Here is a 57,671-nt window from a genome sequence, read left to right on the forward strand (position 1 = left end):
GCCGACCAGCACCCGATCCAGACCGTAAACCCGGTCGAGGAGGATCATGGTCGCGGCAGTCAACGCGATGACCAGCGCCGAGACGGCGGCCATCATCGGATCGATGGATTCAGTGGCGTACACATACATGCGCACCGGCAAGGTCTGGGTGGAAGGTGAGGTGACGAAGATCGACAGCGTGACTTCGTCGAAGCTGTTGATGAACGCCAGCAGCCAACCGCCAGCGACACCCGGCAGAATCATCGGCAAGGTAATCTGCCGAAACAGCGTGAAACGGCTCGCACCCAAAGATTCGGCGGCCTGCTCGGCGCTGCGATCAATGCCGATTGCAGCGGCGATTACCAGTCGCAACACATAAGGCGTGATGATCACCACGTGGGCCAGCATCAACCAGGCAAAGCTGCCGTTGACGCCCATCAGCGCAAACAGGCGCAGCATCGCCACACCCAGCACCAGGTGCGGAATGATGATCGGCGACAGGAACAAACCGTTGAGAAAGTTACGCCCCGGAAACTGATAGCGGGTGATCGCCAGCGCAGCGGGCACTGCAATCAGCGTCGCCAGGGAAGCGGCGACGAAGGCCAGAATCAGGCTGTTATAGAACGAGTCGATAAAGTCGGCGCGCTCGAACACCGCGCGAAACCAGCGCAGGGAGAAGCCCGAAGTCGGCAGACTTAAAGTGTTTTCCGGGGTGAACGCCACCAGACAGACCACCACCAGCGGGGCGAGCATGAACAGCACCACCAGGGCGTGAAACGACAGGGCCAAAGGACCGTTTTTGGACATGGGTCATTCCCCCAGGGTTTTTTTATAGCGGCCTTCGACCATGCGGTTCCAGGACAGCATGACCAGCAGGTTCACCAACAACAGCGCCACGGCGATGGTCGCGCCCATGGGCCAGTTCAACTCCGAGAGGTATTGGTCGTAGACCACGGTCGCCACCATCTTCAGGCGTCTGCCACCCAGCAGACCGGGAATCGCGAAGGAACTGGCGGACAGTCCGAACACAATCAACGTGCCGGACAACACGCCGGGCATTACCTGCGGCAACACCACCAGACGCATTACCTTGGCCTGCGATGCGCCAAGGGACAGCGCCGCCTGTTCCGCCGCCGGATCGAGCTTCTGCAACGAGGTCCAGATCGGGATGATCATGAACGGCAGCATCACGTGGACCAGCGCGATAATCACTGCGAACGGCGTGTAGAGCATCTTGATCGGCCGGCCGCCCAAGGCTTGAATCCCCTGGTTTATCAGGCCGTCGGCACCCAGCAGCAGACTCCAGCCGAAAGCGCGCACCACCACCGAAATCAACAGCGGCGTGAGGATCAGAATCAGGAAAATCGAACGCCAGGGCGTGCCCATGCGGCTGAGGATGTAGGCCTCTGGAACGCCGATGATCACGCAGAGTAATGTAACCAGCGCGCTGATCCAGAAGGTGCGCAGGAAGATCTCGTAGAAGTACGAATCAGTCAGGACGCTGAGGTAGTTGGCCAGCGTGTAGGAGCCGCTCTTGACGCCCACCTCGTAGTCAAAAACGTTGAACGAGAGGATCAGGGTCAAGGCCAGCGGCAACAGCAGCAGGCCAACGAACAGCGCCAGCGCGGGCGCCGATAAAAGATAACCGCGCCCGTCCTGGCGCATGGCGGTGAGCAGGCTCATGGGTGCACCTCGTCGGCGTCCAGCACACGCAACAAACCCGCCCGCCAATCCATGCCGACCGCGGTGCCTTCTTCCATGGGCGCTTCGCCGTCGTTACGGCGTACTACGGTGAGTTCGCCGATGGCGGTGTCGATGCGATACAGCCATTGGCTGCCCAGAAAGTAGCGGGTGATGACCCGGCCTTGCAGGCGTCCGCTGCCAGCCGCCACCAGATCGATTTTTTCCGGGCGCAGGCTCAAGGTTAGTGCGCCATCACCGGCAACGTGACGCACCTGGGCGCAGCCATCGGCATCCAGATCACCGGGCAACATGTTGGCCTTGCCGACAAATCCGGAAATGAAGCGCGTGCGCGGGTGTTCGTAGAGTTTGTAAGGTTCATCGATCTGCGTGATGCGTCCGGCCTGCATCACCACCACGCGATCACTGATCGACAGGGCTTCGGCCTGATCGTGGGTGACCATCAGTGTCGTGATGCCCACTTCACGCTGAATGCGGCGAATCTCGAACTGCATTTCTTCGCGCAGATTGGCGTCCAGGTTCGACAGCGGCTCGTCCAGCAGCAACACCGGCGGCTCGATGACCAGCGCTCTTGCCAGCGCGACCCGTTGGCGCTGCCCGCCGGACAACTCCCGAGGGTAACGCGTGGCATGTGGGGTCAGGCGCACCAGCTCCAGCACTGTCGCAACGCGGCGCTGAATGTCTGCGGCGGATACTTTGCGCATGCGCAGGCCGAAAGCGACGTTATCGGCAACGCTCATGTGCGGAAACAGCGCATAACTCTGGAACACCACACCCAGGCCACGGCTGCTGGGTTTGGCATGAGTAATGTCGCGACCGTCGAGCACGATGCGCCCGTCACTGACGTCAACGAAGCCGGCAATCATTTGCAATGTGGTGGTCTTGCCGCAGCCGGAAGGGCCGAGCAGGGAAACGAATTCGCCTTTTTCCACCGCAAGGTTGGTGGCGACGACGGCGTCGATAGCGCCATAGCGCTTGGAAAGACCTTCGAGTTGCAGAAAAGCCATGGCTGCATTCCACCTTGTTTATCAGGCGCACCGGGGCACGCGGTTGGTAAAAGGGCAGAAGCGAAATGAAGTCATTCGGTTGCAGTGGACGTTGGTGCTCGATCTGAGTCGGCTACCAGGTTTTGTTCATATCGCCCTGTGGACTGAGAGTAGGACGAAGACTAGGATGGGTGAAAGGGACAATTTCACTGAATGACATTTTTTTTCAGGTTCATTCGTTTGGCGAATTAAATATTGGAAATTACGTCAATGGATTTCACTGAGCGGAATGAAAATCCGAAAGATGTTGGTGTCGGCGCTGTCTCACGGCTGTTCGCCGTGCTGCGTTGCCTGGGCGACTGCGCTGAAGGTGGCGAAAGGGTCACGCAACTGGCCCAGCAGGTCGGCTTGTCGCAGCCCACCACGCATCGCCTGCTACGCAACCTGATGGACGAAGGCATGGTCGAGCAGGATCAGCGCAGCAAGCGCTATCGGCTGAGCATCGAGTTTTTTGCGTTGGCGGCCAAAGCGGGCAACACCGGCAACTTGCGCGATCTGGTACGACCCAGCCTGTTGCGGCTATCGGCTTCTCTGGGGGATTCACTGTTCCTGCTGGCGCGCAGTGGCTTCGATGCAATCTGCCTGGACCGCAGCGAAGGCCCGTATCCGATTCGCACCTTCACCGGCGATATCGGCGGCCGTGTGGCACTGGGCGTGGGGCAGGGCAGCCTGGCGATTCTGGCTTACCTGCCGGAAGAAGAACGCGAAACGGTCATTCGCTACAACCTGCCGAGGCTCAAGGATTTCCAGCTGTACGACGAGGTTTTCCTGCGCTCGGAAGTCGACAACGTCCGCCGCCTCGGTTACGCCGCGCGCAACACCGGCGCAATACCCGGCATGGCCGGCCTGGCAGTGCCGATCTTCGACCGCGAAGGCCGCTCGGTAGCCGCCCTCAGCGTCGCCACCATCAGCGATCGCCTCGGCCCGGATCGTTTGCTGACCGTCGTGGAATTGCTCAAGCGCGAAGCCGCCGTAATCAGCGCGCGGATCAACCCGTTCGATCCGTCGCTGCGCAGGCCGAGTCAGGTGTTTGGGCAGGGGGAGTAGGGGGCTGCTATTCCAAAAATACGAATTTGGTGGTCATGAACACCGCGAGGCGCCATTGCGACGCCCCGCGAAAAGATTCGCTACGTACATATCCCGTATACGAACTGGATTGAAGTTTCGCCGTAGCGACCATCCATCTTCAGAGACTTTTCTGCAGCACGTTCAATTTCGCCTAACGAGAAATATCTCCTTTGGCATCTTGAACCCCCGCAACTTGAGCAGCGCCATCGGCCCCGCGCCGAGTTCGGTGCGCAGATGCCAGGTCAAACCGAGGCCGTCGGGGGCGGTGAGGACCATGCGGTAGCGGCTGTCGCCGTCGTCCAGCAGGGTCATTTTGGCGTTCTCCAGCAGGCGGATCAGGCCCCAGGTGCCTTGATAATTGCCGAACAGCCGTTCGCCGGTGTGCACGCTGGTCCAGGTCAGGCTGGCGCCCGGATGGTCGCTGCGGCCCGGCCAGTTAAAGCGCTGCCATTTTTCCCGCTGGTTGAAGTACTCGTGTTTTTCGCCGTTGAGGGTGAAGGTGGTTTGCACCACGTTGCGCACGGCCTTGCCGCTCAATTCGAAACTCAACCCCATGCCGCCGTCGGTGTAGAGCACGTCGGCCAGATGGCTGAGCTGGTTGATAGCGATCAGAAACTGCGGGTTCAGGCGCAAGCCCTGGCTGTGCCGCGTGTCCGCGACCCATTGGCTGCCTTCCTTACGCAGTACGCCGCTGAGTTGGCGCTGCAAGAACTGCTCGATGCGCCCGGAATCGGCGCGGATCATTTGCCCGAGCATGGGCAGCGAGATGTCGCTATTGGTGGCTGCAAAAGGGTAACGACCGGTAAAGGCGCTGTCCCAGTCGCTGACAACCGCACGCTGCCACTGTTTATTAAGGCTCGCCGCCGAGGGTTGCAGGACTTTTTGCCAGGCTTGATCCAGCGGCTGCACAAACAGGGTCTGGCCCACTCCGGCCCACTCGGCCCCGAGACTCGCAGCGATCAGGCGGCCATAGGATTGGGTGTCGGTCAGGTCGATGCTGTTGCCCTGAAACACGGTCTGCGCCAAGGCCTGAGTCATTTCCAGCGGGTCGGGGGCGTTGCTGATTTGCTGCAACTTCAAGCGCACGCGCGTCACGCGGGTCAGAAACGCCTGCACGCTCAGGCTGTCGTCGCTGGGTCCACTTTCCGAGCCTTTGCCGAGCAGCGCCAGCAAGGGGCCAAAGGTGGCATCCAGCGGGCCGCGCTGCCCGAGCCCCAACTGGTCGATCACCGGGGTCGCGTCCTGTTTGATCAGTTGCTGCGCCGACTGGATCAGCGAGTCAGCCAAGGCTTGGCCACGCGTACCGGCCTGGCCCTGCCACGCCAGGGTGTTCATCAACGCGATGACCGGCGATTGGCGCACATCGCTCATCAGCGTCAACCGGTCGATCACTTCGGCCAGGCTACCGGCACGCTGCCAGCGCAGGCTGTTGAGAAACGCCAGCCACGCACTGCTGTAATCCTCAAAGTAGCGTTGGGTGAGGCGTTCGCGCAGCACATCCGGGGTCAGTTCGGCGGCGATGTCCGTCTGGCTGTCGCTGAGTACCCAATCGATTTGCTCGCGGCGTGCGTCGGCAATGTCATCAATCGCCTTGCGCACCTGACCTTCCCAGGCCTGACGGGTGAACACGCCGGGCACCTCGGCACCCGAGGACAGCAGCGCCAACGTATCGGTGTCGCCGACCATGTCGTGCAGGCTCAATGCCGGAGAATGATTGGCCGCCGCGTCGAGCACCTTCTGGTACAGGTTGGCCTCGGCATTGCGTTGGCCCAACTGACCCAGCAGCACTTGTCGCGCCTGGGCCACCAGTGTCGGATTGGCTTCAATGCGCCAGTCCGGATGCGTCGCCAGTTGCTCGCTGTAAAACTTCCAAAGTCCGGGCGACAAGCCTTGCCATAATCCCGGCGAAATCCCTTCACGCTCGGGTTCGGCATTGCCCAATGTCTTGCTCAGAAAAGCCGCATGGACTTTTTCCGGACGCGCCATCATCAGGTAGGCCTTGAGTTGCAAGTAAGCCTCGTGCGCACGCTTGGCACGTTCGGGGCTGTCGGGCGGCAACTTGACCAACGCCTTGAGCTGACGTTGCAGATTCGCCGCCGCCGGGTCGCGCATCAGGCGGTTATTGGCTTCGATATAACGCGGCCACACGGCATCGAGCAGCGCCTGATTCTGGTTCAGGCCAAAGCGCTGATACCAGGCCGCGCCATGTTCGACGCGATAATCCAGACGCGCCATTTCCCGCACCCATTCGTTCAGCGCTTGCAGTTGCGCATCACCATTACCGGGCTTTTGCAGGGTCGCCAGTGACGTTTGCAACTGGGCGATTTGTTGCCGATTGCTGGCGAACGACAACAGCATGCCCGCGCCCCACAGCAGCGCCAGGCTGAGCATCAAGACGTAGCCGATGCGGGTGGCGGGCCAGCCGAGGCGACGACCACGTGCATCTGTGTTACTCAACACTCCGGACCAAGCCTCATCAACCTGAAGCGTATGAGGCAATCCGGAAGCTGCATTGGCGGGTTGCGCCAGGCTGAACCACAAACCACGCAGCGGCAGACTGCGGGCGAAATCACCAAGCAACGGCGCCAGCGCCTGCCACCAGCGGGCAATGCCCTCGGTTTGCAAATCGCGAGACAAACGAAACAGGAAATCATGACTCTGCTCTGCCTGCAGCTGCGCCATGCCTCTTTCGCGCAGTGGTTGTAGAAGCTGTTGCAGAGATACTTCGATGTCCGCGCCCGACGCTTTCTGCGGCAGAAGACAACCAACCTGTTCAACGGCGCGTCTGGCTTGCGGCCATTCACTGGCGCAAACCTGCCAGAGGTGCAATGGCGTCTGCCAGCGCAAGGCGCGGGCCAGTCGTCGAAGGTAACTGGCGCCAGTGCGCATCGCCTGTACGTCATCAAGCTGGTCTTCAGTCAGTACCCAGACTATTCCGTCCAAAGGGCACTGTTGGCGCAAACGCCGCAACGGTTCTATCCCGCCGTCGGGCAACTCATTCTGCGTACTGCCGCCCCAAAACAAAACGGTGCCTTGGCCTTCGACCCAGCGCTGCTCCATCAGGCCCGGCGCTACCATTGCAATTTGCTCGGCTTCGCCGACCACCCACAACAGGCGCACCTTGCGGTGCCAGAAAAAGCCGTATTGCTCGCGTAGATGAGTTTTGATGGTAGCAATGCGCTGGGTAATTTCCGCATTTGATTCTGACGAAGAGGATGCGCGCGTGGGTTGAACCCCATCATCAGCCTCGGGCTGGGGATAAACCGAACTCCCCATTCTTCTCCACAGAAACGAGCCACCACCCAGTAAAGCCGCTACGACAACCGTCGTCACGGAGCTCACCCAAAGCCACGTTGCTTGCCGATCGCTGCCATCCCGGATACCTAACCATTCAGGACTACGCCAGAGCACTGCACACAAAAAAGCGCCGAGCACTAACACCATGCCAGCCATCACCGCCAATCCAACAGAACGTCGAAACTGCATCTCGTATCCCTACTTCGAAAGCGGTGGCACAGGCATCAATACCGTGCCCCAAAGCCCCGTCTCGACGGAGCTGTTGCCACTGAAAATGAGCTGCGGGCCAGCGCCGCGCTCGATTGTCTGCGTCGCAGCGGCAATCGCCAGCCACGGTGATGCCTGGCCCGGCTGGCCCAACAAAGCATCTAAATTACAAAGCCCGTGGTCGTTATTCGCGGGCATGCCTACCTCACTCAGCACCGTATTGATGGCCACGTCTCGCTGCACATCGGTACCCACTCGCCAAGTCTGTTCAACGTCACGCGCGGCGAGTGGTACCCAGTCCAGGGCTTGGCGTACGGCATAGAGCAACGCTTCGGTAGTCGGCTCGCGCTCCAACTCCGGACGGTGCAGGTAAGCAATTGGTGCCAAGGTGGTTTGCGTCAGCCGGTTGCCAAGCAATATCCCCACCGCTGCTTCTGCCGTGCCTTCAGGTTGCGAAGGTGCAATCTGCGCCGCCACTACCAATAACAACCCCGGATCATTGATGCGTTGATCGAGCCACACATCGAGCGCGGCCAGGCCTTTGTCCTCGGCGGGCACTGCCAGCTGACGAATACCAGAAGCGGCCCATGCCTGTTGCCAGACGCGTTGCACCAGGTCCTCGGGCAAACCGCTGTCGATTTCCATCAACAGAGCCAGTGGGGGTTTTTCCGATAGCTGCATCAAGTTGGGCGCTAAATCGACAAGCACGCATGTCAATGCCTCCAGCAACAACGCTTCGGATGTCTCGGCGTCGCTGGATAGACGGCTGTGGCGAATCGCTGCCACGCCCTGCCATGAGGGTTGTGCTTTGATCGCCTTGGTACCACTGAGGAAAGCATCCAGTTGTACCGAGCCGCTCGGGTCCCCGGAATCACGCAGGGCGGTGCGTGCGCTAACACTCAGCACTTGCAGAGAACGCCGGCCACGACGAACACGGCGTAATCCATCCGCCTCACGGGCATCGTCCCAACCATCGGCAGCACTCGCCTGACCAAAGAACAACAAAGCACGAACGAAACCCAGCGCGCCCCATCCCAACAGCGGTACGCCAAGCGCTACAGTCCAGAAGTACTGCGACTGCTGTCGCAATACCTGACCTCCGAACGTCAGCGTAAGACCTACCCCAGCCAGCAAAAAAATCGGAAGCAAGGTCAACCAGAGCCAGAGACGCGGCCGTGCAGGCCGCATCGCCAAAGGTGAAGTTGATCCAGTCGCACTGGCATGATCAGCTCGCGCCCGCTTCTGGCAGTGACGAAATCAATGCACAGCCACACGCGCAAAGATGGCCGTTAAATGCGACCGACACGCTATTGTCCTTAAAGACCGGATGGCCCTCGGCAATCACCGTCGGGCCATGGATAGGAATCGGACATATCACCGGATCACCTACCCGTGCTACGCCAATACCGCCAAACTTCATGACTGTTGATCCGGCGAGAACTATGCCGCCGCTGATGGTTTGGTCGCCAATGCGAATGATGCCTTTCATGTTTTCGTACCTAGTAGGTTGAGTGTGTTACGAGCCATATCCAGTAAAAACGGGTTCGTGGAAGCTCGGCGAACCGGGCATGGGTGTGCCGGTGGCCGGTCGATGACTTTGGCCTTGGCCAGTTCGCGAATCAGTACTTCGCTGGGTTTATGACTTTCGAAGAGCGCATCTCGGCGGCACCACAACCAAGCAGGATCGCGCTAGGTAGTACCAATGCGAGGGAGCAGCACTTCATCCGAGCAACCCCCACTCAACCACTTCGTTGCGGAATGTCGTTTTGTCCGAGAACGGCCATGGGCGCAGGTGGTAGCGTTCGACGGTCTGGATCGGAAAAGCTTCACCCTCTTCGAAGTGGCGGATAACCTCCGGCCTTCTGACCGTGCGTTCCGAGGACCAGATGACTTTCCAGTAGCCGCCACGCGGGCAGGCTTCGCCGCTAAAGCAGATGAGTACAGGAAATCGGGCCTGACTGAAGCCTGGAGAACCGGGCATGGGTTTGCCGGTGGCGGGGTCGAGGACCTTGGCTTTGGCCAGTTCGCGAATCAGCGCTTCGCTGGGTTTTTCGGGCGGGACATTGGCCTTTCGTGCTTCCACCCATTGCAGCTTGCCGTCCCAGGTGGGCAGCGGCGCTGGCGGCAGGGGAACGATTTCGTTGATTTCGGGGACTTTGGGGTTGGCGTAGGAGTAGTTCGCCAGTATTCGCCAGATTTTTTTATAGCGTTCGGTGCGTTCAAGGTCTTCTTGTTGGTCGAGGTAATACAACCGGTCGTCCGGCTTAGGGCCACGAAAACCTTTACCCAAACGGGAAGCTGAGCTTTCTTCACCCGCAGACACTCCTAGCTGAAATGCTTCGAGCGCCTGTTCATAATTTCCATCCGTGGACAAGTCAATGCCTAGTGCATTAGCAGCTTCACCATGACCCTGTTCGGCGGCACATCGGCGCAGTTGTCGGGCGATATTCGGAGCAATATCAATTGGCGCTAGTTTCGCACCCACATCGTATTGGGCTTGGGCACTGCCAGTATCGGCTGCCTTGCGGAAGTAACGCAGGGCCATTTCCGGGTCCTGCTTCAATCCGGCTGCGCCTTGCTTCAAAAAAATGCCGACAAAGTAATAGCCCGTGGCTACACCCGCATCAATCAGGTTCTGGCTCAAGCGCAGATGTTCGTCGCCACTAACCTTAAAGTGACCACGCATACTGCCGTTTTGCAGGTTGATATTGGCCTTGTAATGGCCGTTTTCGGTAGCAATACGGTACAACCGCTCGACCTCGGCATCGACGGTTTTGTCTTGTTTTAGCTGATTGTTTTTCTGTAACCAACGAGCGTATTGGAACAGCGCATCGGCCTCAGCGGGCGGCGCGGGAATCTTTTCGTGCCCGCAAGTGAATGCCAGCCTGGCCTTGGCTTCGGTGAACGGGTTCATGGGAATGTCCTTGTTCAAGTGGGTTAGGCCGCCGTTGTTATCGCAAGCGGCCAGCAGCAGGCATGACAGCAACAAGAGCCAACGCATTAGTCGAGGTCCTTGAGTGTGTCTTTGCCGTAATAGAACTCGACGAGGGAGGCATGGGGAGCCATTTTTTTGATTTGGAAGTCTTTGTTCGTCTCAATGATCTCCTTCCATGCGATAAATGCCTCCGCTGGATCATCCTGCGCCCCCCTCCCTTTCGTATGGAGCTTCCACAACCGCCGCCGCAACGCCTCGGTCACACTCGCCCACTCATGGGCAATGTTCATTTCGCTGTCGACCTGCATGCTGCGGGTGTTGATATTGGCCGAGCCGTGGGTGGTGAACACGTCGTCGATGATCATCAACTTGGAGTGGATATACACCGGCATCCAGTCCTTGCCTGCCGGGGAATCGTCGGCCACCAGTGAGCAGATATGCACTTTCAGGTTGGGCATATCCATGTCCGGCAGCTTTTCCACCGGGTCGGCCTTGATTTTCGCGACCTGCTGTTTGAGCTTGATCTGCGCGCTATGGGTGGCGCCGTCGCGTGGATCCGACAGGGTCGTGCGCGACATCTGCTCATTCGCTTGGGCTGTTGCCTTTTCGATGCGTCTTAGCTTTGTGATTTCGGGAATGGTGTCGGCGCGCCCCAGGCTTTCGAGCATGCGCTGGGTGTTCACGGTGCCCGCCCCCATGCCGTCATCGGTGGCGTTGGTAATGACGAACAAATGCAACGCACCATGCACGCCAGGATCGCGCCCCCATTTGGTATGGCCTTGGGCAACCTGTTTGATCAGCTCGGCCAAAGGCGGCCAACGGAAGTACTGGTTTTCGATGTAGATGAACTGGGTGGCGTTGTTGACGGCCTGTAAGTACAGCCGCTCGATATCGCGTTTGCCCTCTTGCACCTGAGTGCGTACCAGTTGCGCCAGTTGCCGCGTGGCACCGGGAGTACATTGCAGTTGCGGGCCGATCTGTTTGGCTTGGCGCAGTTCCAGCAAGTCCTCACCGGTTTCCTTGCGCCAGGCCGTGGCAAAGTTGTGGTGCAGATGTTCCAGAATCGGCCCACTGACCTGGCTGGAAATATCCTGACGCGGGGTATCACCGCGGGGGCCGCGGTTGTACTCAGGCTTGGTGTCCTTGGTGCGGTTTAACGCCGAATGCTTATCGGTGTCCCAATACTCATCCAGCATGTTGTGACCCATGACGAAGCCGACGGCGCGATCCGCTAATTCGTAGTCGACCAGCACGGTTTTTTGATGGTGGGTGACTGTTGCCTGCAGTGCGAGGCGCATCAGCTCGCTGACTTCCGTGTCGAGACTATTGTTTTTCACATCCTCACCAATCCTGGCCCGATCCTCCAGACTGAAGTCGCGACCAACGAACAACGGAATGCCATCCCCACTTCGCTGGGCAGCTTTGTTACCTGCGACGGCGTACTCTTCAAACCATTTCCGGTCGAAGGCATATTGCGAAAACGTGGCGCTTTGCAGCTCTTTATCCCAACTTCCTCCCATCCCAGGCAGGTTGGCCTCGCCCGCGATGCCCGCAGAATTGCCGAACATCTTCCAGCCGAGCACCCGCACACGCACGCCTTCACGGGCCTTGACCCGAAGTAGCTGACCGATGCACAGGGCTTTTCCGTTCCGAATGAAATACATCGAGGGCTGAAACCCCCAACAGACGATATCGATGGATTTGGTGGCCTGGGCGATCGCCAGATGCACAGCCTTGAAGGCCTCTTCACCATTGACCAATGGCTGATAGGTCGCCATTACGGGATGGTATTCGGTGTCCTCGACGTACCAGGGTGGGGTGCAAGTGACCTGATCGGTTTGCTGGAGCGCAACAGGACATGTGGTGACACGCTGTTTCATTCTGATTTCCCTTTCTGATTGCCAAGTCCTTCCATCGCCTTCAGATACAAGGCGCGATGATCTGAATTTGAGGCAGGGCGACTCACTCCGGCATCGGTTTGAGAGATGTGTTTGCGCAGACCAAGATTGGCCAGTTGCCCGTGCTCGGGGTTGCTGTACTCGCCAGGAATCGGGACTTCAAACTTCACGCCATTGGATAGTTCCACCACGTATTGCCGAGTCACGACCTGATGGTCGATTTTCAGTTGGCCGGTGTTGTCCAGTACGCCTTGTTGCAGCGTCGCACCGTCGGCATACAGCGTGTACGGCATACCCGCCCAGCCTTTGCCGGAGGCGTTGGGAGTTTGCGGGACCTTGAACCGCAACACCTGGCTGGACAGACTTTCGCTGGACAGAAGTTGCGGATAATCCGGATGCGTAGCCTTCATGCTCGCGGCGCCGCTGTACTCAAAGCTCGCCGACTTGACGTTGTAGTCGCCCGCCGAGCCGGATTCGATGCTGTTCGCGTCGAGGGTTATGTAGCTGCCGCCGCCGTTGAGGATGATTTTCTTTTTTGCGGTGATGTGGATTTCATCTTCGGTGCTGGTGATTTTCAGGCCATGTCGAGCCATCAGTTCCAGGCGGTCGTTTTGCGCCTGGATGTTCACCGCCCCCTGATTGGCGATCAGCTTGATACCCAGCTTGCGCACGAACAGGCTCACGCCTTCGCCCACGTCGATAAACAGGCGTTTCACCACGCTGATGTCGGCTTCGGCGCCCGCGTTGAGTATCAGGTTTTTCTGCGCGGCCAGTTGCAGATGCTGGCCGCTGGTCAGGGCGATGCCTTTGGGGGCGCTGAGCAACAGCACTGAGGTCTTGAGCTGTTCGAGGTCCTGCTTGAGCAGGTTCAGTTGCGCCTGTACATCGGCTGGATCGGCATTCGCCGCCTCGCCATCGACAGACAGGTTTTGCAGTTGCTCGCCAGCCTGTTGCAGTCGATTGATGGCCTCGCTCATGTCGAGCACCTGACCCTGCGCCTTAGGCTGCGCATCCGCACTGATAAAAATGCCTTTGCCACCCCGAATCGCCCCCCAGCCATCGGTCCTCAATTCAAACCCTTCGCCGCGCTTTTTCTTCTCGGCATCGACCAGGTGCCCGAGATTCAGCTGGCTTTTGCCGCTGTGTTCGGTGCTGAGTTTGATGTGCTCGGAGCCGCGCAGGTCTTCCATGCGCAGTTTGTTGTTGGCCGGGGTGCGCAGGACGTTGCGGGTGTAGTCGCGTTTGCGCAGGGTGACGTGGTCCGGGCGGCGGTCATCGTGCAGGGCGTGGGCGATGTAGGGGCGGTCGGGGTCGCCTTGTTCGAAGGCGATGGCCACTTCGGTGCCGGCAATCAGCGGCAGATGCAGGCCGTGAGTGTCGCCGGCATAAGGGCGCGCGAGGCGCAGCAGCATGCTTTCCTGGCCGGGTTTCCAGCTGTCGCGGTCGAACAGGAAGTTGACCCGATAGTAGCCATCCCGGTCGATTTCGGAATAAGGGGCGTTTTTCTGCGGGCTGGTCACGCGCGCCGGTACGGTGCCGGCGATTTGCGGCTTGGGCAGCAGCGGTGGCCGGAAGCAGACGGTTTCGGAATAGGGAATGGCCTCGAAGGTCACTTCAAAACTGCGATCACGGGCGGCGCGGGTGATCAGCCGGGTAATCACTGCGCCCGGCGCGAAGGCCTGGGGTGCGCCGTCGGTGATTTTCAGGACCTGACCGAGGGCCAATGTCGCGCTGCTGCTGACGCCGCTGAGTGTGGTCTGGCCGTTGAGGTAACGCTCGTGGCGCAAACGCGCGTAGAAAAAACCGCTTTCGCTTAACAGGTCTTCGTCCTGATTAAGGCGGTCACCGAGCACGGTGTACGGTTCGGCGTAATGATAGGCCTCGCCGTAGGTGGTTTTCGCGCCTCGGGTCTGATCGACTTCGCCGTTGAGCCAGGCATTGGCATCGCGATGGTGATAGGCGCGAAAGTTGATGTTCTTTTCCACCACCTGGTGGCTGGTTTGCAGTTGCCATACGCCATCCTGCCCGCTGCTGGTAAAACCAGACGGCGAACGCAAGGGCAGTTCGACACCGAACTGGTAATGACGCTGGTCGTCATGAAACTCAACAACATCAATCTTCAAGCGTTGGTCGACGGTGAAGCGAAACCAGATACCCACTTCGGCCAGCAGCCGGGTAATAAACACCAAGTCGCTTTCGCCGTACTGCATGACCTGTTCGCGTCTGGGGTAGTCGCGCGCCAGTTTGAACAGAAAGTCCTGACCTTCGAAGTTGTGCCGACTGCGCAGAATGCTCTCGACAATAGTCGGCACCGACTGATGCTGATAAATGCGGAACTGTTTGCCCTTATCGAGCAGTGCCATACGCGGTTGCAGGGTCAGTGCGTAACGGGCTTCATCGTTGGAATCGGACAGGCGCTTGAAGCCAGTAACCACCCCATGCAAGGTGCGCAGCAAAATTTCCGGCTTGTCCTCGGAGGAAAAGGTCGTCTTGAGCACGGGTGCCCGTGGCGCGGCGTGCAGGGTGAACGTGGCTGAGCGACCAAGCATTTTCTCGACCGCAATGTCCTGCTGAGTCGAGGTGAATTCCACGTCGTACTTGAACGGCTGGCTCAGATGTTCTACGCCCTCGAAGGTCAGAACATCGAGCGTTGCATCGACACCACTGACTTGCAGTTTGTGGCGACTGTGGTCGAAGAAAGCGCGCGGTGTTGGGGACATGTTCAGGCCTCCTGTAAGACTTGCAACAGAACGCTACCTAACGGGAGTAATAAGATATTTCCAACAACACGCGCGGAATTAACGCGCAGAAAGGGGCTGCGCGATAACGCACAGTCAATTCTTATAAACATTAATAAACATCCTTTTAAACAAGCCGAAGATTGATTAACGAACCGCCCCCCAAATGCGCCTATCAATAAGGCAGTCGCGTTTATATCGCTAACTACGCGCTGAACAGGCATTGCCGGTTACCGATAAATACCTTATGCAAAACATATAGTGGGGGCGGAGCGTGCAACAATGGATTATCTATGGCCTTGATTCCATAGCCGAACCCGGATTCAGGAAATTTCCTATGTATTATCGGAAGTGCCCTACAGCGAAGCACTAAAGCATCTCTGAGGTTGACATCTGATTACGATCACTTTTTTGAAAATGAAGCACAAACAAGGTCATATCTTGCACTCAATTTTCAGCCGGTTACTTGGCTTGGGCCGCCACCGTGAATTTCACCGCACTGCAGGCAACCGAAACCCGCGCAGCTGACCGACCAACGACCCTCAAGAACCCCACAGGACAGCCGATGCTCCGGGAGTAGGTTGCGTGACGAGGCGTGTGCCCGGAACGGTAGAACAGGGAAGTCGAAATTATTGGGTTCATGCCAGGCATGGGTCCGTCTCCCTCCCGAGGTGCTTGTTATGTCCAAATCCCTGAGGCTGCAGATTCTTGGCCTGCTTGGTGGCAGTCTGATTCTGGTGCTGTTGATCGCGCTGGCCTGTTTTCACTTCCTTTCCAGCAACGTGCAGTCCTATCGCGGCTTGCTTGAAGGACCGCTGCGCGCTTCACAGTTGGTCGATGAAGCCAATCTGCAATTCAAGATTCAGGTCCAGGAATGGAAGAACGTGCTGCTGCGCGGCAAGACATCGGCTGACCGCGATAAATACTGGGCGCAGTTCGAGGAGCAGGAGCGTCTGGTTCAGGAGGCCTTGAACAACCTCTCGGCGTTGCAGGGCACTGAGCAATCGGTAAAAAGCCAGGTGCAGAAGCTACGCGAAGAACATCAGGTGCTCGGCGCGGCCTATCGCAAGGGGCGCGATGCGTTCGTTGCCGCTGGCGGCGATCCTGTCGCGGGCGACATAGCCGTCAAGGGCGTGGACCGCGCTGCGAGCGAACAAATGAGCGAGTTGGTCGACCAGTTGCGCAAGCAAAGCGGCGAGCAGTCGCTGCTGATCAGCAACACCGCGGACCGCACCATTGTGCTCGGCGCGCTGGTCATGCTGGCTTCGGCGATTCTGGTGGGGTTATTGACCCTGTGGATGGTCAATCGCAACCTGATTACGCCGATTCGCATGCTGATCGACTATGTCTCGCAGTTGAGCGAAGGCAAATTTGCTGCGCGGGTCGATATCACTCGTCAGGATGAGTTGGGTCGTCTGGCGATTGCCGCCAACATCCTGCGTGATTTTCTCGCGGACACCTTTACTCGGCTCAAGCGCAGTACGTCGGATCTGGACACGGCCGGCAGCGAATTGAATTCCATTGCCGCGCTGATGGCGCAAGGCACCCATGAGCAATTTGAGCGCACCGATCAGGTGGCAACCGCGATGACTGAAATGTCGGCCACGGCACAGGAGGTGGCCCGTCATGCGGCGCAAGCGGCACAGGCCGCCGACGAAGCCGATCATCATGCTCAGGAAGGCGGCAAGGTGATGAAGGCAACCATGGCGACCATCACTTCCATGCGCAACGAAATTGGCAACACCGCCAGCGTGATTCATCGTCTGGAAACCGACAGCGGGCGGATTGGCAAAGTCCTCGAAGTGATTCGCGGCATTGCTGAGCAGACCAACTTGCTGGCTTTGAATGCGGCCATTGAAGCGGCGCGTGCCGGTGAGGCCGGGCGCGGCTTTGCGGTAGTCGCCGATGAGGTCAGAACCCTGGCGCAACGCACTGCCGCGTCAACTGCCGAGATCAACCAGATCATCAATTCCGTGCAGACCGGTGCCATCGACGCTGTGCAGGCGATTCAGGGAGGTCAGGCGCGCAGCGAAGAAAGCGTCGAGCAGGTGACCAGTGCGGGAGCGACTCTGGAGCGCATCACCACGGCGGTGGAAGCCATTCGGGACATGAACCGGCAGATCGCCACCGCTGCCGAAGAGCAGACATCTGTGGCCGAGGACATTTCCCGTAATCTCACGGAAATTACCGCCATCGCCAGCACCAATCAGGACAACGTCAAGCGCACTCAAGCCGCCAGCCATGATTTGCATGGCCTTTCGGTGGGGCTCAACGATGTGATTTCACGCTTGAGTGCTTGAGGTCGATGTCTGGAACTGACCGTTTCAAACACTCGCCGCGCTGCGCCACTGCCTCGGGCTTAACCCGAACCAGCGTTTGAACGCGCGGGAGAAGGCGCTGGTTTCCGAGTAGCCCAGCAGCGTAGCAAGCTGGGTGACGCTCATGTTCTGCTGCTGCAAATGGGTCATCGCGGATTGCTGGCGGATCTGATCCACCAGTTGCGTGAAATTGACGCCGTGTTCGCGCAACCGACGTTGCAGCGTCCATTCGGACAGGCCCAGGGTTTGCGCGATGTCTTCCAGCGCAGGTTCGCCCAGATGCAGGACGGCAGTAATGGCCTGTCGCGCTTGATCGAGCACGCCGGGCTCATTGCCACTTTCGCCCAGTTGACGAATGGCGTCCTTGATCAGCATCAGCAGGATCGGGTCGGCACCGGGCATCGCCCTGGCAATAAGGTCGTGTTTGGGAATCAACACTGAGTTGCAGGACTGACCGAAGCGGACCTGAGTCTGAAACGCTTCACGGTGCTCGTGCCAGTTCTCGGGCTGCGCATGTTCGAACGCGACTTCCCTGGGTGCCCAGTCAGGGCCGAGCACATGGCGCACCAGATTGGTGGCCATGCCCATGGTCAGTTCGGCATCCTGGCGGCGTTCATGGATGGCGCCGTGGCGTACCTGATAATCGAAGCGATAACACTCGCCCTGATCCACCAGCTGGATCAGCGTGCTGTGTTGATGGAACGGAAAAGCCTTGGCGAAGTTGATCAAGGCCGCTTCGAGGGTGGACGAGCACAGGCCGATATAACCCAGCAGGCCGAGCGCCTGGGGTTGGAATTGCTGGCCATAGCGCAGGCCGAAATTGTCACAGGCGGTTTGCCGGGCGGCTTCCTCCAGCACCTTGCAGTAGTTGGGCAGCGGCAGGCTCAAGGTCGGGTGCAGAAGTTGCTCGGGATTGATCCCCGCATGGCCGAAGACGCGATCAAGATCACCGCCATGCTGAACGATAAAACCGTCCAGGCCATTGGCGGCCGCCGACAGGACACCACAATTGCTGGCACTTTGCGCATTTAACGGTGCGGGTGAAAGCAGGGTCTGGAACATGGTGATGAGGGGCCGTCATGGTGTGTATGAAAATAATTCAAGCAATTGTCATACCTTGTTACGGGTAGAGAGCGATGACCTTCGTCCCGTTGGAGCGAGACTTGCCCGCGAAGGGCCGGTACATCCTGCCCGGACGTTGGCTTTCGCGGGCAAGCCTCGCTTCAACGGAGACGTGAAACAGCGTCGACCTGCTACCCAACCACTCACCCACGGCGCAGGCCAAACGCCAGCTTGGGAAGCGAGGTTGCACTGAAATCCCCTGAATTCGTGACCCGATTTAAGGCGCAATAGCCTTTTCGTGCGCTGGCTTGAGGCACTGCCTGCAAAGCGCCGGAAAACTTGACCGCAGAGGACAAATCTCGTTCTCCCCGGTCAAGCCTTGGGTTTGCCAGAGTGACTATTCTCGTCGACAGACAATACCGTCGCTGGCTTCCGGGGTTTACGACCATGACTGCTTCGCAACTCAAACCAACATTGGGCACCCTGCATTTGTGGGGGCTGGCCGTCGGCCTGGTGATTTCCGGCGAATACTTCGGCTGGAGTTACGGCTGGGGCAGCGCCGGTACCCTGGGTTTTCTGGTCACCACGCTGATGGTGGCAGTGATGTACACCTGCTTCATTTTCAGTTTTACCGAATTGACTACCGCGATCCCCAACGCAGGCGGCCCGTTCGCCTATAGCCTGCGCGCCTTTGGCGTTACCGGCGGGACGATTGCCGGATTGGCCACGCTGATTGAATTCGTCTTCGCGCCGCCTGCCATCGCCATGGCCATTGGTGCGTACCTGAATGTGCAGTACCCGTCGCTGGACCCGAAGTGGGCGGCCATCGGCGCATATTTCGTGTTCATGACCCTGAATATCCTCGGCGTGAGCATTGCCGCGACCTTCGAGTTGGTGGTCACTGTGCTGGCCGTCGCCGAATTGCTGGTGTTCATGGGCGTAGTGGCACCGGCATTCAGCTTCAGTAACTTTGCCCTCGGCGGCTGGGCCGGTTCCGATACTTTCGGCATGCCAGCCATCAGCGGCATGTTTGCCGCGATCCCGTTTGCCATCTGGTTCTTCCTCGCCATCGAAGGTGCGGCCATGGCTGCCGAAGAAGCGAAAGATCCGAAAAAGACCATTCCTCGCGCATATATCGCAGGGATTCTGACCCTGGTCACGTTGGCCATAGGCGTGATGATCTTTGCCGGTGGTGTCGGCGACTGGCGCACGCTGGCGAACATCAACGATCCACTGCCGCAGGCGATGAAAGCCGTAGTCGGCAATAATTCGAACTGGATGCACATGCTGGTATGGATCGGCCTGTTCGGTCTGGTCGCGAGTTTCCACGGCATCATCCTGGGCTACTCACGTCAGTTCTTCGCCCTGGCGCGTGCGGGTTTCCTGCCATCCGGGCTGGCCAAACTGTCGCGTTTCCAGACGCCGCATCGGGCCATTCTCGCCGGTGGCGTAGTGGGTATCGCGGCGATTCTCAGCGACGGTCTGGTCAATCTGCAAGGCATGAGCCTGACCGCAGCAATGATCACCATGTCGGTGTTCGGCGCCATCGTGATGTACATTGTCAGCATGCTGAGCCTGTTCAAACTGCGTCGCAGCGAGCCGAATCTTGAGCGCAGCTTCCGTGCCCCCGGTTATCCCGTGGTGCCGGCCATTGCTCTGATTCTGGCGGTGGTGTGCCTGGTGGCGATGATCTGGTTCAACCTGATAATTGGCTGCATCTTCCTCGGGTTGATGCTGGTCGGTGCGGTGTTCTGCAAAGTGGTGCGTGGCCGTGGCGCTGTCCCGGCTCTGGCCAGTCAATAAAGGAAGGATGTGCATGAGCTTCTCCCACAGCATTGGCGCGATGACCTGGCGCTTTGACAGCCTGCGGGAGTTGCTGGCCAAGGCCAGTCCCGCGCGCTCCGGGGACTTTCTTGCTGAAATTGCCGCCGCCAGCGATGCTGAGCGAGCGGCAGCGCAGATGGCGCTGGCGGACGTACCCCTCAAGCGATTCCTCAGTGAGGCGTTGATCCCCTACGAACAGGATGAAGTCACCCGGCTGATCATGGACAGTCATGATGCGGCAGCCTTCTTGCCGGTCAGCCACTTGACGGTGGGCAGCTTTCGCGACTGGTTGCTGGGCGACGAGGCCACCGAAACCAGCCTCAGGGCCTTGGCACCGGGACTGACACCGGAAATGGTCGCCGCCGTGTCGAAGATCATGCGCGTCCAGGATCTGGTGCTGGTGGCGCAGAAAATCCGCGTGGTCACACGCTTTCGCAACACTGTGGGGCTGCGCGGACGGATGTCGACCCGTCTGCAACCCAATCATCCGACCGACGATCCCGCCGGCATTGCTGCCAGCGTTCTCGACGGCCTGTTGTATGGCAACGGCGATGCCATGATCGGCATCAATCCAGCAACCGACAGCGTCAGCGCCATCAGCGAGCTGTTGAAAATGCTTGATGGCGTGATTCGGCACTATGAAATTCCGACTCAATCCTGCGTGCTGACGCACGTCACGTCGTCCATTGCGGCGATTGAAAAGGGCGTGCCACTGGACCTGGTGTTTCAGTCGATTGCCGGCACCGAGGCGGCGAACAGCAGCTTCGGTATCAGCCTGGAGATTCTGCGTGAAGGCCATGAAGCTGGTTTGAGTCTGAACCGAGGCACTCGGGGCAATAACCTGATGTATTTCGAGACCGGGCAAGGCAGCGCGCTGTCAGCCAATGCCCATCACGGCGTCGACCAGCAGACCTGCGAGACTCGCGCCTACGCCGTGGCCCGGCATTTCAATCCGTTTCTGGTCAACACCGTGGTGGGCTTTATCGGTCCTGAATACCTGTACAACGGCAAGCAGATCATCCGCGCCGGGCTGGAAGATCATTTTTGCGGCAAGCTGCTGGGCGTGCCGATGGGGTGCGACATCTGCTATACCAACCACGCCGAAGCGGATCAGGACGACATGGACGTGTTGCTGACGCTACTTGGCGTCGCCGGGATCAACTTCATCATGGGTATTCCCGGCTCCGACGACATCATGCTCAACTACCAGACCACGTCGTTTCACGACGCGCTCTATGCGCGCAAAACCATCGGCTTGCGGCCCGCGCCGGAGTTCGAGGAGTGGTTGATCCGCATGAACATCCTGCGTCAGGATGACAACGGTGTACGGCTCGGGCAGGGAATACCGCCGCTCTTCAGCCAGGCGCTGGCAAAACTCAATTGAGGGATGACCATGAGCGATGACCCGAAAACTCCTGCCCAGGCCGATGCCTGGAGTCAGTTGCGTTCTTTGACCTCGGCGCGCATCGCCTTGGGTCACGCGGGCACCAGCCTGCCCACTGCGGCGCAGCTGGATTTCCAGTTCGCCCATGCTCAGGCGCGTGATGCGGTACACCTGGCATTCGACCACGCTGCATTGACTGAACAGTTGCAGTCGCGTGGACGGGAAGTGCTGACGCTGCACAGCTCTGCCGCTGATCGTAATCAATACCTGCAGCGGCCTGACCTCGGTCGCCGGTTGTCTGCTGATTGCGCCGGGCAGCTGCGTGCCTATGCTCAAAACCATCCGCAAGGCTTCGATCTGGCCTTGGTGGTGGCTGACGGCTTGTCGGCTTTGGCGGTGCATCGGCACAGCCCGACCATGCTCGAACGCATCGACGAACTGGCCGCCGAGCAAGGCTGGAGCCTGGCACCGGTGGTGCTGGTGGAGCAGGGCAGAGTGGCCGTGGCCGACGAAGTCGGTGAACTGCTCAACGCGCGGATGGTGGTGATTCTGATCGGTGAGCGGCCTGGGCTCAGTTCGCCCGACAGCCTTGGCCTGTACTTCACCTTTGCGCCCCGCGTGGGTCTGAACGATGCGGCGCGAAACTGCATTTCCAATGTGCGTCTGGAAGGCATGAGCTATCCGATGGCGGCGCATAAATTGCTCTACTTGATGCGAGAAGCCTGGCGGCGGAAGTTGTCCGGAGTCAACCTCAAGGACGACGCGCAGGTGCATACGCTGGAAGCCGATGTTCCGGCGGGCAAGGGTAATTTCCTGCTCAAGCAATAAGGTTGTGGGAAATTTCCCGTCATTCACAGGCAGCGCTGTCGCACGGCAAACACTGACCTCCTACAGATTTCGTGTCAGTACGGGAAATATCCCATCCAAGGTAGCTATAAATCGAAACTTATCGCACCCTGATGTCATATAGATGGCCTTCGGATGTACGCCGGCGATGAGAAGTAAATATTATCTGGCTGGGAATCGCCCACGCCTGTTCAATAGCGTCGTCACTCGACTGTTGCTATTGGCGCTGTGCATCATCATTTTCGGCGCGGTATTGCGTTATTACGTATTGAGCAACTTCCTGCGCGAAGATCTGGCTGCCACGGTGCAGCGCCAGCAGCTGGCCCTGGCGAGTTATATCGCGCAGGATGTGGACAGCAAGATTCTGCAACGTCAACGGCTGCTGGAACGGGTGGCGGCCGATATGTCCCGGGTTTCACTGGCAGAACCCGGACAACTTCAAGCCTGGCTGAATGAGCGTTATGAATATCAGACGCTGTTCTCCGGGATTGCCATCGTCAATGCCCAAGGAAGTTTGCTGACCAGTGCCCCGATGCTGGATGGCCAGCGCGATTCTGATTATTCCGGGGGTGATTACCTTCAAGCGGCATTGGCGGGTCGTCCGTCTATTGGCAGCCCGAGAACCGACACTGCGGGTGACGGGCCGTTGATTCCCATTGCCGTACCTGTAAAAAAACCAACTGGGGAAACTGTGGCGGTGCTGGTTGGCAACACGGCACTCGCGGCACCGGGTTTTCTGGATTCACTGTTCCACAATCGAATGGGCGAGACCGGCAGCGGGTTCGCCTTGGTATTTCCCCGGGATAAACAGTTTGTCGAGTCATCGCAACGGCCAATGACTCTCAAGCCAGTTGCCAAACCCAGCGTCGATACGCTTAATGATCGGGCCCTGGCCGGGTTTCGCGGGGCGGGAGTTACGGTCAACGCCGAAGGCGCCGAGGAAGTTGCAGCGATGGCGTCCGTTGCAAGTGCCGGCTGGTATGTTGTGGCGCGTGTGCCGGGCAGCGAAGCGTTTGCGACAGTCAATCGTCTGCAACATTTTTTGCTCAAAGGTGTATTTTTCGCGGTTCTGGTGTTTGGGACGCTGTCGGCGTTGGGCATCTATCTGGTCTTTCGCCAGCTGTTCACCGCTGCGGCACAAGCGGACCGCATGACTCGGGGCGAACAGCCGCTGGCGCCGTTGCCGGTCATTCGTGACGATGAAATAGGGCATCTGATTTCGGCGTTCAATCGCCTTTTGCTTAAGTTAAATGCCAAACAAGCCGAACTGGAACGCATGGCGCATCACGATGCACTGACCGGCTTGCCCAATCGGGCATATCTCTCGCAACGCTTGCGCGAGTCCCTGGCGTTGGCGCGCTGCAAGCACACTCATGTGGGTTTGTTGTTCATGGACCTGGATGGCTTCAAGGATATCAATGACAGCCTGGGGCACGACGCCGGCGACGAAGTGTTGCGCCAGGTAGCGATGCGCTTCGCCAGCGTGGTGCGCGAGACCGATACGCTGGCACGCATTGGCGGCGATGAGTTTGTGGTGCTGATCGGTGACCTTGGGGACGATGCCGAAACCGCTGTCAGCGCCGTGGCCGTCAAGTGCATCGACGCCTTGACCGCGCCGTTTTACCTGGCCGATGCGGTGTGCGTGGTGGGCGTGTCGATCGGCATTTCCTGGGGTGACGGCAACAGCTCTGAAAGCTCGTTGTTATTGGCTGCCGATCGGGTCATGTACCAGGCGAAAAAAACCGGCCGGGGCCGGTTCTTGAGTTCCAGGGTCTGATCAGCCCCCGACTAGACCGAAAAGCGCGCCACCAGCCTGTTCAGGTCAACGGCCAGTTGCGAGAGCTCGTGACTGGCAATTGAGGTCTGGCTCGCCGCCGACGAGCTCTGCACTGAAAGGTCGCGAATACTCACCAGGTTTTCATCGACGGACCGGGCAACTTGCGCCTGTTGTTCCGAGGCGGTGGCGATCAGCATGTTTCTTTCGTTGATGTCGGAGATCGCCGCAGTAATTTGCTTGATCGCGGCTCCGGCTTCATGAGCGATCAACAAGGTAGAACCGGCCTCGGCGCTGCTTTGCTGCATGGACAGTACCGCTCGGGTGGAGTCTTTCTGGATGCCCTGGATCATCTGCTCGATTTCCTGGGTCGACGACTGGGTGCGATGCGCCAGGGCCCGGACTTCATCGGCAACTACCGCGAAGCCTCGACCTTGCTCGCCGGCTCGTGCGGCTTCGATGGCGGCGTTCAGCGCCAGCAGGTTGGTCTGCTCGGCAATCGAGCGAATCACGTCCAGCACCTTGGCAATGTTCTGCGCCTGATTGGCCAGGCCTTCGACTTCGACACCGGTTTGCGTGACGGTCGCGCTCAGTTTCTCCAGCGACGCGATGGTCTGGCCTACGCGCTCCTGGCCGGTGCGGGCTGAACGCTCCGATTCCTGGGTCGAGTGCGAGGCTGACACGGCATTGCGCGCGACCTCTTCAACCGCTACGGTCATCTCATTGACTGCAGTCGCGGCTTGCTCGGTTTCCATGGTCTGGCGCTGAATCCCGGCGGTGGACTCCTTGGTGATCGAGCTCATTTCCTCGGCTGCCGACGCCAGTTGTCCGGATGAGTCGGAGATATGCTGGATTGTCCCTTTGAGGCTGGCGAGCATGGCGGCTGTCGCGTTCTGCAGCTCGGTAATTTCGTCTGCGCCGTTGACGGCAACCGGGGTGCGCAAGTCGCCGCTGGCGATTTTCTGCGTACTGCCCAACAGTGCCAGGATCGGTCGGCTGATACTGCGGGTGAAGGTGATGGCCACCAGTATCGTAATGATGATCGTGATCACACTTAAAGCGATGACAAAGGCCTGCCCGCTCTTGAAACTCGCGTCGGATTCTTCGCCAGACTGGATGGCCCCCTTGGCGTTCAGGTCGATCAACGCTGCGAGGGAGGCCTGCAAGGCAACCGCCTGGGGTTTGGTAGTGTCCTGGATGAACACCGCCATATCCTGATAAGTCTGGGTTTTGCTCAACTCCATGAGCTCATCGACTTTGGACTGGTACGCTGCCACGTCGGCCGCCACTTTGTTGAATAGATCTTGTTCCTGTGGGCTGGAAATAAGTGGTTTGTAGGCGTCGACGTTCTGGGTAAGTGTCGATCTCAGTAGCCCGATCTTTTTCAGCGACGCCTCACCGAGTCGCTTGTCGTCCATCACAAAACGTCTGGCATCCAGCCGATAAAGGAGCGCGGCAGTTTCAATCTTGCCGACAGCTTGAACACTGGGCAACCAGTTGCCTTGCAACTCGGTAGCTGAGTCATGGACACCATTGAGTTCATATAGAACCGTACCGGCCAGGGTGATGAGCAGCAGGCAGATTACGCCGAAGCTGATTAATGCCCTGGTGGTGAGCCTGATGGTTCTTATTATCATGGTTAAATTCCTTAGGCGGCAGGGGCGATATTCATATTCGGTGGCCACTTGATATCAGCTTAGGCTCTGATGTGTGAAAAACACGGTAGCCGGCAAAGCTTTTATCGAATAATCACACTTTGTTCCAAATATTACAGAGCTGTATTGACTTGAGTCGCGCTTTCCAAAGTCATCGACTGCCCGTGATAAAACTTTAGCGCGACTGTAATTGAGTTGTTGAGCTTGCTAAGTATTAATTCAGCAGACAGTTGTAATTAATTCGCGGCAATTGAATGTCAATCAGTTTCATTAAGTTCTGGGTTCTTGAACACCAGTGCTTTAAGCCCACCCTCAATTTCTGCGTCGGGAAACTCCGGCGGGTTTTCCAGGCGTTGTTCGAAGCGCAGCCCCGGCGCCTCGATGGCGGTGTGGTGAATCAGAAAATCGGATCCCAGGCTTGGATCGTTCATGCACGCCAGCACTTGTCCGTTGGGCATCAGCAGTTCCGGCAAACGGCGCAGAACTTTTTGATAATCCTTGTCCAGAAGAAAACTGCCGCGCTGGAAGGAAGGTGGATCGATGATGATCAAGTCATAAGGACCGGCTCGCTTGACCTTGCCCCAGGATTTGAACAATTCATGACCGAGAAAGCTCACCCGGCTTAAATCATGCCCGTTGAGCCGATGATTTTCGCGTCCACGACTCAACGCGGCCTTGGCCATGTCCAGATTGACCACATGCTCGGCGCCACCGGCAATTGCAGCCACCGAGAAGCCACAGGTATAGGCGAACAGATTCAGCACGCGCTTGCCTTGCGCCTGGGCACGAACCCAGTCCCGGCCATAACGCATATCGAGGAACAAGCCGCAGTTTTGTTTCTTGCCCAGATCGACCTTGAAACGCAGGCCGTTCTCGCTGATCAGCCATTCCTCGACTTTTTCTCCCAACAGCCACTGGGTCGGGCTTTCCGGCAGATAGCGATGTTGCAGCAGTAGCGTGTGCGCCTGACTGCGTTGCCATTGCGCGCTGTGGGTCAGCTCGTCAAGCAGCACGGTCAGCGCTTGCAGCTCCGTGGGTTCCGGTTCGCGAAACAGCGATACCAGCAGCACGCCTTGCAGCCAGTCGACGGTCAGTTGCTCCAGCCCCGGCCACATTCGCCCGCGCCCGTGAAACAGACGCCGAGTCTCATCCGGCGCGGTGTCCAGTGCGTTGAGTAGATGTTGCTTGAGGGTGGCGAGTGCTTCGGAGTTCATGGCGGCGATCAAAGTGGAAAGGCGCGCATGTTAAACGTTCTTGCCGGAGGGCGCGCGGGGCATCAGGTGCCGATGATATACAGGCAAACCGAGAGGGTGATCAACGAACCGAGGGTCGACACCAGAATCGTGCTCGAAACCAGCGAGGCCTCGCGTTTGTAGTATTCAGCGAGCATGAACGGTCCGGTGCCGGTGGGCAATGCGCTGAGCAGCAGGGCGGCATTGGCCCAGAGCCGGGGCACGTCGAACACATGGAAGACCAGAATCCAGGTCAGCAGCGGATGCGCGACCAGTTTGATCAACACCAGCTGCGAAGTACCGTGGCGTGGGCCTTGTTGTTTTTCCGCGAGGAACAGCCCCAGAGAAATCAATGCGCAGGGCGTAGTCGCGGCGCCAAGCAGACTGAGGAATTTCTCCAGCGCGCCCGGCAGCGGTGCACCATGCCAGGCCCACAGTGCGCCGAGCAACGGCGACACCACCAACGGGTTTTTTGCCAGAGCCAGGAACACTTTCAGGGCAATGCGATGGGGTTTGCGCTCGGTTTGCAGGCCGATCTCGATGCAGACCAGCGCCAAAGCGAACAACACGCAAACCACCAGCAGCGAGGCAATCAGCGCAGGTTCCAGGCCGCCTTGACCCAGCACCATCACGCACAGCGGAATGCCGATATAGCCGGTGTTGGCATACGAGGCGCCCAGCGCGTCGATGCTCGCGTCCACCAGATTGGCGGATTTGCGCCAGCGCAGCAGCAGGGTAAACGCGAACACCGCCAGCGTGCTGATGATGAACGCGAGGACGAATCCGGGATGCCAGATCTGCTCCCAGGTGGCAGTGGCCGTTACGCTGAACAACAGCGCAGGCAGGCACAACCAAACCACCATTCGGTTGATCTCCGAAGCCGCGTTCGGCCCCAGGCGGTTGGTGCGACGACAGACGAAACCCACGAGTATCAGGGCGAAAATCGGCAGCAATACATTGAGTACGGATGACATCTGGACGTTGCCTGTGGAACGCGAACAAGCGGGGAAGGTTAGGGAGGTAAATCGTTAGCGTCCAATCTATTTTCTCGACACGGGTGTCAGGGCCGCGGCTTTCCCAGGTTGCCCCCAAACCCGTGGGAGCGAGGCTTGCCCGCGAAGAGGCCGGTACATCCTGCAGAGATCCAGCGACTGAGGATTTGCTTCGCGAGCAAGCTCGCTCCCACAAGGGTGCGCGTCTCGGCATTTGATTTTCGATTTTCCGTGCCACGATCTGGCAGACACCGCCGCGAAGCGGGGGTCGACCGTCAGGGCGAAACCGATCTACTTAGCGCCGCCGCTGCCGTTGGTGCCACCCGATTCAACATCCACCAAAGTGGATTGCCACCCCGGTCGCTCCAACGGTTCAGCAACCCTGGCAACAGCGTATCTACCGATTCGTCGGCCACGTCCGTTTGACCCATGGGCTCTGTTAGGATTGCGGGCTAGATATCACGAGGTGCATGTATGAGCGAGCCGATTCGTCTGACCCAGTACAGCCATGGCGCAGGCTGCGGCTGCAAGATCTCCCCGCAGGTTCTGGAAGTGATTCTGGCGGGCAGCGGCGCGCAAAACCTGGACCCCAAACTGTGGGTGGGCAACACCTCACGGGACGATGCGGCGGTCTATGCCATTGATGAAGAGCGCGGCGTGGTGTCCACCACCGACTTTTTCATGCCCATCGTCGATGACCCCTACGATTTCGGGCGCATCGCGGCCACCAACGCGATCAGCGACATCTATGCCATGGGCGGCGACCCGCTGATGGCCATCGCCATTCTCGGCTGGCCGGTCAATCTGCTGGCTCCGGAAATTGCCCGGGAGGTGATCCGTGGCGGTCGCGCCGTGTGCGACGCGGCCGGGATTCCGTTGGCGGGCGGGCATTCGATTGACGCGCCGGAACCAATCTTCGGTCTGGCCGTTACCGGGCTGGTGGAAAAACGCTACATGAAGCGCAACGACACCGCGACCGAAGGCTGCAAGTTGTATCTGACCAAACCCTTGGGCATTGGCATCCTCACCACCGCCGAGAAAAAGGGCCTGTTGCGCGCCGAAGATCAGGGCGTGGCGCGGGACCTGATGTGTACCCTCAACAAGCCCGGCAGTCGTTTCGGCAAGCTCGAAGGCGTCACGGCCATGACTGACGTGACCGGTTTCGGCCTGCTCGGGCATCTGGTGGAGATGGCGGACGGCAGTCAACTGACCGCACGCCTGGATTACGCCGCTGTACCGCGCCTGGCCAGCGTCGATTTCTACCTCGAACAAGGCTGCGTACCCGGCGGCACGCTGCGCAACTTCGACAGTTACGGCGAGCGCATCAATGCCTTGAGCGAAGTGCAGAAGATGCTCTTGTGCGACCCGCAAACCAGTGGCGGCCTGTTGGTCGCGGTTGAGCCTCAGGCGCAGGCGGCGTTTCTCGCGCTGGCCGAGGAACTGGGGATGGATCTGGCGGTGATCGGCGAGTTCGTCCCTCGACAGAGTCACGCGGTCGAGGTGTTTTGATGCGCAACAACAGCGCCGACTTCCGCGAACTGTTTCTAACCGATGCCCCGCTCATGGACGTGCGCGCCCCGGTGGAATTCGAAAAGGGTGCCTTTGCGCAGAGCATCAATCTGCCGTTGATGAACGACCTTGAGCGGGAACAGGTCGGCACGTGCTACAAGCAAAAGGGCCAGCAGGCAGCGATAGAGCTCGGTCATCAACTGGTGTCCGGCCAGACCAAGCAGGAACGTATCGACGCCTGGAGCGAGTTTGCCCGCTCGCATCCCCAGGGTTTTCTGTATTGCTTCCGGGGCGGCCTGCGTTCGCAGCTCACCCAGCAATGGCTGAAAAACGAAGCGGGCATCGAGTATCCGCGCGTCCTTGGCGGCTACAAAGCGCTGCGTACTTACCTGATTGAAACCACCGACGCGGCCGTGGTCGAGTGTGATTTCGTGTTGATTGGCGGCTTGACCGGGTCCGGCAAGACTCAGGTCCTGACGCAGCTGGGCAATGCGCTGGACCTTGAAGGCCATGCCAATCATCGCGGTTCGAGTTTCGGCAAACACGCGACGCCACAGCCGGCACAGATCAGTTTCGAGAACGCCCTGGCCGTCGATATCCTCAAGAAGCGTGCGGCGGGTGTGAGCCAGTTCGTGCTGGAAGATGAAGGCCGTGTGGTGGGCAGTCGCGCCATTCCACTGGGCCTGTTTCGCGGCATGCAGCACTATCCGCTGGTGTGGCTAGAAGAGCGTTTCGAACTGCGGGTCGAGCGGATTCTCACCGATTACGTCGTCGACCTGTGTGCCGAGTACATTCGGGTGCATGGCATCGAGCAAGGTTTCAGCGTGTTCGCGGCGCGCTTGCGCGAGAGTCTGGCGAGTATCGTCAAACGTCTGGGCGGTGAGCGTTATCAGCGGCTTGCGGCGATCATGGACAGCGCGTTGATCGAGCAGGGAAAATCCGGCGCCGTGGATGAGCATCGTGGCTGGATTGCCGGTTTGCTTGGCGAATACTACGACCCCATGTATGCCTATCAGCGCGATAGCAAGGGGCCGCGTATCGAGTTTGCCGGCGATCACGGCGCGGTCTTGCAGTACTTGCAAGAGCGCCGCGACCGGGCTGCCTGAACCTCAGGCAGCAGCGGCTTACAGCAGGACCATCGCCAGCAGGCCGCTGATCACGCCAACCAGCATGGTCAGCACGCCCACAGTTACCAAGACGTGGGCATCGAAGGATTTACGCAGCATCAGCAAGGACGGCAGGCTCACGCTGGGCAAGGTCATCAGCAGTGCCACTGCCGGACCGGTGCCCAGGCCCAGGGTCAGCATGGTCTGCACGATAGGGATTTCCGCTGCCGTGGGGATCACGAACAGCGTGCCGACGAACGCCAGGATCACCAGCCAGACGAAACTGTTGCCGATGGACGCATCGATGTGCGGGAACAGCCAGACCCGTGCTGCGCCGAGGATCAACACCGCCAGCACGTAGATCGGGATGGTGCTCCAGAACAACTGCCACAGTGTGCGGCCCCAGCGGCTGAAAAAGCTGTGCTGGTCGACTTCGTTGGCGCTGACAGCGGCTTCCATCGCTTGCTCGGGAACCACTTCCGGCCGCGAGATGCGCTGGGCGATCATTGCGACACCGACCACCAGAATCAGCCCCGCCACCAGACGCAAGGCGCTGAACTCCCAGCCCAGTACAAAGCCCATGAATACCAGCGTCGCCGGGTTGAGCACGGGGTTGGCGATCCAGAATGCCAGAGCGGCACCCACTGATACCTGCTGGCGGCGCATGCCTGCGGCGACTGGTGCTGCGCAACAGCTGCACATCATGCCCGGCAGGGCGAAGAGTCCGCCGCGCAATGTCGAACCCAGCCCGGCGCGACCAAACAGGCGCAGCAGCCAGTCCCGAGGGATCAGCACCTGCAGCAGCGAACCGAGGATGACGGCCAGCACGGCAGCTTTCCAGATCGCCAGGAAATACACTTTGGCGTAAGCCAGCGCAGCAGCAACCGGCGAAGTCAGTTCATCGTTGATGATCGACGCGCCGATGCTGTGGCTGTCGGCCGCGACGAAGGATTTCAGGTAATAGGGCGACCATTTGACGTAGTACAGCCCGATGACCGCAACGGCGAGAAACAACAGGGGTTTCCACCAGAACGACCAGCCGCGGGTTGGGGAGGTCGTGGACAGACTGGGCATTGAGCGAGTTCCGGGCATTAGAATGATGCCGCATCATAACCCGGCTGCCCGGTTTGAACTGGCTCGGTCGCCTGAACGGTCCGAGCCAGAGAGCTTCGCCGTTACAGTTTTGGCTGATTGGCCGTCCAGTAGGCTTCGATCTGCTGGACCAGCGACTCAGGCAGCGGCGCGAAATCCAGTTCGCTAGCTTGTGGCTGGCCTTCCTTGAGCGCCCATTTGAAGAAGTCCTGCGCCGCAGCGTGACGAATCGCGTTCGCCGCCTGTTTGGGCATGACGATAAAGGTCGTGGCCGTGATTGGATACGCGTTCTCGCCTTCGGCATCGACCATCAGCAGGTTGAAATCCTGGGCGTGGGACCAGTCCGCTGCCGCCGCTGCGGCCTGAAAGCTGCCCAGATTGGGCGCGACGTAATTGCCGGCCTTGTTTTGCACCAGGCCGTAATTGAGCTTCTGCTGCTTGCTGTAGGCATATTCGATGTAGCCGATGGAGTAGGGCATCTGTTTCACGTAGCTGGCGACGCCTTCGCTGCCCTTGGCACCGAGGCCGACAGGCCATTTCACGGATGCGCCATTACCGACGCTGGCTTTCCATTGCGGGCTGACTCGCGACAGGTAGTTCACCCAGTTATAGCTGGTGCCGGAGTTGTCCGAACGGTACACCACGGTGATCGGTTTTTTCGGCAATGTGGCGGTTGGATTCAACGCGGCAATGGCCGGGTCGTTCCATTGGCTGATCTTGCCCATGAAAATGTCGGCAAGCACGGCGCCGGTGAGCTTCAACGAGCCGGGCGCGATGGACGCCAGGTTCATCACTGGAACGATCCCGCCGGTCACCAGCGGAAACTGAAGCATGCCCAGGCTGGCAAGCTCGGCTGATGCCAGCGGCATGTCACTGGCACCGAAGTCGACGTTGGCGGCCTTGACCTGGGCGATTCCCGCGCCTGAGCCAATGGACTGATAGTTGACCCGCACACCGGTCTTGCGGTTGTACTCGTCCGCCCATTTGGAGAGCACCGGAAATACAAAAGTCGACCCAGCGCCGATGATCTCGTCGGCGGCCTCTACGCGGTTGCCGACCCCTAGACTGAGGGTCAATCCCAGGCAGATCGTGACGGTTATTTTCGAGAGGGTTTTCGAAAGTGTTTTCGAAAAGACGGGCATACGCAGACTCCGAACTCAGATTGAGGGCAGTAATTTGCGCCTAGTTAAACCACGCTTTGGTGGCGATTTGATTACAGGCCGAGGCTTCATCGCCTGATCGGGATAACCGTCGGTCCGGGCGAATGCCCCGTTCCTCTATCGATTCGCGTTGGTAAGAACTCGGTCACATTCATGCTTTACCGTGAAGCTCTCCGTCACGTTGTGTCGGCCAGGGGTTAACTGGCGGGCTGCGATGGTCTGGTCTGCCTTTGCCTGGCTTTCTCATGCGTTTCGAGTGCTTGCCATGACAGTCATAGAACCTGATTTCAATGTGTTGGACGACCGCAAGATTCTGGCTGCCTTGAGGCGCCTGGCATTTCTGCGGGTCAAGATGGAGGCGGCCGCCCGTGCGCCCATCGAAACCATGCACCTGCACCCCAGCTACGTCGAAAGCGCGCGTAACTTGCTGAGCTATCTGGCGTTGCGTCGCCACGACATCCGTCCTTTGCAGCATCAACTGGCCGAATTGGGGCTTTCTTCCCTTGGACGTTGTGAAGCCAATGCGCTGGCATCGGTGGATCGCGTCATCGAAGTGTTGCAACGCCTGACACCAGGTTCGGCGCAAGCAGGCGAAAGCGGCACGGTGTTGGGCGAGATCGGCGAGCGTTTGCTCACGGCCCATGCCGACGCGTTGTTCGGTGGACAAGGCCCCGAGCGCGGCGTGCGGATCATGGTGACCATGCCCAGCGAAGCCGCGACTGATCCACAGCTGGTGCGCGACTTGCTGGAGGCTGGGATGGACTGCCAGCGGATCAATTGTGCCCATGATGATCCGGCAACCTGGCTGGCCATGATCGAAAACGCCCGCAGTGCCGCCGACAAATCCGGGAAAAGCTGTCAGGTCATGATGGATCTGGCCGGTCCCAAGCTGCGTACCGGGCAAATTCTGCCTGGCCCCGCCGTCCTGCGCATCCGCCCGACCAAGGATCTGTTCGGACGCACGACTACGCCTGCCAGGGTCTGGCTGAGTTCCAGCGACGATCCGCACCCTGACTCGGAGTTTGCCCTGCGCTTGCCCGGCAAATGGCTGACGCAACTGGTGGTCGACGATGAACTGGTCTTCAGTGACGCCCGAGATTCCCGGCGTAGCCTGCACGTGGTTGAGGTGGCCGAGGAGGGTTGCTGGGTCGAGTTGCGCAAGACTGCCTATATGATCCCCGGCATGGCGTTGAGCCTGAAAAAGCCCAAAGGACGCAAGAAGTCGGCGCGGATAATCAACGTTCCGGTGCAGGAACAGAGCATCGTGCTGCATGAGGGCGATGTTCTGATGCTGACCTCTGATCTGGCGAGCGGCCATCCCGCGGTTCGCGATGCCGAGGGCAAAGTACTGACGCCCGCCAGTATCGGCTGCACCTTGCCCAGCGTGTTCCAGGATGTTCGCCCCGGCGAGGTCATCTGGTTCGACGACGGCAAGATCGGCGGCAAGATTCAGTCCGTCGACGATCAGGCCCTGTATATCCGCATTACCCATGCACCCGGCGGTGCCAGGCTCAAGAGCGACAAGGGCATCAACCTGCCGGAGAGCGAACTCAGGCTCGATGCCCTGTCGCCGGACGATATCGCCGCGCTGGAGTTCGCCAGCCAGCATGCGGACGTGGTCGAAATGTCCTTCGTCAACAGCCCGGATGACGTCAAATCATTGTTTACCCACTTGCGTCGGCTTAATGCCGAGCATCTGGGCGTGGTGTTGAAAATCGAGACCCGTCAGGGATTTGAAAACCTCGCCGCGCTGTTGATGGCCGGGATGCACAGCCCGCGTCTGGGCGTGATGATTGCGCGGGGCGATCTCGCGGTTGAAAACGGTTTTGAACGCACTGCCGAGTTGCAGGAAGAAATCCTCTGCATCTGCGAGGCCGCGCATGTGCCGGTGATCTGGGCTACCCAGGTGCTCGAAACCCTGGCAAAGACCGGTGCTGCGACCCGCGCGGAAATCACCGACGCCGCAATGGGCGTGCGCGCCGAGTGCGTGATGCTCAATAAAGGGCCGCACATCCTCGATGCCATCGGAACACTGGACGACCTGCTGTTGCGCATGCAGGCCCACCGCAGCAAAAAACGTGATCTGTTGCGCAAGTTGCGGATCGCCGATCAAACCGTGCAAATCAAGAGGACTTCAGCATGACAATGCAGATCGAAAAGGCCGCATTTGGCAGCGATTGGCTGGTAGTGATCAATGACTATGAGGTGACGTTCCGCAGCATGGAGGACGCCGTGGCGTTTGCTCATCGGCTCAAGGAGAGGATCGACGCGCCCCACGTGCTCCCCGCCGGAGAGTGAGCGTGGCTTAGCGCGGCATGTAGCGGCGCTGCCAGCGGTGGGGGATTTTCAGCGACATCAACCCGAGCAGTGCCGCCAACGAGCCGCTGACCAGCAAAGCGTTGACGCCCAGGCGATGCTCAAGTGCCGCGCCGATCACCGCGCCGATGAACATTCCGGTCCATGGCACCAGCTGCACGCGCCAGCCGTCGCGGCGTTCACCGAGCATCCAGCGGCCGAAGCCGCGACCAAAGCGCGACAGCGCGCCGGTGACGTAGGTCAGTCCCACTGGGAGGCCGTTGACTTGCTCCACGGCGGCATTGAGCATGCCCATCGCCAGAATGGCAGCCACCACGGTCATAATCTGCGAATCCAGCGGCCAGGCTGCTGCGGCACATAACAGCATGCCGATGCACAGCAACAAGGGCAGGGCGCGTCGGCCACCAAGACGGGCGACGATGATTCCCAGAGCGTTACCCAGCACGAAGGTGGTGATTGCCAGCAGCAATCTGGCCGACGTACCGATATCGGCATCGCTGATGGCCACCGCCAGTCGCGTGGTGTTACCGCTCATGAACGAGACAAAGTCACCGGTCGCCATGAAGCCGATTGCGTCGGTCATCCCCGCGAGTACCGAAAGACTGGCCGCCAGCGAAAGCCCCACGCGTCCGCGCCACTTCTGCATGTGCAAGTGGGCAGGCTTGACGGTGCGCTTGGCGGGTGTGGGGAGCATCGGCAGTTCTCTGCGTTGACCGGCGAATCGGGAGCAAGCCGTTGGAATTCAAACGGTGTGCTGGATTACAGCGCCTTGTTACGCACGATGCGCTTGGCCTTTACTTCATCGGCGTATGCTTTGAGCTGGTCGGCGTCGCCGTACAGGCGATTGACCAGTTGCAGAACCGCAGTGACGTCAACTTCCGACATTTGTTCGGCGAGCTTGAGTATCTCATTGGCCGTGCTTTCAAGATTGGCTGCCGTGCCTTTCAGATGGCGCTTGAGCTCCTGGGTGGATTTGTTCAGGGCCATACCCTATTCCTTATGTAAATACTGGCGATCTAAGCCGCGAAAGCATGGCTTCTTCTGCGGGAACAAGCAATCTGAATACTGAGCTGGAGCCTGACTCGCGCTGCGAATGTTTGTTATTCAATCGTCCCGGGTCAAGACTTCCAGTAGTTCGATCTCAAACAGCAGATTCGAACCGGGTTTGATATGTGCGCCCATGTGTCGATCTCCGTAAGCCAGGTGCGCTGGCACAAATAACTTGCGCACGCCGCCGACCTTCATGCCCATCAAACCGATGTCCCAACCTTTTATTACCCGACCGGTGCCGATGACGCACTGGAAGGGTTTGCCACGATCATAAGACGAGTCGAAGGTCGTGCCGTCTTCAAGTAAGCCGTTGTACTGAGTGGTGATCAAGGCGCCCTTGACCACTTCTTTGCCGTCACCCTCGCGGATATCCGTTATCAGCAATTCATTGTTCATGACGACGCTCTGGAAACCTGAAAGGAGGGCGGCTTTTTTCTCAGGAAATCCGGCCGCCTGCAATCCTTTTCGATAGATCCAGGTTCATTCGGCGTTCAATACCACACGTCCATGCACCGCTGTCTGCTCCAGGTAGTGGTGAGCCTTGGCCGCCTGTTCGAGGCGAAACACCCGGTCGATATCCGCAACCAGACCTTGTTCGACCGTCAGCGTGTTGATTGCTGCCAACGCCAGGCTCAAGGCCTCGGCGTTCTGTGCAATCTCGAATTCAGGCTTGCCAGTGAAGTTACACAGGCAATGGACGAAGAAACGCATGTTTTTCTTGAAGGCTTCGATGGCCGGGAATGGTGTGCGGTTTCCGCCGCGCAGGCCGAACAGTACCAGGCTGCCCCGTGGCGCCAGCACATCGCCGAGCAACGACATCTGCGAGCCGCCCACGCCGTCAAATATGGCGTGTACGCCCTGGCCATCGGTCAGCTTGTGGATGCGCATGCCCAGATCCTGTTCATCGGTGACGATGACATGAGTCGCGCCCCGGTCCAGCAGGTATTGCTTGTCCTCGGCGTCCTTGGTTGACGCAATAACCGTGAACCCCAGGGCTTTGCCCAGCTGCACGAACGCGATATTCGGGCTCATGGCCGCTTCGGTCACCAGCACGGTCTGACCCGGCTGGACGCGTGCCAGTTCGTGGAAGGCAAACCAGGCCAGCAGGAACGGCGTGTAGTGGATGCTGGCCTGCTGGGGCGTGAGCTGATCGGGGTAACGGGTCAGCGCTGCACGCGGCAGCAGGATCGTGTCACCGTAAACCGGGTAATCATTGATATCGCTGGCCTGGAAGCTGGCAACGCGATCACCGACGCGCAGGTCGTCGACCCGTTCGCCGACAGCTTCGACAACACCCGCCATTTCGCTGCCCAGCCCTGAGGGCAAGCGGGTTTCGCACAGGCCCAGCCCTTGGCGGCGCAGCACGTCGTCCCAGCTCACACCGATGGCCTGAACCCGGATCAACACTTCGTTGGCGGCAGGTGGCTGTTGAATAACTTCCTCGCACTTGAGCACGTCGGCAGAACCGAAGTGATGGAAGCGGATGGCGCGAGACATGTGAACCTCTTGGTAAGTGAACATGCGTCGACTCTATCCGCCCCTAGGTGAGCGCACTATTGACGTTGATTGATATCGGTCATGCCTGCTGTCAATCTTCGTAACGATTTTGACGAGCCGCCTGTTCATTCAGCTAAAGGAAAACACGATGACTGAGAGCACCACGTTAAAGGTTGCGCTGATTACCGGCGCGGGAAGCGGCATCGGTCGCGCGGTGGCATTGGGGTTGCTGGAAGATGGCTTCAGCCTGGTCTTGGCCGGACGGCGGCAGGAGCCGCTGGATGAGCTGGTGGGCATCGCCACCCGCGCGGGCGGCAGCGCCATCGCCGTGTCGACCGACGTCCGTGACCCGGTAAGCGTCGATGCGTTGTTCAGCAAGATCGAAGCGGTATATGGCCGACTGGACGTGGTTTTCAATAACGCCGGGGTCGGCGCCCAGGCGATACCGGTAGACGAGCTGGCGGTCGAGCAGTGGCTGAATGTGATCAACACCAACGTGACGGGGGTTTACCTGTGCGCGCGTGGTGCATTCGGCCTGATGCGCAAGCAAACGCCTCAAGGTGGCCGGATCATCAACAACGGCTCGATCTCCGCCCACACGCCGCGCCCGTTCAGCTCGCCCTATACCGCCAGTAAACACGCCGTATCGGGGCTGACCAAAACCCTGGCCCTGGACGGACGCGAATTCAATATTGCCTGTAGCCAGATCGACATTGGCAACGCCTTGACCGAGCTGTCGGCACGCATGACGACCGGGGTTCGGCAGGCTAACGGGCAAACTGCAGTGGAATCGATGATGGACGTCAAACACGTGGCGGATGCCGTGCGTTACATGGCAGGTTTACCGCTGTCTACCAACGTGCTGAACATGACGGTCATGGCCACCAACATGCCGTTCGTGGGGCGGGGCTGAGCGCCTGCGTTACAGGTTCTGACTGCTGACGATCATGGCCTGGGCGATGTTCTCTTTCTGCTGTTCGGTGAAACCGTCCCAGACGTTGACCTTGGCGTAGTAGCCCAGGCCAGCCAGTGTGTAGAGGCTCAAGGTGAAGACGATGAAGATCGAAACGAAGGTCCAGCGGCCGCCGTCGCTCTCATCACGGGACGAGAAGTTCTGTGAGTAATTGTCGTCGCCGTTACGCGAAACCGCGCTGGAAGCCAGACGTTTGAACCATTGGAACAGGTGAACTACTACAAGACGCAGCATGGTATTAGCCTCAAGGTTGAAAAAACTGGAGCCTGGCGCGACGCTGCGCCAGGTTCGGAATCTGTGCTTCAGGCCTCACAACGCTGGTTGTCGAATGCCGGAAACGAAAAAAGCCCGTCTATGACGGGCTTTCTTTTTATGATTCTGGTCAAGTCGCCGGGATTCGAATTCGCTGACAATTGCTGTCATTGATGTTCGTTTCCGCATCCGCTTGCCGGTATGGAAACATTTTAGAACAAATCATTTTTCGCAGCTAGGGCTGTCTGACAGTCATCAGACAACTGGTGCTCTCAAGTGTGTGGCATTTTGTCGCGTGGAAGCGGCCGTAGGCGGTAAGAGCCGTTGGAGCAAGGCTTGCCCGCGAAGAGGTCGACGCACCCGCCCACTTATCTGACCCCGTCACAAAGCCTTCGCGGGCAAGCCTCGTTCCAACGGATCTACGCAACATTGCCGTCTTCCCGGCTAAAGCCGGTCCCACAAAATCTGCGCGATCCAGTGGGACCGGCTTTAGCCGGGAAGGCGTCGGTTCAGACAATACGTCTGCGGCGCCTGGCTGTTGCCCCCAGACATAGAATTTCCAACATTAACTATGCTTTATTCATTCGGCTCATCGGTGTTGATGTACTTCGGCACCTTGGCCAATGGCAGGCGACGGGCCTGCTCTACGCTGATGCCCGGCCGCTTCGGCAGCGGGTCGAGTTTTTGTGGCTGACCCGTTTCAAGGCACCGCTCGATGGCCGCCAGTACCCGCACGTCGCGCCAGCCTTCGTCGCCATCGGGTTCGGGCTCACGATCCTGCAGGATGCAGTCCGAGAAATACTGGGTTTCCCCGCCAAACTGATCCACCACCGGATGATCATGTTCCTGAGTCTTGCCATTGAGGATGGAGCGATAGCTGATCGCCACGCCTTCACCGAAACCGAAGCATGGCGAAGCCTCGAATTCTCCTTCAGTGCCGATCAACTGAAAGCGCTGCGTGCCGGGCAGGCTATAGCTGACGGTGAACTGCGCCAATCGCTCTTGCGGGAAACGCAAGGTCACCGACACCGTGTCCGGTGTGTTGATTTCCCGGCCGGGGGTATGTATCGCCACGGCGTTGACTTCCAGTGGTTCGGCGTCGAACAGATTGCGCACGGCGTTGATCGGATAGGGGCCCATGTCTGCCGCAGGTCCGGCCCAGAAGCCGCTTTGCATACGATGATTCGAAGGCTTGGTGGTCTGCGCGAAGGTCGAGGTAAACAGGCGTGGTTCGCCGATTTCGCCGGCTCTGACACGGCTGATCATCTCCACCGTGCCTGGCTCGAAATGCAGACGATAGGCAATCATCAGCTTGGCGCCCGAACGCTTGGCGGCTTCGGTGATCGCCAGGCAGTCTTCCTCGCTGGTTGCCATAGGCTTTTCCAGCAACACGTGAATCCCCGCTTCCAGCGCTGGAACAGCGAATTCGCGGTGGCGGAAATTGGGGGTTGCCAGATAGATGGCATCGATTTCACCTGACTTGAGCAGGGTGTCGAATTCGTCGTAGTGATAGCTTTTCAGATCATAGAGTTCGGCCAGCTCATCAGCCTTGACCGGATCGCCGGTAACCAGCGCGGTCATCACCGAGTTGTCGGTCTGATCTATGCCGGGCATGAAGGCCCCTTGCGAAATCCAGCCTCCGGCTACGACTGCGTAACGGATTTTTCCCTGTGCATCTGGCATTGATGAGGTCTCCAGAATCGCCAGGCGAGTTGCCCGACGCTTATAGAGTCGGCACGCGCCTGGCTCGTAAGTTCAACTCAATTGACCCGTGGCGGTGGCACTTGAGGCCTCGGCGTGCACGGCTGAGACGTTGCGTCTCATCGACTCCGTTGACTGCAGCGCCGCTCGACGTGGTCCGCAAGATCTCGCATACAAGTTCTCTATTCCATAAAAAGAGGAGAACGTCATGGGTATCACCGGAAAAGTCGCGCTGGTAACAGGTGCCGGCCAGGGCATTGGCAGGGCCATCGCATTGCGTCTCGCGCGCGACGGCGCTGATGTCGCGCTGGTTGACATCAATGCGACAAAGATCAATCAGGTCGCTGGCGAAATCGCCGAGTTGGGGCGCGAAGCCACGGTGTTCGTCGCTGATGTTTCGCAGCTGGATCAAGTTGTCGCCGCCGTTGAGCATACGTACAGCACGCTTGGTGGCTTCGACATCATCGTCAACAATGCGGGCGTGGCTCAGGTCGAGTCTCTGCTGGAAGTGACGCCTGAACAAGTGGACCGGATTCTTCGGATCAATGTGCAGGGCGTGCTCTGGGGAATCCAGGCTGCGGGCAAGAAGTTCAAGGCCCTCGAACAGCGCGGCAAGATCATCAACGCTTGCTCCATCGCAGGCCATGAAGGCTTTGCGCTGCTGGGTGTGTACTCAGCGACCAAGTTCGCGGTGCGGGCCTTGACCCAGGCGGCTGCGAAAGAACTCGCGAGCGCGGGCATTACAGTCAACGCGTATTGCCCGGGCGTGGTGGGCACCGATATGTGGGTCGAGATTGACCAGCGCATGGCCGACATCACCGGTGCCGAAGTCGGCGCCACCTACAAGAAATACGTGGAAGGCATCGCCTTGGGCCGCGCGGAAACCCCGGATGACGTGGCGGGTTTCGTGTCCTATCTGGCCAGTCCGGATGCGGACTACATGACCGGCCAGGCACCGTTGATCGATGGTGGCATGGTGTATCGCTAGAGGCTGCGTGCCTCGCCTGGTTGATTGCGATGCTGCATGCGCGGCATCTCGATCCCGTGTTGATTCACGCGGCGGTACAGCGTAGCCCGGGAGATGCCCAAAGCCTGAGCGGTTTCCCGTGGTTGCCAACGGTGCCGAATCAATGCGTCCAGCAACCGCTGTCGCTGCGGGCTGACCGTTTCCTGCGGGGTCTGAGCAGTAGCAGATGTTTCATCGCGCAGCTCCGGCGGCAGGTCGCTGATCTGGATCGTCGCCCCATCGCACACGGCGCAAGCGTAGCGCAGCACGTGACGCAGCTGGCGAATATTGCCCGGCCAGCCATGGCTGAGCAGACGTTCCAGAGTCGCCGCACTCACGCCAACGGGCAGGCTGGCATGCTGGTTTTCCTCGGCGAGCAATTGGTTGATCAGTGCCAGACGGTCGCTGCGCTCACGTAGCGGTGGCAGCTGGAAGCGCGCACCACCAAGACGGAAATACAAATCTTCGCGAAATTGCGCGGTGCGTACCATGGCGCTGAGATCGCGGTGTGTGGCGCAGATCACCTGAATGTCCACGCGCTGGCGACGCGATGCGCCAAGCGGTGCGACCTCACCTTCGGCCAGCACGCGCAATAATCGGGTTTGCAAGGCCAAGGGCATGTCGCCGATTTCATCGAGGAACAGCGTGCCGCCGTCGGCTTGCAGCAGCAACCCCTTCATGCCCTTGCTCGACGCCCCGGTAAATGCGCCGGGGGTGTAGCCGAACAATTCGCTCTCGATCAGGCTTTCGGGAATGGCTGCGCAGTTCAGGGCAATGAACGGGCCGTTCTTACGCTTGCTGTGATCGTGAACCTGGCGGGCGAAGACATCCTTGCCGGTGCCGGTCTCACCCTGAATCAGGATGGGCAAATCACGGTCCTTGACGCGCACCGCCAGACGCAGGTTATCCACCATGCGCGGGTCTGGCTGGGTGTGATCATCGGCTTCGCATGCCAACGCCCGGGTTCTGGGTCTGATGCGTGGCGCACTGACGCGAACTTGAAGGGTCCCCGCGCCAGCTTGCCAGTTCAGCACTTGGGGCGCCTCATCGACGGCATTGCGCAACGCGTCGAGGTCGAACACCTCACTGATGTGCTCCGGTAAACGCCCGAAGCGCAGCCGCAACGCCTGACGCGCTTTGCTGTTGATGCCGTGCAGGCGGCCGTCACGATCCCAGGCCAGCAACAGGTCCGGCTGGCTGTCGACATAACCCTGGGTACTGTGCGCTTGCAAGACCCAATGGCCCTGGGCGCTGTGCATGAAGAACGCGTTTTCGATGGAGCGTGCGCTCAGCGCGACCATTTGCCGAATCAGATGCTGGCTGCGGCGGTCATCGGGGGATTGCACGGCGGACGCATCCACGACACCGAGCAGTTCACCCTGCGGATCGAAAACCGGTGCGGCCGAGCAGGTCAGGCCGATGAAGGCCGCGCGGAAGTGGTCGCGTTTATGCACGGTCACCGCCGCCTTGCTGGTCAGCACCGTGGCCACGCCGCAGGTGCCTTCTTCGGCTTCCGACCAGCAGGTGCCCAGATACAGACCGGCTTTGCGGCAATCGCTGCGAATCGCCGGGTCCACTCGATGGTCAATGGTCTGGCCCAGGGCATCGGTGAGCAGTACGCAATAGTCGGCATGCCGCACGCGGGCATGCAGCTGCGCGACTTCTTCGCTGGCAACCCGCAGGAACAGGTCTGCCCGGTCGCGACATTCCTTGAGCAAGGTAGTGGAGAGGATGCGTGGGCCCTGAAGCGAGCCGGGGTCAAGATGGTGTTGCTCCAGGGAGCGACGCCAGGAATCGAAAATCAACGGTGGCACCGGCACCTGGGGCAGGCGGTCGGCGTTTTTGACCGTGCGACTGACGCAGTCGACATGGGCTCTGGAGTTCGCGGCGAGCATAGGGGCCTCCGGTTCTCGATCATTGTTGTTATAGCGGCTATTAGGCGCCCAACCCCCGGTTGCGACAAGTCGGGAACTCTGCCGCCCATCGCTGAGACGCAGCGTCTCACGCTGACCGCGATTACGAGGATGCGCCGAGATGCAGCGTCTCATCCTGCTCGGTCAGTCGTTTTTTTGCAAAGCGGCTGGAGGGCTCTGGCACGGGCCTTGGGATGCCAATGTCAGGTGTTGGCCCCGCGCTTGCTCTATTCATTGCGCTGGAATCATCCGGCGCCCGAGTGTCGAGACAACCTGGAGAACAACAATATGTCCACTCACCTGTCCACCGATCAGCTGCTGCACGCCTACAAAGTGATGCGCACCATCCGGGATTTCGAAGAGCGTCTGCACGTTGAGTTCGCCACCGGCGAGATTCCCGGTTTCGTGCATTTGTATGCTGGCGAAGAAGCCAGCGCGGCCGGGGTCATGGCCCATCTCACCGACGATGACTGCATCGCCTCCAATCACCGAGGTCATGGCCATTGCATCGCCAAGGGCGTGGATGTGTACGGGATGATGGCGGAAATCTACGGCAAGAAAACCGGCGTCTGTGGCGGCAAGGGCGGTTCGATGCACATTGCCGATCTGGAGAAAGGCATGCTGGGTGCCAATGGTATCGTCGGAGCTGGCGCACCCTTGGCCGCTGGCGCCGCTCTGGCTGCCAAGCTCAAGGGCACGCAAGGTGTTGCGGTGGCGTTCTTCGGTGACGGCGGTTCCAACGAGGGCGCGGTGTTCGAGGCCATGAACCTGGCTTCGATCATGAACCTGCCATGCATTTTCGTTGCGGAGAACAATGGTTACGCCGAAGCCACGGCCGCCAACTGGTCGGTAGCCTGCAAGGACATCGCCGACCGAGCCATCGGCTTCGGGATGCCCGGCGTCACGGTCGACGGTTTTGATTTCTTCGCCGTACACGCCGCAGCGGGCGCAGCCATCGAACGTGCGAGGGCCGGGAAGGGGCCGTCCCTGGTGGAAGTGAAGCTGACCCGTTACTACGGCCATTTCGAAGGCGATGCCCAGACTTATCGCGCCCCGGACGAAGTCAAGAATCTGCGCGAAACCCATGATTGTCTTGAGCAGTTCAGCCAGCGCTGCATCGAGAACGGCTGGCTGGAACGCGCCCAGTTGACGGTGATCGATCAGGAAATCGAGCAATTGATCGAAGACGCGGTGCGCCTGGCCAAATCCGATCCAAAACCTCAGCTGGCTGATCTGCTCAGTGATGTCTACGTGAGTTATCCGTGACCGGCTTTTGACCGTGCCTCCACGCATCTGAAAACAAGAACAAAAGGACAATCATCATGGCTAGAAAAATCACTTACCAGCAGGCAATCAACGAAGCCCTGGCCCAGGAAATGCGCCGCGATCCCAGCGTGTTCATTATTGGCGAAGACGTGGCTGGCGGCGCGGGCGCGCCCGGCGAACAGGATGCCTGGGGCGGTGTGCTGGGTGTCACCAAAGGGCTGTATGCGCAGTTTCCCGGTCGGGTACTGGACGCGCCGCTGTCCGAAATAGGTTATGTCGGCGCGGCCGTCGGGGCGGCCACTCAGGGCATGCGCCCGGTATGCGAACTGATGTTTGTCGACTTTGCCGGATGCTGCCTTGACCAGATTCTGAATCAGGCTGCCAAGTTTCGTTACATGTTCGGCGGCAAGGCCGTCACGCCGCTGGTGATTCGCACCATGGTGGGCGCCGGCTTGCGCGCGGCCGCTCAACATTCGCAGATGCTCACCTCGCTATGGACCCATATCCCCGGTTTGAAAGTGGTCTGCCCGTCGTCGCCCTACGATGCCAAGGGGCTGCTGATTCAGGCGATTCGCGACAACGATCCGGTGATTTTCTGCGAGCACAAGATGCTCTACGGCATGCAGGGCGATGTGCCGGAAGAGCTTTACACCATCCCGTTCGGCGAGGCCAATTTCCTCCGCGAAGGCAATGACGTGACCCTGGTCACCTACGGACGCATGGTGCATCTGGCTATGGAAGCCGCAGCCAGTCTGGCGCGTCAGGGCATCGATTGCGAAGTGCTGGATTTACGCACCACGAGCCCCATGGACGAGGACAGCATCCTCGAAAGCGTGGAAAAGACCGGTCGGCTGGTGGTGATCGATGAAGCCAATCCGCGCTGTTCCATGGCCACCGACATCAGCGCCATGGTTGCGCAAAAGGCCTTCGATTCGCTCAAAGCGCCCATCGAAATGGTCACCGCGCCCCATACCCCGGTGCCTTTTTCCGATGCGCTTGAGGACATGTACATCCCCAATGCGGCAAAAATTGAAGCCGCAGTACGCAAGATCAGCGAGAAGAGGAGTGCCGCATGAGCCAGATTCATACCCTGACCATGCCCAAGTGGGGTTTGTCCATGACCGAAGGCCGGGTCGACACCTGGCTCAAGCAGGAAGGTGATCGGGTCGAGAAGGGCGATGAATTGCTCGATGTCGAAACCGACAAGATCTCCAGCAGCGTGGAAACGCCGTTCTCCGGTGTGCTCAAACGGGTGTTGGCGCGTCCGGATGAGACCCTGTCGGTCGGGGCGCTATTGGCGATCATCGTTGACGGTGAGGTCAGCGATGCGCAGATCGAGGAAGTCATCGAGCGTTTTCAGGCCGAGTTCGTGCCCGCCACCGATGCCGCCGAAGCGTCAGGCCCGGCGGCGCAGAAAACCGAGCTGGAGGGGCGCACCTTGCGCTACTTCGAACTGGGCGAGGGCGGTACGCCGCTGGTGCTGATCCATGGTTTCGGTGGTGACCTGAACAATTGGCTGTTCAATCATCAGGCGCTGGCTGCCGGGCGGCGGGTTATCGCCCTGGACTTGCCCGGGCATGGCGAGTCTGGCAAGACCCTGCGCAGCGGCGATCTGGATGAGTTGAGCCATAGCGTGCTGGCGCTGCTGGATCATCTGGACATCAACACGGCACATCTGGCCGGGCATTCCATGGGCGGCGCCGTGGCCCTGAACATTGTCCGACGGGCGCCCCAGCGTGTGGCGAGCCTGGTGCTGATTGCCAGTGCCGGCCTGGGCAGCGAGATCAACGGTGAGTACTTGCAGGGTTTCATCGACGCCAACAACCGCAACGCCCTCAGGCCAGCGCTGGTGAAGTTGTTCAGCGATCCAGGGTTGGTCAACCGGCAAATGCTTGAAGACATGCTCAAATTCAAGCGGCTTGAGGGCGTCGATAGCGCCTTGCGGCAGCTCGTTGACCAGCTGTTCCCGAATGCGCGACAGGCTGCAGGACTGCGCGCACACGTGGAGCAGAAACCAAGTCTGGTGATCTGGGGTGCGGACGATGCAATCATCCCGGTCAGTCATGCGCAAGGGTTGTCGGCGCAGGTCGAAATCCTTCCGGCCCAGGGGCATATGGTGCAGATGGAAGCTGCCGAGCAGGTCAATCGCTTGATCGAGGGGTTTTTGAAGGGCCTGTAAAAAAGTGTGGCCCCGGTGCGATGAGCGCCGGGGCGTTCACGTTGCTGACCGGGTTCTGTCGGGCCTGATGCGGGGATGCAGGCGTATTGATGTCAATGTTTTGTAATACTTTCGCAAGTAAGAAAAAGTCCGGCTCGTTGTAGGATCACGGCCCGTAATCAATTTCAGGATTGTATGAATACCGTTCAGGAGCCTCCCAGTCGCTCTGCTTTTGGCAACTTACGCCTAACTTCGAATTGCGCCCCGGCGCGCGAATCACATCTTCCGAACCTCCTGTTCCGACCCTCGTCCCGACTGACCTTTGTTCTATCGTCCCAAGCGATTGAATGTCATGGGCGTGCGCGATCCTCCGACCTTTGCCTGCAAGTGAGTCAATAACCCATGGAATGGATAGTTGATCCTACGGCATGGCTCGGCCTGCTGACGCTGATCGTGCTGGAACTGGTGTTGGGCATCGATAACCTGGTGTTCATCGCGATCCTTGCTGACAAACTGCCGCCCGAACAACGTGACAAGGCGCGAGTCATCGGCCTGTCCCTGGCGCTGATCATGCGTCTGGGCCTGCTGGCCAGTATTTCCTGGATGGTGACGCTGACCCAGACGCTGTTCGAAGTGTTCGAGCACAGCTTTTCCGGGCGTGACCTGATCATGCTGTTCGGTGGTGTGTTCCTGCTGTTCAAGGCCACCATGGAATTGCATGAACGCCTTGAAGGGCATGTCAGTGAGCGCACCAGTAATTCGACGTACGCGAAGTTCTGGCCCATCGTCGCGCAGATTGTCGTGCTCGATGCAGTGTTCTCCCTGGACGCGGTGATCACCGCCGTGGGCATGGTCGAGCATCTGGCGGTGATGATGATCGCCGTGATGATCTCCATCGGCCTGATGATCATCGCCAGCAAACCGCTGACCCGCTTCGTCAATGCGCACCCGACCGTGATCATGTTGTGTCTGGGCTTTTTGATGATGATCGGCTTCAGCCTGACCGCCGAAGGCCTGGGTTTCCATATCCCCAAAGGCTATCTGTATGCGGCGATTGGCTTCTCGATCCTCATCGAGGTGTTCAACCAGGTCGCCCGTATGCGCCGCAAACGCTCGTTGCATGGCGTGCGACCGATGCGTGAACGCACGGCCCATGCAGTCATGCGCCTGTTGGGCGGGCGCAAGCTGGATGCCGACGAGGTGGGCGAGGAAATCGCCGACATGCTTGAAGGCGAGCAGACTGCAGCGGTGTTTGATCGACGCGAACGGATCATGATCAGCGGCGTTCTGCAATTGGCCGAGCGACCGATTCGCGCAGTAATGACGCCGCGTGCCGAGGTCGATCACATCGATCTGGCGGACGATGCCGACAAGGTCAGTCTGAAATTGATGCATTCCTCTTATTCGCGCTTGCCGCTGATTCGCGAAGGACGTGTCGACGAACCGTTGGGCTTCGTGCACAAGAAGGAGTTGCTCAAGGAGTTGCTGGCCGGCAACCCGCCGAATCTTGAAATCCTGGCGCGCAAGGCGATCAATCTGCTGGAGAGCTTCACGATCCTCAACGCCCTGGAGCAGATGCGCAAGGAGTCGACCCACATCGCTTTCGTGGTCAACGAGTTCGGTGACTTCATCGGCATCCTGACCATGACCGACATTCTCGAATCCATTGCCGGTCAACTACCGGACGCCAGCGAGATCGAAGGCCCGGACATTGTCGCAGAGGAGGGTGGCTACGTGGTTTCAGGCGCCCTGAACCTCAGCCATGTTCGCGAGCGGACCGGTTTCCAGGCCAGAGCTACCGAGGATTATCAGACGGTTGCCGGGCTGGTCATGAGCCTTCTGGATCGACTGCCGCGCATCGGTGACAAGCTCGATTGGGAAGGCTGGAACATGATCGTGGTAGGCGTTGAAGAGCGTCGGGTGACGAGGGTTGCATTGCGCAAAACCGAGTAACCGCTCTGGCTCGGCCTTGTTGACGACGCCGCAGTGCGTCGTCGGCAATGGATCAGCCAGATTGATAATCAGTATGCGTAGCGGTGGTTTTTCATCAGGTGCGGCAGCCATTAGATTTGGCTCCAACGCAACAACTTACCTACTGAACCACCTACTGGAGCAACACATCATGAAACGCACCATCGCCCTGAGCTTTGCCTTTTCGGTCCTGACCACCACCGCAGCATTCGCCAGCCCACAACCGGCTACTTCGGTTGCACAACCTGTGGTTGCCCAGGCTTCCACCCAGATCGCTGATGTACACGCCGCCGCTGCGGGCAGCAAAACCTTTGACCGCGCTTACCTGCAACTGGACAGCAAAGTCCTGGTAGCAGAAAACCGCAAAGAGTTCGGTTCGCAATATCAGCGTTATTGATTGCGAGTTGTTTAACGGATCCACACCAAAAAGCCCGGTTAACCGGGCTTTTGCTTGCCTGCTGGAACCGGGTTTGCTTCAGCGATTACGCAGGCTGCGTTCCATGCGCGCCAGTCCTTCTTCAAGCAGCGAGCGCGGGCAACCGAAATTCAAGCGGACGAATTGCTGGCAATCGTCGCCGAACTCCGTGCCTGCACTCAACGCGATCCTGCCGTGTTCGAGAAAGAACTGTTGCGGATTTTCCAGCCCTAGCGCCGAGCAATCCAGCCAGGCCAGATAGGTGCTCTGCGGCAGGTGCATGACCACGCCGGGCAGGCGGGTGCGGACGGCCTCGGCGAGAAAATCGCGGTTGGCCTGCAGATAAGCCAGTACGGCTTTGAGCCAGGCACCACCTTCGCTGTACGCAGCGCGAGTCGCTTCCATGCCCAGCACGTTGACGCTGTCCACCATGCCCAGGCGGCCGTGGGTGAAGCGTTGGCGCAGCTGCTCATCCTGGACGACGGCGAACGCAGTCTTCAGCCCGGCGATGTTGTAAGCCTTGCTGGCCGACATCAGCGTGACCGTGCGTTTGGCAATGTGCGGGCCGAGGGATGCAATGGGAATGTGGCGGCGGCCATCGAACAGGATGTCAGCGTGGATTTCATCGGAGATGATCAGCGCGTCGTTGCGCACGCAGGCATCACCGATCAGCTGCAGTTCTTCGCCACTGAACACTTTGCCCAGCGGGTTGTGCGGGTTGCTCAGGAGCAGGGCGCCAGCGTTTTGCAGGGCTTGGTCCAGTGCCGCGATGTCGGTTTCATACTCGCCCTCGACATTGGCCGTGAACGGCAATTCGATGCGGGGCTGTTGCCAGTGATTCGGGGCCTTGGACAGCGGGGCGTAATTCGGCGTTTGCAACACCACGCCCGCGCCCTCTGGAACCAGCGCATGCAGCGCCATGTTGAAGCCTGGCTCGACACCCGGCAGGAATATCAATTCTTCAGGCTGCACACGCCAGGCATAGGCTTGCCAAAGATGGGCAACCACGGCCTGGCGTAAAGCGTCCTGCGCGACCCCGTAACCGAGCAGCGGATGCTCGATGCGTTTGTGCAGAGCCTGGATGATCGGTGCCGCAACCGGGAAATCCATGTCCGCAACCCACATCGGCAGGACGTCGGCCGGGTACTGACTCCACTTCTTGCTATCGGTGTCGTGGCGCTCGAATACGGTATCCAGGTTGATCGTCATGGCGGTCTCAGTGGGCAAAAAGTGCCGCACAGGTTAGTCGCGCGGACGGTCGTGGTCCAGAGCGGACGCAAGCAGCGACCTCAAACCCAACAGAAGAGGCTCACGCCCCGCGAATGTACTGTTCCAGCTGCTGGATCAGGTCGGCCTGTTCGGCAATGGCTTCCTTGACCAGGTCACCAATGGACAGCAGGCCCAGCAGGTGGCCTTCTTCCACCACGGGCAAGTGGCGCAGATGGTTGTCGGTCATGATGCCCATGCAGGTCTCGACGGTCTGCAGTGAATCCACGGTAATCACTTTGGTGCTCATGATCGCGCTGACCGGCGTGCCGATAGACGAACGTCCCTTGAGCACCATCTTGCGCGCATAGTCGCGCTCGCTGACTACGCCGACCAGTGCGCCGTTCTCGACCACCGGCAATGCACCAATATTCTTCTCGGCCATCAGCCTGAGCGCGTCTAGCACCATCTGGTCGGGCGCAATGGTATGCACTTGTTGATTGTGCAAAACCTTGAGTTTCAGAAGTTGTGCGACTGTTTTCATGCAGATGCTCCGGTGATGACCGGGTCAGCGATGGCTGCCCTGACGTTGTTCTCTACAGAATCGTAGACAGATACCGGTTGAGCAAGCACCAAAGCGGCTTTCACGCCACTAATAACGCCTTATGGCGTCACGCCGCAGCGAATCACGCGCCTATTTACGCAAAATTGCCTGATGAATTTCCTGCAGTGGCAGGATCCGCTGAGCGGCATTGAGTTTGATAGCTTCCTTGGGCATGCCGAAAACCACGCAGGTTGCCTCGTCCTGAGCGACCGTCGCGCCACCGGCGTCGAGTATTTCCTTGAGCCCCCTTGCGCCGTCATCGCCCATGCCGGTCATGATGATGCCGGTTGCGTTGCGACCGGCAAACTTCGCCACCGAGCGAAACAGCACATCCACTGAGGGACGATGCCGATTTACCAGCGGCCCATCGATCACCTGGACGTGATAAAACGCGCCGCTACGGGTCACCATCATGTGCTTGCCGCCGGGGGCAATCAGCGCCAGACCGGGAAGAATGCGGTCATTGTTTTTCGCCTCGCGCACCTCGATCTGGCTCAAACCGTTGAGCCGCGCGGCAAAGGACGCGGTGAATTTTTCCGGCATATGCTGGACGATGACAATGCCGGGACAGACCCGTGGCAGCGCGGTCAGCACCGCTTCCAGCGCCTGAGTACCGCCGGTGGACGTGCCCATGGCAACGATACGTTCGGTGGTCTGGGCCATGGCCTGTCCGCTGGCGGCCGGCAGAATGGCATCAGCCGACAGCCGGGTGGACGGCGTCAGCTGCACAGCGGCTGGCCGCTTGCCCAGATTCCTGACATTGACCTGGGCGGCGGCCCTGATGGCCGATACCAGTTCAGCCGCCGACTCAAGGAGAAAGTTTTTCAGCCCGCTGGTGGGCTTGGTGATGATTTCCACCGCGCCTGCGGCCAGTGCCTGCAAGGTGGTTTCCGCGCCTTTCTGAGTCAATGACGAGCAGATCACCACTGGGGTTGGGCGCTCGCTCATGATTTTCTTGAGGAAGGTAATGCCATCCATTCGGGGCATTTCCACATCCAGAACGATGACGTCCGGCCATTCCCGGGCCAGCTTGTCCATGGCGAAAATAGGATCGGAGGCGGCGCCCATGACATGGATGTCCGGCGTCTCACTGAGAATCGCCAACAAGACCTGACGAACCACTGCCGAATCGTCAACCAACAGTACATTTATTTTTTTCGTGGCCATTGTTCGTACTTGTCCTGATTGGTTTGTGACTAACCCACACATGGCCGGTGCCGATGTCGAAAATAATGTTCCGGTGCCCCGTACTGCCCATGTCGTGGGCGATCAGGTCGAGGTGGTAGTGGTCAGCCATTTTCAGCGCGGCGCTGATATTCATCCGCGCGACATCATTGAAATGCAGATGCTGGCGCAAGGCCGGAAACATCTCGCCGCCACCGAACAATTTCAGCTGGTAATCCTCGGCAACAGTGCCGTGCGCCACTGCCTGACCGATGAATAACTCAATGGCTTCGTCACCGTACTTGCCGCTCAACGCCTCGGATTTACGCACGCGGCTGGGCAGCATGAAATGACACATGGCGCCGATTTTACGCACCGGGTGCCAAAGGGTTATGGCAACACAAGAGCCGAGGAGGGTGCGCAACTGGACCGCACGTGTTTCGAAATGAAATTCGCCCGGGGCCAGAAAATGTTCTTCGGCAGCAATTTTCATGGCTTGCGATAAATGGAGGGTGCCACCAACTTCAGGGCATCCGAGACACCATTCAGGCTTTCTGAATGGCTGACGATGAAATAGCCACCGGGCTTGAGTCTGGGAATCAAACGGGCGACGACGCGGGCCTTGGTCGGCTGATCGAAGTAGATCATCACGTTGCGCAGGAAGATGACGTCAAATTCGCCCAGTTCAGGCAGCGTTTCGTTGAGGTTCACCTGCAGGAAGTTGACCCGGTTACGCAGTGCTCGATCAATCAGAAAAGTCCCGTGTTGGCGGCCTGTGCCCTTGAGGCAGTATTTCACCAGCAATGGCTGGGGCAGGGTGCCGGCGCGTTCCATTGGATAATGACCTGAGCGCGCCTTGGCCAGGACCTGGGTGCTGATATCCGAGCCGATCACCTCCCACGGCGTAGTGCCCAGGCCTTCGGCGAGGGTCATCGCCAGACTGTAGGGTTCTTCCCCTGACGAACTGGCGGCGCTCCACAAGCGGAACGTCTTGCCCGGTGCAGCATTGGGCAGCACATGCTGGCGCAGGAAGTCGAAATGCTTGGGCTCGCGAAAGAAATAGGTTTCGTTGGTGGTCAGCAGGTCCAGCGCCACCTGCAGTTCATCGGCGCGCTGGCCGCTCATGATCAGCTTGAAGTAGTCGCCGTAGCTGTCCAGTTCGTAATGCCTGAGACGCTTGAACAGGCGGCCGGCCACCAGCGCTTTTTTCGCCGATGACAGATTGATACCGGCAGCCTGATACAGCCAGGACTGGAACTGGTTGAATTCGATATCGTTCAACGCTGATGCACTCACGGGGCGTTCCTTGCTCGCTAGTGGTTATTTAACGCGCGTCGGCTTCGCTTGACGACGCGTGGTCGGTCTCGGCAAGTCGCGACATTTCATCGATGGACAACACTCGACCGACTTCCAGGACGATGACGAATTTGCCGTCGACCTTGGCCATTCCGCTGATGAAGTCAGCGCGAATCCGCGCGCCGAAGCTCGGCGGCGGCTCGATTTGCGACGCGGGTATTTCCAGTACTGCAGACACCGTATCGACCAGCAGCCCGATATCCTGCGGCTGGCCATCCTCGGCGCTGGCTTCGATGATCACCACGCAACTGCGGCGGGTAATGCCCGAGTCAGGCCGACCGAACCGCGCCGACAGATCCACCACCGGAACGACGGCGCCGCGCAGGTTGATCACCCCGCGCACGAAGGCCGGCATCATCGGCACGACGGTCAGATTGCCGTACTCAATGATTTCCTTGATGCCCAGGATGCCGATGGCGAACATCTCCGTGCCGAGCATGAAGGTCAGGTATTGCGCCTCCTCTTCGACGGGGGGTGCGACTTGACGTGTTGTGGTTATGGCGCCCATGCCTTACTCCTTTAAGCGAACCCTGTGATAGCCAACGATCAGAATCGGGTAAATTCGGATTCGTCCGGCGCACTTGCCATGTTGTAGGCGAACGCTTTGGTCGGCGCCTGCACGGGTTGACGCAGCGGTTTGCGGCTGGAGTTTCCAGGCGTTTTGTCGAGTCTTGATGGCTGGCTGGCTGACTTGGCCGGCGTGTCCAGAGTGAAGAAGCTCATCGCCTGTTGCAGTTGCTCGGCCTGACTGCTCATTTCCTCTGCGGTAGCGGCCAGTTCCTCGCTGCTCGAAGCGTTTTGCTGCGTGACCTGATTCAACTGGGTCATGGCCGTGTTGATCTGCGCAACGCCTGACGCCTGTTCTTCCGAAGCGGCACTTATTTCCTGAACAAGGTCCGAGGTCTTATTGATTGACGGCACCATTTCGCCGAGCAGCTTGCCGGCTTTCTCGGCCATGTCGACGCTGCTGGAAGACAGCTCGCCGATTTCCTGAGCGGCCACCTGGCTGCGTTCTGCGAGTTTGCGAACTTCCGCCGCCACCACCGCGAAGCCTTTGCCGTGCTCACCGGCGCGTGCCGCTTCAATCGCGGCATTGAGCGCCAGCAGGTTGGTCTGATACGCGATGTCGTCAATGATGCTGATGCGTTGGGCAATCTTCTTCATGGCCACGACGGTCTGTTGCACCGATTCGCCGCCGTCGGTGGCTTCCTTGGCGGCCTTGCTGGCCATGCCGTCGGTAACCTTGGCGTTCTCCGTGTTCTGATTGATGCTGGCGCTCATTTGCTCGATAGAAGCACTGGTTTCCTCGACGCTGGCAGCCTGTTCGCTGGTGGCCTGGCTCATCGATTGCGCGGTGGCGCTGACTTCTTCAGACGCGCTGGCCAGGTTGTCTGCGGCGTTACGTACTTCACCGATGATGTGCGAGAGCTTGCCGACCATGTTCTGCATAGCCAGCAGCACCATGCCGGTTTCGTCCCTGGAGCTGATTTCGATGCGCGCGTTGAGATTGCCTTCGGCCAGTTGTTCGGCGACTGAAGCCGCTTGTTTGAGCGGGCGGGAAATGATGCGCGAGATGAACAGGGCGAGTCCCAATCCCACCAGCAACGCGACGATAAGGGCGGCGACAATGGAAATTCGCGCGTTCAGGTATAGGTTGGTGCCTCGGGTGCTGGCCCCTTCAGCTCCTGCATCGTTGAGCTCGACCATTTTCTGCAGGGCAGCGGTGACCAGGTCAAAAGTACGTTTTGATTCGCCTCTGATCAACGTCCGGGCTTCGCTGTCCAGACCCTGCTGAGATAGGGCCAGCAGGTTTTTGCTCAAGGCCAGATAGGCTGCCCAGTCAGTGACGGCAGTGTCGTACAACTGGCGCTCTTCAGGGCTGGAAATCAGCTTCTCGTAGGTGGCCAGACGGGTTTCGAACTGTTTCCTGACCTCGACGGACTCCTGTTCGACGGTGGCTTTTTCCTGAGCGGTATCGGCAGTGATGTAGCGGTTTTCCTTGAGGCGGAAGCTCGCCGCATAAAAACGCATGCCCGATGCCGCACGCATGGCCGGCATCCAGTTTTCGCGAATCTCCGTCGAGGCGTCATTCACGTTGCTTAGCTGGAAGATCGAGAACACGCCCATGACTGCGGTCAGCGCCAGAACCGTGAGAAATGAAGCGATCAATTTAGTCGCGATTCTGAGATCGTAAAACCATTTCATTGGGTGGTACTCCGTGTAATTGCGTAGACGTCAGCGGCCATTGGCTTGCAGGGTGGTGAGAGTTGCGGCGTGAATTGAGGTGTAACGAGGTTCCAGCTGAACGATTTGCGCGAGCAGCGCCGGTACATCAAGAATCAATGCCACGGCGCCACTGCCGAGAATGGTCGAGCCGCTGATGCCGCGCAGGGCGCCAAACAGCTTGCCCAGCGGTTTGATGACGGTCTGGAATTCGCCGAGCAGATCGTCAACCACCAGACCCGCCTTAAGTTCGGCATAGCGCACCACCACCACGTTCTGCCGACGGGCAGCGGGACCTTCGTGATTAAAGTGGTCGCGCAGGTAAACCAGCGGCAGCACCTCGCCGCGCAGATCCAGGTAACCCTGCTCACGTCCGATCTGTCGATCAGCCTCGTTGAGTTCGATGCATTCCTGAACCATGTCCAGCGGGATGACATACGTGGACTGACCGATGCTGACCAGAAAGCCGTTGATGATCGCCAGCGTCAGTGGCAGGCGAATGCGCACCACGGTGCCTTGGCCGGGCTTGCTGTCCAGGTCCACGGTGCCGCGCAGGAGCGTGATATTGCGCTTGACTACATCCATGCCGACGCCGCGCCCGGAAAGATTGGTCACGGCCGCGGCGGTGGAAAAGCCCGGCTCGAAAATAAGGTTGTAGATTTCCTGATCAGTCAGGCTCGCGCCGCTGGCGATCAGGCCGCGCTCCTGGGCTTTTTCGAGAATGCGCTCGCGGTTCAATCCGGCGCCGTCATCGGCGATTTCAAGGACGATGCTGCCGGAATCGTGATAGGCGTTCAGATGCAAGTGACCTTTGCTTGGCTTGCCGGTCGCCAGACGTGCTTGCGCGGTTTCAATGCCGTGGTCCATGGCGTTGCGCAACAAGTGCATCAACGGATCGCCGATTTTCTCGACGACGGTCTTGTCCAGCTCGGTTTCCGCGCCGCTGATGATCAGGTCGATGTCTTTGCCGAGTTCCTGGCTGACGTCGCGCACCACCCGCCGAAAACGATTGAACGTGTCGCCGATGGGGATCATGCGCAGGCGTAAGGCGCCATCGAGGATTTCTTCGACCAGGCCTGATACCGTCGACGTCGATTCCTGCAACGGATCATTGTTGCAGGTGCGTGCCAGCAGGCTGGCGCCAGCACTGGCGATCACCAGTTCGCCCACGAGGTTGATCAACTCGTCCAGTTTGTCGGCGTTCACCCGTACATAGCGGCCGTCCTTGGCTTTGTTTTCAACCGGTGCAGCGGATTTTTCGGGGGCAATCTGCGCCGGCAGACGCGACACCGCTCGCTGGTCTGCCAGGATTTCACCCGTCGCGACCAAACCTGTGCCTTGAACGGAGTTGACCTGTGACTGAGCCAGCAGTTGGGTGTCTGGGAAGGTATCCGCGCCGACGTCGAGCGCCGCAACGATTTCGATCTGGCAGTCTTCGCGCACGAAATCGAACACTTCATTGATCTCGGCATGCGTCGCGGCAGAGCGGAACTCGATGTCGAAGCCCAGATAACAGGATTCCGCGTCCCAGGCATCCATGCCAGGCATGCCGTCGGACAGTGTGACGATTTCGACGGTTTCGCCGAGGGTGTTGAGGTAGCGCAGAAACGAAAGCGGATCCATGCCGTTGCGGAAAACGTCTACGCCAAAACGCAAGCTGATGTGCCAAAGCGACGCGCTGGCAGGGTGGGCGGCGACATTTTCAACGGCAGGTTCTTTGCGGGGCGATGTATCCAGAGCCGCGCCGGGGGCCTGATAGTTTTGCAGGGCCTGGCGC

The 57,671-nt window shown here is 59.3% G+C and carries 46 protein-coding genes and 1 pseudogene (2 of these 47 only partly in view); 17 read left to right on the forward strand and 30 right to left on the reverse strand.

Features of this window, described 5'->3' with window-relative positions; genetic code table 11:
- The 3 genes in view from ACP7E4_RS13855 to ACP7E4_RS13865 are tightly spaced (at most 3 nt apart) and all read right to left on the reverse strand, a layout consistent with a single transcriptional unit that may run on beyond the window.
- Positions 1-786, reverse strand: partial view of an ABC transporter permease gene (locus ACP7E4_RS13855; protein WP_065834356.1) — the 5' portion only. Its footprint begins 9 nt before the window's first position; 786 of the gene's 795 nt are visible here — the first part of the coding sequence; the start codon lies at positions 784-786; its stop codon lies beyond the left edge, outside the window.
- Positions 787-789: 3 nt separating this feature from the next.
- On the reverse strand, positions 790-1,662 hold the full coding sequence (locus ACP7E4_RS13860) for an ABC transporter permease (protein WP_426114499.1): 873 nt from the start codon (positions 1,660-1,662) through the stop codon (positions 790-792).
- Positions 1,659-2,687: an ABC transporter ATP-binding protein gene (locus ACP7E4_RS13865; protein ID WP_426114501.1), complete on the reverse strand. Its 1,029-nt coding sequence runs from the start codon at positions 2,685-2,687 to the stop codon at positions 1,659-1,661. The genes ACP7E4_RS13860 and ACP7E4_RS13865 overlap by 4 nt, the downstream gene beginning before the upstream one ends.
- A gap of 249 nt (positions 2,688-2,936) precedes the next feature.
- On the opposite strand from ACP7E4_RS13865, the gene ACP7E4_RS13870 reads away from it, so the two are divergent.
- Positions 2,937-3,773 carry an IclR family transcriptional regulator gene (locus ACP7E4_RS13870; protein WP_426114503.1) on the forward strand — a complete coding sequence of 279 codons (837 nt, stop codon included), beginning with the start codon at positions 2,937-2,939 and terminating at the stop codon, positions 3,771-3,773.
- Positions 3,774-3,935: 162 nt separating this feature from the next.
- On the opposite strand, the gene ACP7E4_RS13875 is transcribed toward ACP7E4_RS13870, so the two are convergent.
- The 6 genes from ACP7E4_RS13875 to ACP7E4_RS13900 all read right to left on the reverse strand — a co-directional run bounded on the left by ACP7E4_RS13875 (position 3,936) and on the right by ACP7E4_RS13900 (position 14,851).
- Positions 3,936-7,280, reverse strand: coding sequence for an ImcF-related family protein (locus tag ACP7E4_RS13875; RefSeq protein WP_426224893.1), 3,345 nt, complete (start codon positions 7,278-7,280; stop codon positions 3,936-3,938).
- Between the two features lie 9 nt (positions 7,281-7,289).
- Positions 7,290-8,387 carry a hypothetical protein gene (locus ACP7E4_RS13880; protein WP_426114507.1) on the reverse strand — a complete coding sequence of 366 codons (1,098 nt, stop codon included), beginning with the start codon at positions 8,385-8,387 and terminating at the stop codon, positions 7,290-7,292.
- A 136-nt stretch (positions 8,388-8,523) separates the two neighbouring features.
- Positions 8,524-8,787 (reverse strand): PAAR domain-containing protein, encoded by a 264-nt coding sequence (locus ACP7E4_RS13885; RefSeq protein WP_426114509.1) that lies wholly within the window; start codon positions 8,785-8,787, stop codon positions 8,524-8,526.
- Positions 8,788-9,018: 231 nt separating this feature from the next.
- Positions 9,019-10,299: an SEL1-like repeat protein gene (locus tag ACP7E4_RS13890; RefSeq protein ID WP_426114511.1), complete on the reverse strand. Its 1,281-nt coding sequence runs from the start codon at positions 10,297-10,299 to the stop codon at positions 9,019-9,021.
- Complete coding sequence (locus ACP7E4_RS13895; protein ID WP_426114513.1) at positions 10,299-12,113, reverse strand: phospholipase D-like domain-containing protein; 1,815 nt, start codon at positions 12,111-12,113, stop codon at positions 10,299-10,301. Before ACP7E4_RS13895 ends, ACP7E4_RS13890 begins: the two co-directional genes overlap by 1 nt.
- Entirely contained in the window at positions 12,110-14,851 is a 2,742-nt protein-coding gene (locus tag ACP7E4_RS13900) for a type VI secretion system Vgr family protein (protein ID WP_426114515.1), read from the reverse strand. Before ACP7E4_RS13900 ends, ACP7E4_RS13895 begins: the two co-directional genes overlap by 4 nt.
- 1,025 nt (positions 14,852-15,876) lie before the next feature.
- Here ACP7E4_RS13900 and ACP7E4_RS13905 point away from each other — a divergent pair.
- A pseudogene (locus ACP7E4_RS13905) lies at positions 15,877-17,169 on the forward strand (methyl-accepting chemotaxis protein); the annotation flags it as partial.
- A gap of 24 nt (positions 17,170-17,193) precedes the next feature.
- On the opposite strand, the gene qhpR reads toward ACP7E4_RS13905, so the two are convergent.
- Positions 17,194-18,249: an AraC-like transcriptional regulator QhpR gene (gene qhpR, locus ACP7E4_RS13910; RefSeq protein WP_426114517.1), complete on the reverse strand. Its 1,056-nt coding sequence runs from the start codon at positions 18,247-18,249 to the stop codon at positions 17,194-17,196.
- 447 nt (positions 18,250-18,696) lie between these two features.
- Between qhpR and eat the strand changes: the two genes are divergently transcribed.
- From eat to ACP7E4_RS13930, 4 genes are all read left to right on the forward strand, one after another.
- Positions 18,697-20,052, forward strand: a complete 1,356-nt coding sequence (gene eat / locus ACP7E4_RS13915; RefSeq protein ID WP_426114519.1) for an ethanolamine permease — start codon at positions 18,697-18,699, stop codon at positions 20,050-20,052.
- Between the two features lie 13 nt (positions 20,053-20,065).
- A complete protein-coding gene (locus tag ACP7E4_RS13920; protein WP_426114521.1) occupies positions 20,066-21,457 on the forward strand; it encodes an ethanolamine ammonia-lyase subunit EutB in 1,392 nt (463 codons plus the stop codon).
- Between the two features lie 9 nt (positions 21,458-21,466).
- Complete coding sequence (gene eutC, locus ACP7E4_RS13925; RefSeq protein WP_426114523.1) at positions 21,467-22,285, forward strand: ethanolamine ammonia-lyase subunit EutC; 819 nt, start codon at positions 21,467-21,469, stop codon at positions 22,283-22,285.
- Between the two features lie 166 nt (positions 22,286-22,451).
- The gene (locus ACP7E4_RS13930) at positions 22,452-24,080 is read left to right on the forward strand and encodes a diguanylate cyclase domain-containing protein (protein ID WP_426114525.1); all 1,629 of its coding nucleotides are present in this window, start codon (positions 22,452-22,454) and stop codon (positions 24,078-24,080) included.
- Positions 24,081-24,091: 11 nt separating this feature from the next.
- Here ACP7E4_RS13930 and ACP7E4_RS13935 read toward each other — a convergent pair whose 3' ends face one another.
- The 3 genes from ACP7E4_RS13935 to ACP7E4_RS13945 form a co-directional block, all read right to left on the reverse strand.
- The gene (locus tag ACP7E4_RS13935) at positions 24,092-25,714 is read right to left on the reverse strand and encodes a methyl-accepting chemotaxis protein (RefSeq protein WP_426114527.1); all 1,623 of its coding nucleotides are present in this window, start codon (positions 25,712-25,714) and stop codon (positions 24,092-24,094) included.
- Positions 25,715-25,989: 275 nt separating this feature from the next.
- A complete protein-coding gene (locus ACP7E4_RS13940) occupies positions 25,990-26,946 on the reverse strand; it encodes a class I SAM-dependent methyltransferase (protein ID WP_426114529.1) in 957 nt (318 codons plus the stop codon).
- A gap of 62 nt (positions 26,947-27,008) precedes the next feature.
- Positions 27,009-27,938: an AEC family transporter gene (locus ACP7E4_RS13945; protein WP_426114531.1), complete on the reverse strand. Its 930-nt coding sequence runs from the start codon at positions 27,936-27,938 to the stop codon at positions 27,009-27,011.
- Positions 27,939-28,430: 492 nt separating this feature from the next.
- On the opposite strand from ACP7E4_RS13945, the gene selD reads away from it, so the two are divergent.
- Together selD and mnmH are read left to right on the forward strand one after the other, a co-directional pair.
- Positions 28,431-29,465, forward strand: coding sequence for a selenide, water dikinase SelD (selD, locus tag ACP7E4_RS13950; RefSeq protein WP_426114533.1), 1,035 nt, complete (start codon positions 28,431-28,433; stop codon positions 29,463-29,465).
- On the forward strand, positions 29,465-30,571 hold the full coding sequence (gene mnmH / locus ACP7E4_RS13955) for a tRNA 2-selenouridine(34) synthase MnmH (RefSeq protein ID WP_426114535.1): 1,107 nt from the start codon (positions 29,465-29,467) through the stop codon (positions 30,569-30,571). Before selD ends, mnmH begins: the two co-directional genes overlap by 1 nt.
- A gap of 18 nt (positions 30,572-30,589) precedes the next feature.
- On the opposite strand, the gene ACP7E4_RS13960 is transcribed toward mnmH, so the two are convergent.
- Both ACP7E4_RS13960 and pstS read right to left on the reverse strand, forming a co-directional pair.
- Entirely contained in the window at positions 30,590-31,645 is a 1,056-nt protein-coding gene (locus ACP7E4_RS13960; RefSeq protein ID WP_426114537.1) for a permease, read from the reverse strand.
- 101 nt (positions 31,646-31,746) lie between these two features.
- A complete protein-coding gene (gene pstS / locus ACP7E4_RS13965) occupies positions 31,747-32,805 on the reverse strand; it encodes a phosphate ABC transporter substrate-binding protein PstS (protein WP_426114539.1) in 1,059 nt (352 codons plus the stop codon).
- 283 nt (positions 32,806-33,088) lie between these two features.
- Here pstS and ACP7E4_RS13970 point away from each other — a divergent pair, with 283 nt between their 5' ends.
- Both ACP7E4_RS13970 and ACP7E4_RS13975 read left to right on the forward strand, forming a co-directional pair.
- Entirely contained in the window at positions 33,089-34,966 is a 1,878-nt protein-coding gene (locus ACP7E4_RS13970; RefSeq protein WP_426114541.1) for a pyruvate kinase, read from the forward strand.
- A complete protein-coding gene (locus ACP7E4_RS13975; RefSeq protein WP_170826300.1) occupies positions 34,963-35,121 on the forward strand; it encodes a hypothetical protein in 159 nt (52 codons plus the stop codon). The genes ACP7E4_RS13970 and ACP7E4_RS13975 overlap by 4 nt, the downstream gene beginning before the upstream one ends.
- A gap of 7 nt (positions 35,122-35,128) precedes the next feature.
- On the opposite strand, the gene ACP7E4_RS13980 is transcribed toward ACP7E4_RS13975, so the two are convergent.
- The 4 genes from ACP7E4_RS13980 to ACP7E4_RS13995 all read right to left on the reverse strand — a co-directional run bounded on the left by ACP7E4_RS13980 (position 35,129) and on the right by ACP7E4_RS13995 (position 37,686).
- Positions 35,129-35,833: a YoaK family protein gene (locus ACP7E4_RS13980; protein WP_426114543.1), complete on the reverse strand. Its 705-nt coding sequence runs from the start codon at positions 35,831-35,833 to the stop codon at positions 35,129-35,131.
- 65 nt (positions 35,834-35,898) lie between these two features.
- On the reverse strand, positions 35,899-36,126 hold the full coding sequence (locus tag ACP7E4_RS13985) for a hypothetical protein (RefSeq protein WP_020289889.1): 228 nt from the start codon (positions 36,124-36,126) through the stop codon (positions 35,899-35,901).
- Between the two features lie 117 nt (positions 36,127-36,243).
- Complete coding sequence (locus ACP7E4_RS13990) at positions 36,244-36,585, reverse strand: FKBP-type peptidyl-prolyl cis-trans isomerase (RefSeq protein ID WP_426114545.1); 342 nt, start codon at positions 36,583-36,585, stop codon at positions 36,244-36,246.
- 84 nt (positions 36,586-36,669) lie between these two features.
- The gene (locus ACP7E4_RS13995) at positions 36,670-37,686 is read right to left on the reverse strand and encodes a zinc-dependent alcohol dehydrogenase family protein (RefSeq protein ID WP_426114547.1); all 1,017 of its coding nucleotides are present in this window, start codon (positions 37,684-37,686) and stop codon (positions 36,670-36,672) included.
- 148 nt (positions 37,687-37,834) lie between these two features.
- Here ACP7E4_RS13995 and ACP7E4_RS14000 point away from each other — a divergent pair, with 148 nt between their 5' ends.
- Positions 37,835-38,599 (forward strand): SDR family oxidoreductase, encoded by a 765-nt coding sequence (locus ACP7E4_RS14000; protein ID WP_426114549.1) that lies wholly within the window; start codon positions 37,835-37,837, stop codon positions 38,597-38,599.
- A 9-nt stretch (positions 38,600-38,608) separates the two neighbouring features.
- On the opposite strand, the gene ACP7E4_RS14005 is transcribed toward ACP7E4_RS14000, so the two are convergent.
- Both ACP7E4_RS14005 and ACP7E4_RS14010 read right to left on the reverse strand, forming a co-directional pair.
- Positions 38,609-38,893, reverse strand: coding sequence for a hypothetical protein (locus ACP7E4_RS14005; RefSeq protein WP_065832565.1), 285 nt, complete (start codon positions 38,891-38,893; stop codon positions 38,609-38,611).
- A gap of 594 nt (positions 38,894-39,487) precedes the next feature.
- Positions 39,488-40,594 carry a Gfo/Idh/MocA family protein gene (locus ACP7E4_RS14010; protein ID WP_426114552.1) on the reverse strand — a complete coding sequence of 369 codons (1,107 nt, stop codon included), beginning with the start codon at positions 40,592-40,594 and terminating at the stop codon, positions 39,488-39,490.
- 226 nt (positions 40,595-40,820) lie between these two features.
- Here ACP7E4_RS14010 and ACP7E4_RS14015 point away from each other — a divergent pair, with 226 nt between their 5' ends.
- Positions 40,821-41,600 (forward strand): acetoin reductase, encoded by a 780-nt coding sequence (locus tag ACP7E4_RS14015; RefSeq protein ID WP_426114554.1) that lies wholly within the window; start codon positions 40,821-40,823, stop codon positions 41,598-41,600.
- Here the strand turns inward: ACP7E4_RS14015 and ACP7E4_RS14020 are convergent.
- Complete coding sequence (locus tag ACP7E4_RS14020) at positions 41,597-43,513, reverse strand: sigma-54-dependent Fis family transcriptional regulator (protein ID WP_426114556.1); 1,917 nt, start codon at positions 43,511-43,513, stop codon at positions 41,597-41,599. The two genes, ACP7E4_RS14015 and ACP7E4_RS14020, sit on opposite strands and share 4 nt — an antisense overlap.
- A gap of 306 nt (positions 43,514-43,819) precedes the next feature.
- On the opposite strand from ACP7E4_RS14020, the gene ACP7E4_RS14025 reads away from it, so the two are divergent.
- The 5 genes from ACP7E4_RS14025 (at position 43,820) to ACP7E4_RS14045 (ending at position 49,323) form a co-directional block, all read left to right on the forward strand.
- Positions 43,820-44,797: a thiamine pyrophosphate-dependent dehydrogenase E1 component subunit alpha gene (locus ACP7E4_RS14025; RefSeq protein WP_426114558.1), complete on the forward strand. Its 978-nt coding sequence runs from the start codon at positions 43,820-43,822 to the stop codon at positions 44,795-44,797.
- 56 nt (positions 44,798-44,853) lie between these two features.
- Positions 44,854-45,873, forward strand: a complete 1,020-nt coding sequence (locus tag ACP7E4_RS14030) for an alpha-ketoacid dehydrogenase subunit beta (RefSeq protein WP_426114560.1) — start codon at positions 44,854-44,856, stop codon at positions 45,871-45,873.
- The gene (locus tag ACP7E4_RS14035; protein ID WP_426114562.1) at positions 45,870-46,976 is read left to right on the forward strand and encodes an acetoin dehydrogenase dihydrolipoyllysine-residue acetyltransferase subunit; all 1,107 of its coding nucleotides are present in this window, start codon (positions 45,870-45,872) and stop codon (positions 46,974-46,976) included. Before ACP7E4_RS14030 ends, ACP7E4_RS14035 begins: the two co-directional genes overlap by 4 nt.
- A gap of 381 nt (positions 46,977-47,357) precedes the next feature.
- A complete protein-coding gene (locus ACP7E4_RS14040; RefSeq protein ID WP_426114564.1) occupies positions 47,358-48,908 on the forward strand; it encodes a TerC family protein in 1,551 nt (516 codons plus the stop codon).
- Between the two features lie 169 nt (positions 48,909-49,077).
- Positions 49,078-49,323 (forward strand): hypothetical protein, encoded by a 246-nt coding sequence (locus ACP7E4_RS14045; RefSeq protein ID WP_426114566.1) that lies wholly within the window; start codon positions 49,078-49,080, stop codon positions 49,321-49,323.
- A gap of 78 nt (positions 49,324-49,401) precedes the next feature.
- On the opposite strand, the gene ACP7E4_RS14050 is transcribed toward ACP7E4_RS14045, so the two are convergent.
- From ACP7E4_RS14050 to ACP7E4_RS14085, 8 genes are all read right to left on the reverse strand, one after another.
- Positions 49,402-50,550 carry a MalY/PatB family protein gene (locus tag ACP7E4_RS14050; RefSeq protein ID WP_426114568.1) on the reverse strand — a complete coding sequence of 383 codons (1,149 nt, stop codon included), beginning with the start codon at positions 50,548-50,550 and terminating at the stop codon, positions 49,402-49,404.
- A 100-nt stretch (positions 50,551-50,650) separates the two neighbouring features.
- Positions 50,651-51,091 carry a CBS domain-containing protein gene (locus tag ACP7E4_RS14055; RefSeq protein WP_426114570.1) on the reverse strand — a complete coding sequence of 147 codons (441 nt, stop codon included), beginning with the start codon at positions 51,089-51,091 and terminating at the stop codon, positions 50,651-50,653.
- A 150-nt stretch (positions 51,092-51,241) separates the two neighbouring features.
- Positions 51,242-52,318 carry a protein-glutamate methylesterase/protein-glutamine glutaminase gene (locus ACP7E4_RS14060; RefSeq protein ID WP_426114572.1) on the reverse strand — a complete coding sequence of 359 codons (1,077 nt, stop codon included), beginning with the start codon at positions 52,316-52,318 and terminating at the stop codon, positions 51,242-51,244.
- The gene (gene cheD / locus ACP7E4_RS14065; protein ID WP_426114574.1) at positions 52,284-52,808 is read right to left on the reverse strand and encodes a chemoreceptor glutamine deamidase CheD; all 525 of its coding nucleotides are present in this window, start codon (positions 52,806-52,808) and stop codon (positions 52,284-52,286) included. The genes ACP7E4_RS14060 and cheD overlap by 35 nt, the downstream gene beginning before the upstream one ends.
- The gene (locus tag ACP7E4_RS14070) at positions 52,805-53,611 is read right to left on the reverse strand and encodes a CheR family methyltransferase (RefSeq protein ID WP_426114576.1); all 807 of its coding nucleotides are present in this window, start codon (positions 53,609-53,611) and stop codon (positions 52,805-52,807) included. Before ACP7E4_RS14070 ends, cheD begins: the two co-directional genes overlap by 4 nt.
- 28 nt (positions 53,612-53,639) lie before the next feature.
- The gene (locus tag ACP7E4_RS14075; RefSeq protein WP_426114578.1) at positions 53,640-54,179 is read right to left on the reverse strand and encodes a chemotaxis protein CheW; all 540 of its coding nucleotides are present in this window, start codon (positions 54,177-54,179) and stop codon (positions 53,640-53,642) included.
- A gap of 38 nt (positions 54,180-54,217) precedes the next feature.
- Complete coding sequence (locus tag ACP7E4_RS14080) at positions 54,218-55,876, reverse strand: methyl-accepting chemotaxis protein (protein WP_426114580.1); 1,659 nt, start codon at positions 55,874-55,876, stop codon at positions 54,218-54,220.
- Positions 55,877-55,906: 30 nt separating this feature from the next.
- On the reverse strand, positions 55,907-57,671 hold the 3' portion of the coding sequence (locus ACP7E4_RS14085) for a chemotaxis protein CheA (RefSeq protein WP_426114582.1). The gene runs 368 nt beyond the window's last position; 1,765 of the gene's 2,133 nt are visible here — the last part of the coding sequence; the start codon falls outside the window, past its right edge; the stop codon is at positions 55,907-55,909.

It is taken from the genome of Pseudomonas sp. DSP3-2-3 (assembly GCF_049898225.1).
In the GTDB taxonomy this organism is placed as follows: Bacteria; Pseudomonadota; Gammaproteobacteria; order Pseudomonadales; family Pseudomonadaceae; genus Aquipseudomonas.

Excerpts from the sequence above, each read along its gene's own strand:
- ACP7E4_RS13975 (WP_170826300.1), top strand. The coding sequence starts at position 34,963 with ATGACAATGCAGATCGAAAAGGCCGCATTTGGCAGCGATTGGCTGGTA.
- ACP7E4_RS14025 (WP_426114558.1), top strand. The coding sequence starts at position 43,820 with ATGTCCACTCACCTGTCCACCGATCAGCTGCTGCACGCCTACAAAGTG.
- mnmH (WP_426114535.1), top strand. The coding sequence starts at position 29,465 with ATGCGCAACAACAGCGCCGACTTCCGCGAACTGTTTCTAACCGATGCC.
- ACP7E4_RS14030 (WP_426114560.1), top strand. The coding sequence starts at position 44,854 with ATGGCTAGAAAAATCACTTACCAGCAGGCAATCAACGAAGCCCTGGCC.
- ACP7E4_RS13945 (WP_426114531.1), bottom strand. The coding sequence starts at position 27,938 with ATGTCATCCGTACTCAATGTATTGCTGCCGATTTTCGCCCTGATACTC.
- ACP7E4_RS14075 (WP_426114578.1), bottom strand. The coding sequence starts at position 54,179 with ATGGGCGCCATAACCACAACACGTCAAGTCGCACCCCCCGTCGAAGAG.
- ACP7E4_RS13935 (WP_426114527.1), bottom strand. The coding sequence starts at position 25,714 with ATGATAATAAGAACCATCAGGCTCACCACCAGGGCATTAATCAGCTTC.
- ACP7E4_RS13940 (WP_426114529.1), bottom strand. The coding sequence starts at position 26,946 with ATGAACTCCGAAGCACTCGCCACCCTCAAGCAACATCTACTCAACGCA.
- ACP7E4_RS13990 (WP_426114545.1), bottom strand. The coding sequence starts at position 36,585 with ATGAACAATGAATTGCTGATAACGGATATCCGCGAGGGTGACGGCAAA.
- ACP7E4_RS13920 (WP_426114521.1), top strand. The coding sequence starts at position 20,066 with ATGAGCTTCTCCCACAGCATTGGCGCGATGACCTGGCGCTTTGACAGC.
- ACP7E4_RS14010 (WP_426114552.1), bottom strand. The coding sequence starts at position 40,594 with ATGCCAGATGCACAGGGAAAAATCCGTTACGCAGTCGTAGCCGGAGGC.
- ACP7E4_RS13985 (WP_020289889.1), bottom strand. The coding sequence starts at position 36,126 with ATGGCCCTGAACAAATCCACCCAGGAGCTCAAGCGCCATCTGAAAGGC.
- ACP7E4_RS13900 (WP_426114515.1), bottom strand. The coding sequence starts at position 14,851 with ATGTCCCCAACACCGCGCGCTTTCTTCGACCACAGTCGCCACAAACTG.
- ACP7E4_RS14055 (WP_426114570.1), bottom strand. The coding sequence starts at position 51,091 with ATGAAAACAGTCGCACAACTTCTGAAACTCAAGGTTTTGCACAATCAA.
- ACP7E4_RS13865 (WP_426114501.1), bottom strand. The coding sequence starts at position 2,687 with ATGGCTTTTCTGCAACTCGAAGGTCTTTCCAAGCGCTATGGCGCTATC.
- eat (WP_426114519.1), top strand. The coding sequence starts at position 18,697 with ATGACTGCTTCGCAACTCAAACCAACATTGGGCACCCTGCATTTGTGG.
- eutC (WP_426114523.1), top strand. The coding sequence starts at position 21,467 with ATGAGCGATGACCCGAAAACTCCTGCCCAGGCCGATGCCTGGAGTCAG.
- ACP7E4_RS13890 (WP_426114511.1), bottom strand. The coding sequence starts at position 10,299 with ATGCGTTGGCTCTTGTTGCTGTCATGCCTGCTGCTGGCCGCTTGCGAT.
- ACP7E4_RS14005 (WP_065832565.1), bottom strand. The coding sequence starts at position 38,893 with ATGCTGCGTCTTGTAGTAGTTCACCTGTTCCAATGGTTCAAACGTCTG.
- ACP7E4_RS13970 (WP_426114541.1), top strand. The coding sequence starts at position 33,089 with ATGACAGTCATAGAACCTGATTTCAATGTGTTGGACGACCGCAAGATT.
- selD (WP_426114533.1), top strand. The coding sequence starts at position 28,431 with ATGAGCGAGCCGATTCGTCTGACCCAGTACAGCCATGGCGCAGGCTGC.
- ACP7E4_RS14040 (WP_426114564.1), top strand. The coding sequence starts at position 47,358 with ATGGAATGGATAGTTGATCCTACGGCATGGCTCGGCCTGCTGACGCTG.
- ACP7E4_RS13895 (WP_426114513.1), bottom strand. The coding sequence starts at position 12,113 with ATGAAACAGCGTGTCACCACATGTCCTGTTGCGCTCCAGCAAACCGAT.
- ACP7E4_RS13870 (WP_426114503.1), top strand. The coding sequence starts at position 2,937 with ATGGATTTCACTGAGCGGAATGAAAATCCGAAAGATGTTGGTGTCGGC.
- ACP7E4_RS13930 (WP_426114525.1), top strand. The coding sequence starts at position 22,452 with ATGAGAAGTAAATATTATCTGGCTGGGAATCGCCCACGCCTGTTCAAT.
- ACP7E4_RS14060 (WP_426114572.1), bottom strand. The coding sequence starts at position 52,318 with ATGGCCACGAAAAAAATAAATGTACTGTTGGTTGACGATTCGGCAGTG.
- ACP7E4_RS14080 (WP_426114580.1), bottom strand. The coding sequence starts at position 55,876 with ATGAAATGGTTTTACGATCTCAGAATCGCGACTAAATTGATCGCTTCA.
- pstS (WP_426114539.1), bottom strand. The coding sequence starts at position 32,805 with ATGCCCGTCTTTTCGAAAACACTTTCGAAAACCCTCTCGAAAATAACC.
- ACP7E4_RS13980 (WP_426114543.1), bottom strand. The coding sequence starts at position 35,833 with ATGCTCCCCACACCCGCCAAGCGCACCGTCAAGCCTGCCCACTTGCAC.
- ACP7E4_RS14045 (WP_426114566.1), top strand. The coding sequence starts at position 49,078 with ATGAAACGCACCATCGCCCTGAGCTTTGCCTTTTCGGTCCTGACCACC.
- ACP7E4_RS14035 (WP_426114562.1), top strand. The coding sequence starts at position 45,870 with ATGAGCCAGATTCATACCCTGACCATGCCCAAGTGGGGTTTGTCCATG.
- ACP7E4_RS13960 (WP_426114537.1), bottom strand. The coding sequence starts at position 31,645 with ATGCCCAGTCTGTCCACGACCTCCCCAACCCGCGGCTGGTCGTTCTGG.
- ACP7E4_RS14015 (WP_426114554.1), top strand. The coding sequence starts at position 40,821 with ATGGGTATCACCGGAAAAGTCGCGCTGGTAACAGGTGCCGGCCAGGGC.
- ACP7E4_RS13875 (WP_426224893.1), bottom strand. The coding sequence starts at position 7,280 with ATGCAGTTTCGACGTTCTGTTGGATTGGCGGTGATGGCTGGCATGGTG.
- ACP7E4_RS13995 (WP_426114547.1), bottom strand. The coding sequence starts at position 37,686 with ATGTCTCGCGCCATCCGCTTCCATCACTTCGGTTCTGCCGACGTGCTC.
- ACP7E4_RS14050 (WP_426114568.1), bottom strand. The coding sequence starts at position 50,550 with ATGACGATCAACCTGGATACCGTATTCGAGCGCCACGACACCGATAGC.
- ACP7E4_RS13885 (WP_426114509.1), bottom strand. The coding sequence starts at position 8,787 with ATGAAAGGCATCATTCGCATTGGCGACCAAACCATCAGCGGCGGCATA.
- cheD (WP_426114574.1), bottom strand. The coding sequence starts at position 52,808 with ATGAAAATTGCTGCCGAAGAACATTTTCTGGCCCCGGGCGAATTTCAT.
- qhpR (WP_426114517.1), bottom strand. The coding sequence starts at position 18,249 with ATGTTCCAGACCCTGCTTTCACCCGCACCGTTAAATGCGCAAAGTGCC.
- ACP7E4_RS14000 (WP_426114549.1), top strand. The coding sequence starts at position 37,835 with ATGACTGAGAGCACCACGTTAAAGGTTGCGCTGATTACCGGCGCGGGA.
- ACP7E4_RS14020 (WP_426114556.1), bottom strand. The coding sequence starts at position 43,513 with ATGCTCGCCGCGAACTCCAGAGCCCATGTCGACTGCGTCAGTCGCACG.
- ACP7E4_RS13860 (WP_426114499.1), bottom strand. The coding sequence starts at position 1,662 with ATGAGCCTGCTCACCGCCATGCGCCAGGACGGGCGCGGTTATCTTTTA.